We start from the raw sequence: 41,540 nt of genomic DNA on the forward strand, positions 1-41,540 counted from the left end.
CTAAAATTGTAGCAAGCTCCCAAGTCGTTATTTTTGGAAACATCTCCTCGATTAAAATTAATACTTTTTGAGCAATTCCGTTCCCTTGATAGTCTGGAATAATAAACATCGGGCTTATCCAAAATTTAGATGCCTCTTCTTTACGTGATATACATATCGCTCCGACAAGATTCGTATTTACAAAAATTTTATAAAATCCACCGTCCAGGTTATTTATTCTTGAAATCGTTCTTTCAATAAGTTCATTTGCCGGACTTGTTTCATAGTCCTTATACTTTTCTAATAATGAACTAAATGATTCTACTTGCATTTGAAATATAATCTCTGCATCAATTTCTGTCGCCCTCTCTAATGTTACCAATTTAAACGCTCTCTTAAAGAAGTAATATGAGCTGTATGATGATGACCGTGCCATGCATATAGTCCAATTGCAGCAGCAAGTTTTGTTTCACCTGATTCAGGATGATTAAATGTCTTTTCTAAATCTGCTGGTTCTAAAGAATATAATAAGTTAACCCATCTTTTATGTAATGAATCTAGCATTACAAGTGAAACATCTACTGGTAATTTTGAGTCAGGTAGCTCTGCCCATTTTTCTTCTTTGTACGGTTTAATAGTTGGATTCTTTTCTGTCAGTGCTAATTTAAAGCGTATGTAGCTATTCATATGACTATCAACAACATGATGAACAACTTGGCGAACAGTCCATCCACCAACGCGATACGGTGTATCTAACTGCTTCTGATCTAAATCTTTTATCGCTCTTGCTAATTCATTAGGTAAATCCTCAATTTCTTGAATCCATTTATCAATTATTTCTTCTGTAATAGTGCCTACATAAGTAAATTGGCCTATTGGATAACGTAAATCATTGTTCATGAATATGCCCCCCTATTATTTTGAAAACGAAGTAGTTCTGCAAATATACTGTACAAAATTTACACGTTCTCCGTTTAATTCTACAGAAGTTGTATCTGCTTCATTATTAAAAGAAAATCCGCTTTTTTCTAGTACAATTTGTGATGCGAGATTATTAGTCGTTGTTTTAGCATGAACCTCATTAATTTCATTATTTTTCGCTACGTTTAAAATTAATTTTACAGCTGCTGTTGCAACTCCTTTTTTAGTGAATTTTTCTCCGACTCTATAACCTAACGAACTGATTCGAGTTTCGGTATCTATATCTACTAAGTTTATTCGACCTACAATTTCGTTTTCTTCATTACGAATTAAATAAAAATAAGAATTTCCATCTGCCTGTTCTATTAATAAATCGTCTAGTAGTTTTTGGAAATATTCAAAATCGAAATATTTCGAACCACGATTTGGTACCATTGTTTCAAAAAAAGATTTATTCGTAAGTTCAAACGTAAATAAATCCTCAGCATCTTGTTTCTTTAGTTGCTCTATGTATATTTCCATCCCGTATTCTCCTTCTTGATTTACTAACTGTTATACATTCTTTTTTAATCGATTATTTTCCTGCTATTTCTTTCGATTAAGTAATACAGCAAGTACCACTTTCGGATGAAATAGATGAAATGGGCTACGAATTAAATTCATCACTCGCACTAATCGAATATACACATCAGAATCACTTGCAGAAAGTCGATATATTTGTTTCGTATACCAAAGCTGAAAATTTTGTTTCATAGTTAATTCTCTCTTTAGCTGAGGGTGACGTGATATTTCCGTAGTTGTCATTTCCCAAGGGGTTTGTATTATGTTTGCGGCTTTCTTATAAAATTGTTGTGTAAATGTTTTATCGAGCTTTTTTCTCCCTTGTAGAAGTTGTTGCAACTGGTGAGCTTCCATAGCTGCAACTGAAACGCCTTGACCGAAAACCGGATCAAAACGACAATGTGCATCTCCAACTATTAATAACCCTTCTGGCATATTTGTAACGAGATCGAATCGTCTGCGTACTTGAAAAGGAATTTTGTATGTTTTAATATCAGTAATTGCCTCAGCTCTATTTAGGAAATCTATTACATGACGGATTGAAAGGTTTTCAGCAAAATTATAAAACTCATCATCTGTTTGTGGTGCCTTCTCATTTGCATATCCACTGAAAGTAACAAAATAACGATCATCTTCAATCGTTTGAATTAGAACACCATAAGGATTCTCAGGAAAACTTGGAGACATAAGTATATTACAGCAGTCTAACTTCTCATTTTCTTTGAGTTTAAACAATCTAGTTGCATAAAATAAATCAATACGCACTTTTTCTTCTTGCACTTCAATATTGTATTCTCGTAACCACTCTATACTTTTTGAACCAAACCCACTCGCATCAACAACAATATCTGCATGAACTTCTTCGTGTACACCTATATCTAAACATTTAACTTTTACTCCACACACTTTGTTACGGTTTTCATCTATTAGTAATCTTTCAACTAACATTTCATACTTCGTAGTAATATTTGAAATTTGTTCAATTCGTTTTTGAATATGTGATTCTAGCATAGGACGACTTTGCTGAATCATATGCACTTCTCCTGTGAATGACTGTTTCCATAAACCAAATTGATGCCATTTTAAATCACGAGTAAAGTTATTTACGATGCTGCCTGCTTCTATTAATTCGTTAGTAATAGTAGGGAACAATTCCTCAATTGCCTTTTCTCCGCCTTTTAATAACACATGAGGATGATTACTTTGTGGAACTCTTTTTCTCGAAGCTTCTCCATCCCATTTTTCACCGGCTTCTAAAATGATTACTTCTTTAAAAGAAGTTGATAATGCTTTTGCTGTGAGTTTTCCTGCTATACTTCCGCCAATAACGATAGCCTTATTAAACATATTTTCCCCCTTAATGAAAAAAGATCCTGCCTTATATGAATGAAACAGGATCTAAACGAAGAATTACTAAATTAAAACACATGAGTAAATTGCAACGTTAAAATTAAAATACCTAATCCCCATACGTAATACGCGAATACTTTTAAAGAATGACGTTTCAAATATTGAATCATCCATGAAACTGCTATGTAACCAAAGAACGCTGCTGATAACGTGCCGACAATTAAAGATGTACTAGAAATAGATTCAGCTTTCCCTTGATAAACATCTGCAAATTGCAAAATGATTGCTCCGACTATTGCTGGCGTAGATAATAAAAACGAAAAATATGCTGCTGTTTCACGGTCTAGTTTTCTCCATAAAGCAGCGACGATTGTCATACCAGAGCGAGAAATTGCTGGGAAAATAGCAGCCGCTTGAAATGAACCGATAATAAATGCATCTTTATATGTAATGTCATCCATTTTTTTACGACCATTTTTTTGTTTATCGGCCGTGTAGAGAAAGAAACCTGTCACTAAAAACTCCCAGCCAATCGTAATACCTGTTTTTGAAATATCTTCAAAGAAGTCTTTAAATAACAATCCGATTACAACTGCAGGTATCGTCCCAACAATAAGCAATAACATTAGTTTTGAAAATGGATTTTTAATTAAGTATATAAATTCTTTTTTGTAATAAATAAACACTGCAAGCAAAGTCCCGATATGCAGCATCGTATCTAAAAACAATCCAGCTTCATCTAATTGAAACAAATGCCTTCCTAAATAAAGATGTCCTGTACTACTAATCGGTAAAAACTCTGTTAAACCTTGTATTATCCCTAATATAAAAGCTTCTAACCAATTCATGATGGTCCCCTTTCTCGTTTGCTTGTACCAATATATGAAGGTTCAATTTTCGATATGAAAAAAACTATTTTTCTCTATGAATTTACTTTTATTTCATGGATATATATGTAAAAAGGAGTAAGGAGGGTTACTATGTGGCAACATACGAAATTCGGCAATGTATTACTGTGGGCAGGACCTATCCTTGTGTTTATAGGGTTATGTATGACAAATGTTATTTCAGATATTCCTTTTTTTGAAGGAAAACATAAAACGCTTGGAATTATAATTTTATTTATAGGGCTTTTCTGTTTAATTGCTGCTAATCATTTTAAAAAAGGAGAAAGAAATGAAGAATGAAACACAAAAAAACAATCCTAGTATATGTGCTAGGATTGTTTTTTTTACTTATTTATAAAACACTTTATCAACGTTATATTTCGCTTTGTATTCATTAATGATGTAAGTTTCATAAATTTCTCTTTCTGTTGGATCTTCTACGATACATGCATCGATACGGTATACTTCATCACGATTATTTTTGATTGGTGAAACATTATCTTCAAAATGCTTTTTAATACGTTGTCTAATTTTACGAGCTTTACCTACGAAAAGAAGTTCGTCATTAATATTGTAAAACATAAAAATGCCGCCTTTATCTCTAGGAAACAAGTGGAAATCGATAAAACCGTTAATTGGAGTAATTAATGGCTCGTCTCCTTTAATAACTTGGTTACGTTCAGTAATTGAAACATCAGCTTCAGGAATATTAATTTTAATCAAGTTCATTCACGTCCTCTTTTATTATAAAGATAAATAATAGCATAAGTATGTAAGAAAAGCTATGTTAAGAGAGATATTTCATTTTATAATTCAAATATTATAGGTATATCATGTAAACTTTTTCTCCAAATCATATGATCGTTTGATTCGCCCCAATAATCCTTCAGCATATAACTAGGTTTTCCAAACTTTTTTGTCCATATACTTTGTGCTTTTTTGTATCCACTATCTAAACAGCATTCGGTTATTCCTCTGCTAAGTAATGTAAGATACATTGTATTTAGTAGTAAACTCCCTATACCTATTCTTTGATACTCCGGAAGTATAAATACAGTTCCTATTTCATACAAATCCTTAAGTACACCGTCTGTACAACTATTAATCAATGTACTTGCTGGACCGATTTCAATCGTTCCAATGATTTTATCGTTACTTGTATCTATTGCTAATAAAAAGTAACGACTTTCTCCATTATTATCAAAATCATTTTTCAAATATTGCTTTTTCGTGTTAATTTCACTTTCTATGTCATCTAATAATTGTGATAACCCTTCGTTTTTAAAAGTATTTGTAATAACTATACGAAAAAACAAATTTAGTTCATCAATATCATCCGAATTCGGCCTTCTAATTTCAACGTTATACATGACTTAAATCTCCAATCTTTGAAAATATATGAGTATGAGAAAGTGTATTCATTCTAAAAGATGTAATGTACTTGCTAAGACCATACTTTATATACTCTACTCATCATTATTTTGCACAGCTCTGCATAGATCCAACAGTATAGAAAACTTAATATAAATATTAATGAAATAATTTTTATATCCACAGTTGTATGAATAGTAGGACCAAGTACTGGAAAACGGAAGACATCGAGAACGATCATTATTCCAATAAGTAAACATATCGCTGAAAAGGAAACCACCCAAATTCTCCTCTTGAATTGTAAAAAGGATACACCTAACGCTATACCTAATAATCCTGTAGTAAAGGGAAAGACAATTAGTTCACTTGGCTCAATAATGAATAATAGGAAAATAGTAAGAATATAAGAGAGTACTCCCTCACGAATAGAATAACAAATAGCTAGAAAAATCGGTAGCGTCGCGAAAGGACTAATAAATAACCCTATTCCAGGGATTAAGTTCCCCGCAGATTGAAAAATAGCAGCAAGTGAACCGAGTAATGCTGTAATGACTAACCTACTTGCAGGCGTCACCTTTCTTTTATGAACAAAATTCGCATCCTGCTCTATCATCCATTGATACCAATAGCATCTAAAGCGATTCATCAAATTCCCCCCTAAAGAGACCTAATTCACCACGTTCTATTTTTATTCAAATACTTATTGGTTATGTTTTACTTTCTGCTTGTTAGGAATCACTATACAATAGATGTTTATCCATAGAAGGTTTTTTAAGAGGCGCTAAGTCGTGCGTTTGAAAAAATATGAATTCCATATATTTTTAGACTAAGAGTTTATACCGTATCATGGAACAATTTCAAAAATAGTACCTTTGTTAAAATCCGTTACTTTCATAGATCCATAAACCCCTAAATATAATCTAGTTTGATCTCCGTTTGTTCCCAAGCTCATATAATAAGCTGCTTGAGCACCAAAATCATAATTGGTTTCAATAACATGAAAATCATTACGTTTCCCGTCTAGAGCTGCTCTAGTAAAAGCTAACACTCCCTTTACTGGAGATTGAAATTCTTCTTTCTTAGCAAGATCAGTAAACACGACGCTACCGGTTAAATTTTGAATTGCAGTTCCCATATAAGGCTGAACTCCTGTAAGTGAAGTTCCTCCAAACTTATCCGGTCTGGAATCTTTATGAAAATAACTAATTAGAGGTTGAATACGTCTCGCTGACGTTTGAATTGTTTCATTATAATAGGCCATTGTTCTCTCATCCAAAGTAGGATTCTCAGAACAGTGCCTTATAAAAGACGTAGGTAATTCTCCTTCCCATCCTCGCCAACCAAAATTAATAAATCCATCTTGATTGGGAGTGGATCTCATTAAATACGTTTGAACAAGTTCGGTAACCGGTATGGGTTGATAATGAACAAACGAAAAAATAGACTCTGCAATATCCTGCCCGACATTTCCAGCGTATTTGATATATTGATTATAAAACCTTTGGAATGAAATACCTGTTATATTACGAACCCCTTTCGCAATTACCGTAAGTGTTTCTTGTATAGATAAAGGAAACTCATTGAAGCGCGTAACTACTGGAGGGTTATTTATGAATGTATTTTTACTTACATCAATTTCAATTATTTTACCCGCTATTTCTAAATCATCCTGGCTTAAATTAAATGGATCATAACCCGATCCACCATCTCCATTTGTAAAAACAAGTTTTCCAGTCTCTGGTGAAAAGTTTAAACTATTGACTCCGTTATGATTAAAAAATGGCCGTTTTATGTTAAGTAACGTTCTTCGTTTTTGAGGTTGACCGTTTGATTGTAAAGTCCATTCTTCAATTGTATCAATATGATCATATTGAGTATCTCTATTTATCCACTTTAAGTTTAAAGTTTTCGGGTCACAAGGATTCGGTTTAAATTGTTCTGTAAGTGCACCTGGTCCTTGAGTCCCAGCCATTGAATAATGAAGATAAAATAAGCCATTATGATTAAATTGCGGATGAAACGCTAGTCCTAGCAATCCGCGTTCATCATAACCGCTACTAGAAACACCTTCTTCAAACGTGCCTAATTTGATAATTCGCGGACGAATATTTAAAAATGTTTTTATTACACCGTCTCCTATATAAAAAACCTCTCCTAATTGGGTTGCAATAAATAGTCTTTCAGCCGATTCACCTGGAAGTATGGCTGTTTTTATTACAGTTGGTAAATTTATGTTATGAACGATGGGCCGTAAACTAACCTTAACTTTTGTCAACTCACTTTACACCCCTTTAATTGCGTTTTATTAAAAGAGTATGATTAAAACTGTTCGATTAGTATTCAATTAGGGACTAGGGAATTGGATACTATTTCTGACTGCGCTGCTTCTCCATATAACTACGCATCCGTCGCATATATTCAGGTGCGTCCATTGGATTCCCTGCGATCATTTCAATTATACAGAGTCTTTTGGTGCTTTCCTTTTCAGCATGGATTATAGCCTGATCAAGCTCTCCATAGGTCCGGACCGTAACGGTAAACGCGTTACCTCCAAAAGCTTCGGCCAGCTTGGTGTAAGACCATCGAGGGATTTGGTTGTACTTTTGATCCTCTGTTTTGACATTTAAATATCTCTCGATTGTATAACCATCGTTGTTCAAAACAAAGATTATGGGCTTGCAGCCGTAATAGAGCATAGAACTGATTTCCTGTGCCGTTAGCTGCAGGGCACCGTCACCTGTAAACACCAATACTCGGCGTTCCGGCGCGGCCATAATAGCACCAAACGCCGAAGGGATTGCGTAACCGATGGACTGCCATCCACCTTGTCCAATATATGTTACATTGCCCGGCAGTCTGACCTCTCCCATTCCATAATAAAACGTTCCGGTCTCGGCGATTACAATATCCCCATCTTTCAGCATGCGCTGAAAACGCGGATAATACCCGTCCGCCATTAGAGGTCCGTCGGCAATAGTTGTGAATTGCTCATAAGGGAATGACAATTTTTTTGTCAAACCTTTGCCCGTATAACCCACCTTCTGAACGGCAAGTAGCATGTCGGCTGCAAGAATATTCGGATATTCCGCCTCAGCGATTTTAACTATATCTGGTTGAATATTGACAGTTATCAGCGGGTTCAGCTTTGCGGTAAAACTTGCGGTGTTTGTGTCCGCCCATACCATGCCAATCGCAATGATACAATCTGCATTCTCCACCGTACTTTGGACTTCAGTCCTCCCGAAAGAGCCTAGATACATTCCGATATAATTTGGATGGGTCTCATCGAATCCTCCCTTCCCGTACATCATCGTTACAACAGGCACATTCATTGCATCGGCCAGTTGCCGAGTTGCTGTCTGAAGGCCGAAGCGCATAGTTTTCACATCCACCAAGATAACTGGTCGGTGGGCACGCTCCAAAAGCGGACGGACATGATTCACTGCAGCCTGAAGGGTATTCTGGTTGGATGTTGGACGTGGTGTTACCGGTTCTGCCCAGACTTTAATCGGCTTGGTCACTAAATCATTAGCCACAACCAGGTATACCGGCCTTTTCTTTTCCTTAGCAATGCGAATCGCAGTCTGAATTTCAATCTTGGCATTTTCCGGCGTAAGCACTGCGGTATATGCCGTAATCTGCTCATACACCTTGCGAAAAACGTCAAAATTTCCATCCATTAAGGTGTGATGCATAAGCTTATGCTCTTTTTGATCCTTCTCAGGAGGCGCACCCACAATGTGTATAATTGGTACATGCTCGCTGTTGGCTCCCGCTATCGCATTGCAGGCGCTGAGCTCCCCGACCCCGAAGGTCGTAATAAGAGCCGATATTCCTTTGATTCTTGCATAGCCATCTGCAGCATAACCTGAGTTTAGTTCGTTTCGTCCTTCTATAAAGCTGATGCCGTTATAACACTCCAAAGTATCAAGAAGTGTAAAATTATAGTCCCCTGCGACACCAAAAATTTCGGTAATGCCCTCGAGTTTCAGGCAATCGAACAAATACTGGCCAACCGTTTTTTGAGCAGGTCCCCTTTGTAAACCAAAGTTACCCGTATTAATCATGTTGTCCATCGCTTGCTCACTCCTTATCCATTTCTTTGGCTTGTTCTGTTTTATAGTACCCTTTTTGATAATTCCCTTTAATTAAACCAGTTATCCGTTGTGCAACAATTAATGGGGAAGAAATGCTCCTTATATCGGCGAAAAGTCTAGCTTACTTTTAAAAACTTTGTAACAGAACCCTAAAAATGATAAAAACCCACGAAGAAAATGAATTTTCACCGTGGGTTTTAGTTATTTAAATGGACTTTCGGGACACCTAACTCAAGAAGCATCCGCACCTTCAAATTGACTATTATAAAGCGAAGCATAGAAACCATCAGCTTTCAATAACTCTTCATGATTACCTTGTTCTACAATATCCCCATCTTTCATGACAAGGATTAAATCTGCATCACGTATTGTTGATAATCTATGAGCGATAATGAAGCTTGTTCTACCTTCCATAAGGTTTTCCATCGCTTTTTGAATCAGTACTTCTGTACGAGTGTCAATGGAGCTTGTTGCTTCATCGAGTATTAATATTTTCGGATCTGCAATAAGGGCGCGGGCAATTGTTAGTAGTTGCTTTTGTCCTTGGGATACGTTGCTTGCTTCTTCGTTTAGTTCCATTTGATATTTATTTGGTAATGTTTTTACGAAGTTGTGAACGTGAGCTGCTTTCGCTGCTTCAATTACTTCTTCGTCTGTAGCATCGAGTCTACCGTAACGTATATTTTCCATGATGGAGCCGTTAAATAGCCAAGTGTCTTGAAGTACCATACCAAACATGTTGCGCAAGTCTTCTCGCGTGAAGTCTTTTATATCGTGACCGTCGATACATATTGCACCGCTGTTTATGTCATAGAAACGCATTAACAGTTTTACAATCGTTGTTTTACCAGCTCCGGTTGGTCCGACGATTGCTACTTTTTGTCCAGGTTTAATGTTAGATGAGAAATTATTGATGATGATTTTATCTGGATTGTATCCAAATTGAACATCTTGGAAGGTAACTTCTCCTTGAACTTTTTGCAGCTTCACTGGATTTTCTGCTTCTGGCACTTCCTCTTCTTCTTCTAAAAATTCGAAGACTCTTTCTGCAGCAGCTGCAGTGGATTGAAGTACGTTCGCGATTTGCGCTACTTGAGCGATTGGTTGCGTAAAGCTTCTAACATATTGCACAAAGGCTAAAATGTCTCCAACTGCGATGGTTCTCTTGACCGCAAGCCATCCGCCTAAAATAGATACAGCGACGTAACCGATATTACCGATAAATGTCATAATCGGCATCATCATTCCAGATAAAAATTGAGATTTCCATGCGGAGTGGTAAAGGGTATCATTTACCTTTTCGAATTTTTTTACTTCTTCTTCTTCTTTGTTAAAGGCTTTTACGATATTGTGACCACTATAAATTTCTTCGACCTGACCGTTTACGTGTCCTAAATATTCTTGCTGGGATTTGAAGTATTTTTGTGATCGTTTTACGACTGCCATGATGAGAATCATCGATACTGGCAATATTAAAAGCGCCACTAATGTCATTTGCCAGCTGATTGATAACATCATGATAAGTACACCGATGATTGTAATAACGGATGTGATGATTTGCGACATACTTTGGTTTAACGTTTGGCTCACCGTATCTACGTCATTTGTAATTCTCGATAATACTTCGCCGTGCGTTGTTTTATCAAAGTATTTCAGCGGCATACGGTTAATTTTTTCATCGATTTCTTTTCTGAAGTTATAAGATACTTTTTGAGCTACTCCAGAAATAATGTACCCCTGGATAATACCAAACACAGTGCTCAGTATATATAATCCAAGGAGTAAAATGACAATGTTTCCGATATAGGTAAAGTCAATGGCCGCACCGGGTGCTCCTGATACTTTGCTTACGAGTCCTTCGAAAAGTTTTGTTGTCGCGTTTCCTAAAATTTTTGGGCCAACGATTGTAAAGGCTGCACTACCGATTGCGAAAAGGATAACGACTAAGATTGATAATTTATAGGGCTTCAAGTATTGAAGGAGTTTATTCATCGTTCCTTTGAAGTTTTTTGCTTTCTCAATCTTTCTCATGCCGCCGCCCATAGGACCGCCAGGACCAGGGCCGCTTTGTTTTCTATTTTCTATTTTTCTATCACTCATGATGACAACTCCTCTCTTGAAAGTTGTGATAAAGCAATTTGCTTATAAACTTCACAGTTTTCCATAAGCTCTTCATGAGTACCAGTTCCAATTATTTTTCCTTCGTCAAGTACAATAATCTTATCGGCATTCATGATTGTACTGATTCTTTGGGCAATAAGTAAAATAGTACTTCCTGTAATCTCATTGTTTAAAGCTCTGCGCAATGCTGCGTCTGTCTTAAAGTCAAGAGCTGAGAAACTATCATCGAATATGAAGATTTCTGATTTTTTCGTAAGAGCACGCGCAATAGAAAGTCTTTGTTTTTGACCACCGGAAACGTTCGTACCACCTTGTGATATTTCTGTGCGGAAGCTTTCAGGTTTCGCGTTAATAAACTCCATAGCTTGCGCGATTTCCGCCGCTTTTTCGAGTTCTTCTTCAGTTGCTTCTTTTTTACCATATTTCAAATTACTCTCGATTGTACCTGAGAAGAGAACTCCTTTTTGCGGTACATAACCAATTTTCTCTCTTAATTCCTTCTGAGATACTTCTCTAATATCCGTGCCATCTATTAATATTTGGCCGCTTGTGACATCGTAAAAGCGTGGAATTAAGTTGATTAATGTTGATTTACCACTACCTGTACTTCCGATGAAAGCTGTCGTTTCACCAGGTTTTGCAGTAAAGGTGATATTAGAAAGCACATCTTCTTCTGCACCTGGGTATCTAAAACCAACATTTTTAAATTCAACGTAACCTTTCTTGTCGGAAGCAAATGTTTTCGGCTCTTTTACATCACTAATGGTAATGTCAGTATCTAAAACTTCTGCGATACGTTGTGCGGAAACTGAAGCACGTGGAACCATAATAGATACCATTGAAATCATTAAGAAGGCCATGATAATTTGCATTGTATATTGCATAAATGCCATCAAATCACCAACTTGCATATGTCCCATATCCACTTGGTGTGATCCAACCCAAATAATAAGTACAGTAACGGCATTCATGATAAACATCATCATTGGCATCATAAATGACATTAAACGGCTTACAAATAAATTTGTTTTTGTTAAATCTTGATTTCCTTTTTCAAATTTCTTTTCTTCATGTTTTTGAGTATTAAAAGCACGAATAACGAGCATACCGGTTAAAGATTCACGAGTGATTAAGTTAATTTTATCTACTAACTTTTGGATACGCTTAAACTTAGGAATCGCGATGCTAAATAAACCAATAACTAGGCTTAAAATCGCAATTACCGCAACTGCGATAATCCATCCCATTGAAAGGTCTGTAGTAAGTACTTTAATAATGCCGCCGATACCTAAAATTGGTGCATAGAATACAATGCGAAGCATCATAACCATAAGTGTTTGAACTTGCTGGATATCATTTGTACTTCTTGTGATTAGAGATGCAGTGGAAAACTTATCAAACTCTGCATTCGAGAAGTTTGTAACTTTCCGGAATACTTTCTTTCTAAGGTCTCTGCCGAGTCCTGCAGCTACTTTTGCAGCAAGTAAACTCACGATAACGGTAGCTGCCATACTTACTAAGGATAAAAGTAGCATTTTCCCGCCGGAAGTAAGAATAAAATTAGATTGAAGCTTATCAGTATTGATACCGATCTTTTTATACTCATTCTCAATGTATGAAACAGCTGATTGTGTTACCATGCTACCTGGCATATTCTTAAACTTTTCATCTGCCTTTTCTTTCATTGCATTGATTTGATCTTGAGGAAGTTTCGCAATGATTGCAAAAGGATCTGTATTTGGCGGCAGCTTCGCTGGTGTGTTGTTGTCACCTGTCGCAGCAGGAGAGAAAGCAGATGAGCCACCTTTTTCAATTCCTTGTGTAATTAACATTGGTTTCCCAAAGATATCGTTAAGTTCGTTAATTATTTTTTTATCTTCTGTATGTAGCTTATAAAGTGGCTCTTTATCAAGCTGCGGATAATCTTTTAAGTCATTTTTCAATTCACTTTGAGAGAGGTTGTTCTTATCTAAAAGCACATAGTTGTCAGCTACTTTTTTCTTCTCATTTTCATTCATAAAGAGCGTAAGTTTATCCAGTTCACTTTTACGAATAACCTCAGGTACTGCATTTTCTACACCTTTTTGTTGAATCCCTACATTGACAATGTTAGACATGTAGTCTGGCAGTGATAGATCACATACTGCCTGCACAGTTAAAAGACATACAACTGCAATGATGGAAGCAACAAATGGTTTTAAATGTTTAATGATCTTTAACATTTAATTCATCTCTCCATTTTCCTTATCTAATTTTTTTAGTTTTTACTCCGTTTCTCTCCTTTATTCTTCGTATTCTCAGTAATTCATTCTAGCAGCTCTTTACGTATTTTTGGCCACAGATTAATTTTATGACTATATGAAGATATGATGCAACTTTTAGAGAGAATAGACTTAACTTTGATCAAACATGTTTATAAACCAACATAACGTACAGGAAATCGGCTTTTCTCTTGTCGAAATTTACTTAGCATACAATGGTCATATATTTTCAAGAATAACGGAAGAATATATAGAAAATGCTACATAAATGTGAAGTTTGATCAACTTAGGGGGGACAACCTTGTTCAATCAGATAGTAAAAGCTGTACCCAATTTATTTACGATTGGAAATTTATTGTGCGGTGTTTTTTCAATTACCATGAATATGAGTGACTACTTGGAAGTAGCCTCCATTTTTATTTTCTTTTCAGCTGTTTTAGATCTCCTTGATGGAAGAATTGCGAGAAAATTAAAAGTGAACAGTGAGTTTGGTGTACAATTGGATTCCTTAGCTGATATTGTTAGTTTCGGAGTTGCTCCTGCACTTCTATTTCATTCGATAGCAACACCATCTATTTTAACTTCTTTGGCATTTATCCTTTTCCCAACGATGGGTGCTTTAAGATTAGCTAAATTTAGTGTAAAACCAACCATTGGATATTTTAAGGGATTACCTATTCCAGCTGCTGGATTACCATTGGCTGGTATGGGATTGTTTTCATATAGCAATGTATGGATTACATTAATCCTCGCTCTCTTAATGGTAAGTCCAATTAGGTTTAAAAAACTTTAATTGGGATCCCGCCTATCGCTTTAATTTCATTTGTGAAACGGTTCGCTAATATCCATCAAGTTGAGGGTTTTGATGTTATTCATCATTTTACGAATACAGCGATGGGACAGACTTTAAAGAGCTAACCCATTTTAATTACTCATAATAGATTGTGAAATTGAATAGCCTCCAATTTTTGAGGCTATTGTTTATATTTCTGATATGCATAAAAAGAAAAGATATTCGCCTCTATATTGAACGAATCAACCTTTCTTCTCTAATACCTCAAACGATAAAAATGCACTTCGTTGCTATAAAAGGCAAAAATTTTTCGTTTTGTGGGTTATCTATTTTCTTAGCTTGATAACGATGTGGTGGTACCCCTTGTTTAAAAGAACTCCTACCTCCCAAAATACTTAGTTACGCCCAAATAACATAACAAAAAAGATTAGGAAATCACTCCTAATCTTTTTTGTTTATTACTATTCCATTGCCCCAGCAACATCATAATCATTTAAATCTAATTCAATCGGTTGCCCTAACGCAAGTTTCGCAAGTTCTGATCCTAAGTATGGACCTGCTGTTAATCCTGAAGCACCTAATCCGTTTGCAATGAGTATGCCTTCAAAATTAGGGAGTGGGCCAATAACAGGTAAGAACCCTGGTGTAAACGGTCTAAAGCCAACTCTTGTTTCAATCATTGTGCCATCTTCCAAGCCAGGCGCAACTGTTAATGCTTTATGGAATACTTCATGTAAACCACCTGCAGTTACACGGTGGTCAAATCCAGTATCGTTTTCATGTGTTGCACCAATTACGACATGGCCATTGTCAAATGTCAAAATATATTGATCGTTCGGCGGCATAACAACTGGCATATTTTCTGTTGCTGTATTTTCCATTTGTAAATGAACAATTTGTCCTTTTTGGAACGTAACTAAGAAATTAATTCCTAATGGGTTCAAGATTTCGTTCGCCCATGCGCCTGCAGTTACCATTACCTTTTCCGCTAAAATTGTTTCGTCATTTACTTTAACTCCCGTAATATGATTCCCTTCACGGACTAATACTGCATCACCTTTTATGAAAGTTGCACCATGTTTTTTCGCAGCGCTTATTAATGCGTTGCGTAATAATCTTCCATTTACTCGTGCAGCGCCACTAATATGAACAGAACTATATTCTTCCGATAATGCCGGGAATAATTTTTTCGTTTCTTCAGCTGATAAGCGCGTAATTTCACCAATCTCTGGTGCATCTTCACGTCGTTTATAAGCTCGCTCTTCCATTTGATCTAACTTTTTTTCGTCAGTATGTAAACTAATTGCACCTACACGGTTGTAACCTGTATCCGTTTCACCGTCTTCTTCTAATTGCTGAATTAACGAAGAATAGTAACGTGCACCGCCTTTAACGATTTTATACCATGCTTTATTACGACGTTGCGACAGCCACGGACAGACAATACCTGCTGCTGCGTCAGTTGCTTGACCTAACTCTTGACGATCTACAATAGTAACCTTCGCACCAGCCTTAGCAAGATGATAGGCAGTAGATGCCCCTAAAATTCCAGATCCAACTACAATATACGATTTCATTTCAAACACCTTTTCTCTTTTGCTAATTATTTAAATATAAGAACATACTTTAGTATACTGAAAGGAATCCTCTTTTCAATGTACTCTTTGCAATTAATTGTTGCATCATTGTGACGTTCCTAATCATTATTTTTTCTTCTTACGGAATAATTCAATTGTTTTATAGCCTTGTGAAAAGATTTCAATCATTTTCTCAAGACGTTTATCGCGTGTTTTTTCTTGTTTCACAGAAAATAAATTACGTGCCCAATCTTTTTGATAACCAGGAGTTAAACTTTGATAAAACTTAAGTTCAGCTGGATGATTAGCCAATAATGCTTCAACATCTTGAATACGATCTGCATAATCAGCAACACATTGACTCGCTGCAGGTGTTTTCTCCGCTTTTTTCTTTTCACGTTTTAAACCTACAACTGTAAAGACATCATCCATACTTACCATTCGCGCAAATTTAATATCACTATTTCCTACATATCCATCTTCTCCAACATTTAACGCTGGAAACATTTCATCACGATGAATAAAAGTACTGTAACGAGCATTACCTTTTTTCGGATATGCAAAAAACACATAACCTTTTTCAAGTAACAAATCTTCATTTTTAATAATGAAATTTGTATGCTCTACCATCTCATCAAGCGTTTCTACAAAAATAAAAACAGCATCATGCTCTTTAGAAAATGTAGTTGGTTTATCTCCAAATACTTCATAATCGTTTGGTTCGTTAATAACCACCATATTCGTATACTTATTAAGTTTTAATTTATCGATAACTGACATGATAATCTTCCTTTACATTCAATATTCATTTTATATATTTTTTATACTGTTCTAGTGTATTATATCTATTAAGAAAATTAAACTTGAAATCGTATCATTCTGTTTCAATAGACCATAATTTTTTACTATAAGGAGCGGTTTTATGCCGTATGTAATCCGAGATGAAGGGCTAGTTTTGCAAGGAGATAATGGAAAAGAGCCAGTTTTTCATACATATGAAGAAGCTAAGGAAACGTTAAAAACATTAACTATACCGCAGTTTCCGAAACATATTAGACGAAAACCATTTAAACCAAAAATAATAAAAATAGCCGATTCTGAATAAGAACCGGCTATTTTTATATTCACAACTCAATAGCAAATAAAATATATAATAATTCTCTATATTGATCTTCTGTAATTTCACGCTTCGTTTTTTCTCCATAAATAATTTCAGTTAAACTAGTATCCGTTAAAGAGACATGACCAGAGTTCGTCAACTTTACTGCAATGGGTCCTTTATTGAAAATAGATTTCTCATCTTCTATTACTCTTTTTTGAACATCATTTACTACTGCCTCATCAATCATACGATTATAAAAAGCATGACAAACTTTCCACTCTCCGTTAGCATCTATTCTTTCTAGAACATAATTTCCTTTACTCGTATCTTTTCGTCTCACTCGATACGAACCATTTTTAGAAGAAACAGATTCACCAGTAAAAGGTACAGGAACGAGAGGTACTAATGAAGCAATACCTACATCAATTAAGTACAGTACGCTATCATAATTTAATATAATTGTTATATGCCCATCTTCAAGTGCCCAAGCGTTTATATCATTTTTATATACGGTACCTAATGCGAGTTGTACATCATAACCACTATCTTTTAAAAAATAGTAAAAAAGAGTATTTAATTCATAACAAAGCCCACCGCGGGAACTAGTTAAAATTTTCTCTTGTAAGTTTTTCATAGAAATTGTATTCGTATTACTTGCTATTACATTTAAATTCTCAAACGGGATTGTGTGGGCAAATGCAAAGAGTATTGTACTTAATTCTTCAAATTTTATTTCAGTACGTTTTTCAAGGTTTAATCTTGTAAAGAGTTGATTTTGTAACTTTGTCATATTCAGCACCCCTTAATAAGTTATAAGTTAAAATAATATATGCTGATTGTAAATTTGAAGGGATATTGTAACAATGTACATTTGCAGTTACTGTACCGGTACAAAATTTAAATTTGAAAAACATATTTGTATTTTTATATCTTTATTTCAATGAGCTTAACTTTTCAATTGCCTGTTGCTCAGTTGCTAAGAAAAAAATATCCTTACCTTTATTACATTCATAAATGAAATCTTTTAAGCTTTTACTAGCGTACATAGAAAAATCTCCGACGATAGCAATTTTCACGCTGTAATTAATAAACTTTTGAAGAATATCACCCGCAAGACGTGTTTTTAAGTCAAAGAAACTTTCACTTATTAATGATTTATGGATAATAATACGCTTTGAATCTACTTCATATTGAACTGTTGCCAAAAGATCTAATGCAGATTGAATATCAGATATTACTAACGTATCGTTTCTTACGACAGCAATATTTATTCCGCCGGTTACTATTTTCTCTAATTCCATAGTCTCACTCCTCTATAATGTATAAGGCATATATTAAACATGCTTTGTAGCGCTAGATTAACACACATAAATGGGACTCAATATTTCTCTTATGCTGTTGTAAATGAATATTATTTTTACTCTTATTATACGGTCAATGAAATTAAGGGTGATCTATCACTATTGTTGAAAATGTACTTCTCCACAAAAACTTAGTAAACTATCAAAAGAAGTAATCTCAGCATACGGTTTTGTGTCGGTGTTATTCTTAATCATATTAGGATTGAACCATATACCCTTTATTTTTACATTTTGACAACCAGCAATATCCTTTTCTAAGTCATCTCCAACAAATAGTACATCTTCTGGTTGCACATTTAGCTTCTTTAATGCTAATTCAAATATGCGTTTGTCAGGTTTACTAAATCCCGTTTCTTCAGAAATAATGATTGTATCAAAATGACGATTCAAATTCGTGTTAATTATTTTAGCTTTTTGTCTCTGAGTTGATCCATTTGTTATAATTCCAACTTTAACATGCAACTTTATAGTATTTATAATATTAATAGTACTTTGGTTTATAGAAAAACATTTAGGAAAATTATTATTCCAAAAATCTTGAATGCTATTGCGTGGTAATCTATATTTCGATGGGAATTCATTAAAAAATGATTCCAAAACCATTACTTTATCACTGTGACCATAGCTTTTTTTATCATATTCCTTGAATTTCTGTAACATTTCGTTTTTTACTGCATGTTGTTTAACATCCCCATAAAACTTCTCTAAAATAATGAAAAACAATTTATCTACTGCCTTATCCCTATCAAGTAACGTATCATCTAGATCAAATAACATCGCTTTATAACCCCTCAAATAACTTCACAGCCTTTCTCGTATTATATAAATAATCCCTAATTCATCCCTTTAAACTTTTGGTTTACCAAGAGAGTTGTTATTTATGTGAGAATAACGATCAAACAGAGTAAAGGATTTATTTTCACCTTCCCGGAGAATTAATTCTAGCCTTGGAATCCATTTGTTTTTCGCCGGATCAATTAAATGCTCAACTACTTCGAATGCATTTCAAGTTCCTTCCTCTTCATTACAATGTAGTCATTCGCCAGATAAACTAGATAAAGAAACTCCAAAGTTTGTGGCACACGCTCTAGAATTACAGTAGCTTCTTTTATATTGAAATTCATTTCCTTTTCTCCTCTTGGTAAAGAAGTAAAAGTATATTTTCATACAATTATTTATCCATAAAAAAGTAATGTGGCTATTAGCTGATAACACACAATCTTGAACGTGGAGCTGACACGATAAACGTCCTGTGAAGTCTTGTAATACATCTCCACATAAACTCCACATAGTAAGGCTATAATGACTACCAGAGGTGATATTATGAGGAACTTTCATATTCTCGTGGTAGAGGACGATCAAGAAATTCAGGAATTAATTAAACAATTTTTAATGACACAACAGTATACAGTGGTAGTCGCATCAGATGGATTAGAGGGTATGACACAGTTTAATAAGCAATCCTTTGATTTAATTCTTCTAGATGTAATGATGCCCAATCTTAATGGATTTGAAGTATCCAAGATGATCCGAAGTCAGTCAAACGTACCAATTATTATGCTAACTGCATTGGAAGAAGAGGAAGATCAAATGAAAGGGTTTGATCTTGGAATCGATGATTATATAACAAAACCCTTTTCGTTTCATGTTTTGATTAGACGAGTCGAAGCTGTACTGAGAAGAAGTTATGATAAAAATGTAAATAATCATTTAGTTTTTAAAGAAGTGCGTGTCGATGTTGATGCATATAAAGTATATGTAAATGAAGTTGAAATTTTATTAACGACAAAAGAGTTTGAAATTCTACAACTACTATTTCAAAATGAGAGAAAAGTACTCACAAGAGAAAATATCGTAGAAAAAGTTTGGGGGTACGATTATTTTGGAGAAACACGAATAATTGATACACATATTAAAAACCTACGTAAAAAGTTAGCTATCCCTTACATTAAAACAATAAAGGGTATTGGTTATAAAATTGATGAATAGTATTGTGAAAATCATGAAGATGAAGCAAATTACTTATAAACTCTTTATGACTACCTCTCTCATTTTGTTATCCTTTGCAGTATTGATTTATTTAACTTTATACTTCTTTCTCCCTACGTTTTATGAGCAATACAAAACAGATCAACTTCAAACAGGGATAAAAGAAATCATTGATAAGTCTAAAGATCTTACGTTTCAAGATGCGAAACCACTTTTTGATGAATATGCAAAAAAAAATAATGCGATGCTTTATCTTCAAAATAATGAGGGAATAATTAAATACTCTCCTTCATTTTCTTTTACTCAAAGTGGTTCGCAAACAACAGTAGTTACTAGAGCGACACGGTTCGAGAATGCAGGTACCCTTAGCAATTCATATAACGTTACGAAACCAATTCAATTCCAAGATGGTAGTTTAACGCTTATAGTCTTTGCTACATTTCAACCAATTGATGAAGCTTCACAGGTTTTAGTACGCTTTCTCCCCTATATTAGTATCATTGTACTCGTAATTGGTGTAGGGAGTGCTTATTTCTATTCCAGGTTTATTACAAAACCACTTATTTATATTAATGAGGGTGCACAAAAGTTGGCAAATTTAGATTTCTCCGAAAAAATTGAGGTTCGCTCTACAGATGAGTTGGGGGAATTATCTAATAGTCTGAATGACATGTCTATTAACTTACAACAAGCTATGTTTGATTTAAAAAAAGCAAATCAACAATTAAAAAATGATATTGAAAAAGAACGAGAAATAGAAACAAAACGCAGAGAGTTTTTTGCGATTGTAGCACATGAATTAAAGACCCCTCTTACTGTAATGAAAGGCTACTTAGAAGGGATGATATACAATATTGGTCCTTATCAAAATCGTGATCAATATTTAAAGAAAAATCATCAAATTATTGAAAGTATGGAACAATTAGTTCGTGAAATTTTAAGCGTGTCGAAACTAGAACAACACACCTTTAAACTAAAAATAGAAGAAGTTAATCTTTCAAAGTTAATAGGTACAATCACAAAAGATCTCGAATTTTTTGCTTCTCAAAAAAGCATCCAAATAATAAAAGAAATTGATTCTGACCTTTCTGTTTATACAGATCGTGTTCTTTTTGAAAAAGCATGTAAAAATATTATCCATAATGCGGTTATGTATTCACCACATAATGAAAAAGTCTATATAAAGTTAAGTGAGGATTCTGAACAAGGTCAAATCAAAATGCAAACCATGAATACAGGTGTCAATATTAAAGAAGAAGATATACAACAAATTTTCAAACCATTTTATCGAATTGAAAAATCAAGGAATCGAAATACTGGAGGAAGTGGTTTAGGTTTATATATTGTTAAACAAATTCTTGAAACGCTAAATATAAAATATTCTATAAAAAATATGGAACATAGTGTACAATTTTGCATGAACATTCCATTATCTAAACAAAAAACAAAGAAACTCCCCTCTTAGTAGGACGAGTTTCTTTGTTTTTTGTAGTTTTAGTATTGTTACTTTTTAAGTAATATTGGGATTAGCTTTTTTACCAATCCACATACCTAAGCCCACCATGCCCAGCCAACAGCAAATTGCTAACATAAACATCAATCGTTGTACGGATAACCCTTCAATCTGTATTTGACTCTTCCCAACAATTGTTTGAAAAAGTTGCGACCATTCGACATCGTAAAAGAACCCTACTCCCACAATCACAATCAATATAAAAAATTGTAAAAATATATTCCCTATATTTCTCCATGTTGTGTAAATGAGTAAAGAAAGCTCTCTATGTGTAGCATTCACCATATATACTTTCATATTATTTTGAGAAGAAATACTATTAATGGCATAGCTCCCAAATGTAACGCTAAGGACTATAAATAGTGGAGAATAAAACCCGAATATCATGATTAAAGTACATACTAAAAACAAATGGATTGGATTAACTTTCTTAGCAGCTTTGATATCTAAAAATATGGACATCAAAATCCCTAATAGGTATGGGCCAACTACAATGAAAATACAGGTTAACATGTTATAGAAAGTAAAACTATAAAAAATACCCATCAAAAATAAATATCCATTTCCTAATCCAAGTAAAAATGATTCTGCCTTTAATCGAATTGGTAAAGAAGATGAAAGTTTATGAAAGAACTTTCCTTTCAACAAACTCAAAAACATGAAACAAATAAGCGCTATAGAGAGTAGAAAAAAACAGAAAATATATTGTTCATTATTTATGTTACGACTTATTCGTATCAAAAGAATAAGCATTGAGACAAAAAGAAACTTTCCTACTACCGATACGATGGAGATAGGTAAAAAACCTTTGGCTAACTCCGTTTTCGGCATCTTTTTTATAGCAAAAAGGATACTGATTAAACAAATCCCATATATGAATGTTATCAGCGACGGTGATAGAAAACTAATTGCTAACAATATAATGATCAGTAAAAGAAAAACGATACCAATAATAATCGCTTGTTGATTTTTATTATAAATCTTTCCCCCGCCTTCAACATGTAGAAACAATAAAGTACTCGTCATGGTAGAAATTGTACTAACTGCAAAACCAGAAACTAACGCACTTATTTCTAGCCATCTTGAACTCCATCCAAAGAAAGTAACACTAAGTAATGATACTATCAGAATAGAAACAGCCCAATATAAGGAGCGGTGAATCCCAGCCTTATTCACAATAGGTATCCAGATAAATACACCCGTCATATAGGTTGTATAAAACAAGATTGATGGCCAGTATCCCTCAAAGCCTTTCGAAATCTGTAATCCATAAACAAGGTAAATAAGCATGGGTGTAAAGATAGTCGTTATTAGTAGACTAAATGTAGTTATACTTTGCACCATAAGTCTTTTTTGTTTTGTCGTATGTATCGTATAACACCTCACTTAAAATGAAATCAGTAGTTGTTATTACTTATTCTGTCCGAAACGAGGTTGTTATATATGCGCAATCCAATTGAAATTCCCATTACGAGGGAAACTCAATCTAAATCCCTATTAAATTAAGTGAAGTTCAAAAAAATGAATTTTGCGATGCTTAAAAACAAAGTTAATGGATATATTAAAAACCTTAATCATAAATGGAACAAATGTATTACTTAGATTGTCTATTACGTATAAAAAAGGTGTTCTTGGTAGTTCTCTCATTTTGTAATGCAAGAAATACAAGAGGAGTGCTATCCTGTACATTTGCTAATTGCATCGGTATGTAAAATACCTATACAAAATCCATAAATTTTTGAAAGAGGTTGAAAATGTATGATAGTTTCAAAGAAGTTTTTTCACATTGCACATTATAAAAAGATGCTACCTGTAGTATTACTTTCATGTGTAACGCTTATAGGCTGTTCCAATAGTAATATCCAATCCGAACCACCGAAACAAACCAAACAAGAAAATTCAGGTAGTCATTCTTTTGTTAAACTTGAAAAAGAATATGATGTTAAACTTGGTATTTATGCATTGGACACAGGTACGAATCAAACTGTTACTTATCGTTCAGATGAACGGTTTGCATACGCATCTACCCACAAAGCCCTTGCTGTTGGAGCACTGTTACAAAAGAATTCCATAGAAGCTTTAGATCAAAGAATTAAGTATACTAGCGAAGATCTTGTTAATTACAATCCAATTACAGAAAAATATGTAGATACAGGTATGACTCTGAAAGAGCTTGCGGATGCTTCCATTCGATATAGCGATAATACTGCACAAAATCTTATTCTTAAACAATTAGGTGGGCCAAGTGAATTCAAAAAATCACTGAGAGAAATAGGAGATACTGTTACAAATCCTGAACGTTTTGAACCAGAATTAAACGAAGTGCAACCAGGAGACACTCATGATACTAGTACCCCAAAGGCATTGGCTACTAGTCTTCAAACTTACGCGCTAGGTGATATACTTTCAACTGAGAAACGGAATTTTTTAATAGATTTGATGAAAAGGAATACTACGGGGGACAACTTAATTCGTGCTGGAGTTCCAGGAGAATGGGAAGTAGCCGATAAGACTGGCTCTGGCTCTTATGGAACCCGAAATGATATCGCAATCATTTGGCCACCAAATAAAAAGCCGATTGTTCTTGCGATACTTTCTAATCATGCTAAAGAGGATGCGAAACACGATGATAAACTTATTGCAGACGCAACCAAAATAGTGTTAGATGCTTTAAAAGTAACGAATAAAGAATAATAAATCATTGAACTGCTCCTACTTTACAGCGCATATAGTTTTAAAGACAGAAGTATAAGCGTGTTTTCAGGCAACTAAGGAGGCAAAAGCCTCCTTCTGATCTGACCGAACTCTCATCTCAGCCCTAAAGAAGGCGCCGCCGCATCGTAGTGGTCTTTCACGTTCGAATCTCCTATTTAGAGTTAATATTTTACGTTTCCTTTCATCTTCAACCATTCTAATGCTCAATCATATTACGCATATTTTTAGATTTTCCATTTGTAGCTATATTAATCGAGACATTTAAATCTAATTCTTTATTTTGAAGGGATATCCCTCCCTCTTTTTTATATCGTTTCCACAATTTAGAATTCTGCCGATATAAGGAATGTGATAACTGATACGTGTCAATCCCTTTTTCGATTCCTTTTCGGTACGTTTTTTTTATTTCTTTTTCAACTTGGTCCTCTGCAATTTTTTTAATATCATTTACAGGCATAGAATTTATTAATTGAAAAATATCAGCATCGAAATGGATGTTCATAAGCATGCGTAACTTTCCATTTTTAATAAAATGCTTTGTATCTATCTTTGGATTTTTCAATACTATATGTCCAATGATTTTTTCGTTAAATTTTAACAGTAATGGAGCTCGTTTGGTATTTTCATCCGTCCATCGAACCCCAGCAATATCATGGTGGTTTAAATGATTTATATAGGATTTATCACTTATAAAACCATAACCACTAAATTTTAACATTGGAAATGATGTATGCCCTTTTTTCCAATATGTTTTAGTCGTAGCTAAGAAAGGAATGCGAGTTGTCATCCCGGGTTCATAATAATTTCTTTGGAATTTATATAAAGGTAAAGGATCTATTATTGTATATTGCTTGGTTATCTCTTTTGGTAAATTAATGATTGTGTATAATTGAGAAATATTTAAAATATTATTGTTCGCTAATATATTTTCTAAAGGTTCCTTAGTTCCAAATATCCACATAGTATCTCGAAATTGAAAAAAACGAGAGAAAAAATCATTAAATTGATTTAAGTCACCATGTTTTAGAAATCTCTCTGTTACAACAATTGTTTTGAGATGCTCCCATGAGATTTCTTGTTGAGCACCTTTATAAAAATCAAATGCTGCCTCATCTAAAATGGGTCCTTTTCCCTTTCCAATATAGGCCTGGCTATAATCACGGGTAGTACTCCCTTCTTGTTTAGCTATGTTAGAAAAATTAATAAATTGCGGACGGATGATATAATTATTATCTTTAAAATCGATACCTAGACTATTTATATACAAAACGTGATGCAACTCTCTTTGATCCCAACACCCTGTTAGAAATGTACACATCATAAAAAGAAATATAACTATTCTTTTATTTTTCTTCATCGGTACTCTCTCTTTTCCTTGTATTATCTTGAGGATGCAATTCTTTAGGTCTTTTTTTCATATACGTGAAAGGAATTCTAAATGTGGCTGCTAGCATACTTTTAAACACAGGGGGGGAATATGGTGTGAAAAATGGAACTCCAAAAGAGCGTAAATTTACTACATGTATTACCATCACAAGGACACAAAAGATAAACCCTACTATGCCTAATAAAGAAGATACTAGGAATACTATATATCGCAATATACTTATTATCCCTGTTACTGACTGATTAGTTAAAGCAAATGTCGAAACAACCGAGATTGCTATTATAATGACCATAGATGCTGAAACAATTCCTGCACTAATAGCAGCTTGTCCAATAATTAATCCCCCTACAACAGATAATGTTTGACCAAATACGGCAGGAACACGCAAGCCTGCTTGCCTCAAAACTTCAAATAAGGTCATCATAATTAGCCCTTCTAAAGGAGCAGGAAAAGGAATCCCTTCTCTTGATAAGCTTAATGTAGCTAACAACGTATAGGGAATCTGATCTGGATGATATGTAATTAGTGCTATCCAAATTCCTGGGAGAAATATAGAAATTGCTATCCCCAAAAGACTTACAAGTCGTACAAAGCTACCGAATATATAGAAAAAATCTTGATCTTCAGATGTATTCACAAAAAAAGGAAATGTAACTGGTGCAATAGTGGCTGTTGGTGACCCTTCAACTAGTAAAATAAAACGCCCATACAACAAACAATTCACAGCATAATCAGGGCGCCCTGTATATTCAACTAAAGGAAATACACTAAATTGATTGTTTGTGATTAATTCTTCAATTTGTGCACTTGAAACAATCCCGTCTATTTTAATTTGTCTTAATTTTAATCGAACTTGATTAATGATATCTTGGGATGCGATGTCTTTTAAATACAAGAGTGCTACTTTAGTTTGTGTTCTTTCTCCAATAATAAATTCTTCATAACTAAGAGAACTCGTTTTTAATCTTTTTCTAATTAATCCTATATTGGTGTTTAACTCTTCAACAAATCCATCACGCCCACCACGAATGGTCATCTCTGTATTTGTTTGTTCAACTGATCTTGTAGGTATTTGGGCAATATCAACTATATACCCTTGTTTAGATTCTTCAAAAATAATGAGGAGGTTACCTTCAAATATAATCCGAGAGATAGTTTCATTCGAATTTACTATATCTAATTTCTTTACTGATAACTGGGGAATTAATGTTGAAAGGTTAAATTCTTCTATCGAATTACTTAAAAGTTCTTTGCAAACTTGAGATGATGTGGCTTGTTTTAATTTTGTATTGTCAATTAAGCTTTGACAATACATAAACAATACTGACCTCGTTTTTTCTGTCTCATCGAATTCACGCTTTATTACTTTTACATCGTTGCATCCCTCAAACCACTCTAGTATTATCTTCTCGTCTAATTCTACTCGTTTGTTCATCTACGTTGTCTCCTTCAAACTCAGCAACCTTATATGAAATATATTCTCATACTCTTTCAAGAGCTTTTCTTATATTTAACAACCCATACAAACACTATTAGTAAGATAGAAAACAAAAATAGTCCTAATGCTGAAACTGGTAAAACAATTTGAGACACAAACCAATAGAAACTAGAGTCACTGATGAGGAGTATACTTATTACTACAATACATGAAAGTATTGCAAACATAATCCCATTTCTCGTTTTCCGATTTGTAATTGATAACAAATCTGGAATAAGAAAAACAACAAGTGATAGACGAATAAAGATCCCTACAAGCCACTGATACACGGAGAGAAAGTCTAAATTTTCAATGTACCTTCCTATTGACACAAGTCTCCATTCTTCAAATGCTGGATATCGTTGGTTTGCTGCTACGAAAGGACCAAATTCTATAATTGCTGCCATAACTGGGCCTATTGTGATACCAATAATAACAATACCCAAAGCAATCAGTTGATATAATTTGACTTTTGAACAAATGTGATGTTGTAAAAAAAGAATAAAAATTAACTCTAGAAATCCTGCTGCAGGATAAACCATCCCCCTAAATACTGGATTCATTCCATTTTCCATCATTGGCTGAAGTAAAGAATAATCTTTATGTGGAACATTTGCAAACATTACAAAAAAACCAAGTAGAAATACAATAGGTAACAAAACACCTGTTGTAAGTGCAATAGATTGAATTCCTCTTGTAGCATTATAGAGACAAATCATTGAAAAAAGTATTCCTAATACAAAGTGAGGGGTTTCTGGTAAATAAAAAGAGAAAAAGGTTAATGTTTCTTTTAGTGCAACGACACCAATTGTTATTAAATAAAGTACAACTATGAATATGATTGGATATACACTGAATTTCCCGAAATTATTTTTTAACCACAAAAACAAATGTTCATTTTTTATGTTTTTATATACGATGAATATTAATGAAATCCAAATCAAGTATATAATGCTTACTAATATGATAGAGATCCACGAATCTCTACCCGAGGTATCTAATAACATAGGAATCATAATGACATGATTAATTATCCCTATACTACCAATGAGTATCATAGAAACTTGAAATAAAGTAATTGTTTGCTTAGTCATACTTACCACCATATTTTGTAATGAAGAAATATTACATAGTATAACTGATACATTACATCTTTATTCCAAATGGTTAGCGCTTAGAGCCATGGAAAATCAAACACCTTTACTTATAATATATATCACATAAGATGTAAGTTAGTCCTTCCCCTGGTATATTTATCCACAATTGTTCAATCCCTAATTAAAAGCAACTCTTGGTAAAGGTTTACTATGTTTTAAATGAGCATATACTTTAGAATATATAGCTTTTAAGTAATCAAATTTTAGTTTTTTGAAATATAGTATGCTGTACTGAAAAACAGATTACACATTAAAAATAAAGCCCTCCATCCACCTTCATAATTTCCATCGGTATAAGTAGAAAGAAGTTTTTACCAACCTTTTTGAGAGGTACATTACATGAATTTCTTATATCCACTATAATCGTCGAATCATTTTTTATTTTGTCGAATATTCTGTACTTAGTTATCTTCAGGCTGATATACTATAAACACAATAGTTCTAGAAAGGTGATGATGTTATGTATGAACAACAAAATAATAGAGATAGAGATCAAAAAATGATGTTTTCTATGCAAGGAGTTCCCACAAATAAAGTTAACATGAATCAATTACCTAAATGGATTAGAATTTTCGGCTATTGTGCGTTTGGTTGGATGATAGTATTTAGTTTAATTATGATTGTAAGTTTAATTCTTCAATAACTATACAGATAAACAGTTAAACGGGACAGTATTTAGATCATACATCTAGATACTGTCCCGTTTTTTATATGCAATTCTTCAATGATATAGTAAACCGATCATAACAAAAAGAACCTGTAGAATATGCTACAAGTTCTTTTTCAAATATTGTTAAAAAAGGAACAACAAACTATCTTAACATTCAAAGCAGGGAGACCATTTTGATTATGGCTTGGTTTTATTGTATATCAAATATTAATATTTGAAGAAACTAATTTTCGAAAATTATGTGAATTAAAAAGTTAGAGTGTTTATATTAGATTTCGTTTACTACCAACTTCTTCTTACTTAAATAGACTGCACGATCTGATTTTTTAGCAACTTCCTGTGAGTGCGTCACAACAATAATACATTTATTTTCTTTATGTGCAAGTTCTTGAAACAGTTCTATTATATCCATTGCCGTTTCTTCGTCGAGGTTTCCTGTTGGCTCATCCGCAATCAGTAAATCAACATTACAAGATAATGCTCGAGCAATTGCTACACGCTGTTGTTGCCCCCCACTTAGTTGCAGGACATTTCGTTTCGCTTCTACTTCTGTGAGTCCTACTTTCTCTAATAATTCTAATGCCCTTGCCGTTTTATTTTGCATTTTAACACCCGTAATTTCCATTGCTGTTAGGACATTTTGAAGAGCAGTCATATAGGTAATCAAATTATAAGATTGGAAAATTACAGATACATTTTGATTACGGTATCGATCCAAACCAATTTTTCGAATATCCTTGCCATTATACAGTACATAACCATTTTTAGGTATATCCAGCCCACAACCTAAGCTAAGAGTTGTGGTTTTACCAGATCCAGAGGGCCCTAAAATAGTGTAGAAATGCCCTTTTTGAAAAGAAAAATTAACATTATCTAGTATCGTTACTTTTTTCCCGTTACTTTCATAATAATAATCTAAGTTTTTAAATTGTAAAATCGTCTCCATATCGAGCCTCCTTATTCATCTTTTAAAAGAATTTGTTTTGGATTTAAGCGTAGAATAGATAATGCTGGAAGAAGCGTTGCTAATATAGCAATAGCTAGTCCAATCCCCCCCATTTTCCCTACATCTTCTCCTGTTACACTTACATCAATTTTATCAATTGGATCTTCTTTTTGATTTTGTAGAGTACCACCAGGTCCAGACATCATTACAGTACCATTTTGTGGGGTGTCTGTTTCTTCGCTTGCTGTAGCAACTTCACTTGAAAGTAAATTATCCCCTATATATTGAGAAACTTTAGCTCCTGTTGTTATGGATAATCCAAATGCTAAAATAGCGATACATACTACTTCTACTACGAACTGCGCCATCAGCTTCCACTTTTTTTCTCCAATGGACAATAGAATCCCCATTTCTTTACGACGTGTTTTAATCGATAACATAATGATTAACCCTAATATAATCGCACCTGCAATTGATACAATATAAATAATCATTTGAGAAGTAGATGAGATATTTTCGATAGGCCCAATCATTTGTTTGTACAACGAATCATGTGCATCTAACTTAAAATAATTAAAATCAATATCAGATTTTTTTGCTTCTTGTTTAAATGCATCAATGTATTGTGGATCGTTCAATAAATACACAACTTGAATACTACTACTCATACCTTCATCTGTTTCTAATTTTTTTAAAGTAGAGTAAGGCATATATAGTTTATTAGCTGGATTCATCATAGGTGGGGGATTTTGACCCATTGGTTGCTCATTCGTTTCGTAAATACCGATAATTTCAACTTCAAGAGTTTCCTTCTTATCCCCTGATTGAACTTTAACTTTATCTCCTACTTTCAAATTGTTTTGTTCCGCTAATCGTTTTTCCATTAAAGCTACATTCTGATCTTTCATCTGTTCTGTAATTGGTTTCCCATCAATGATTTTACTTTTTCCATTTTTAAAGCTTTCTTGTAATAAAGTCTTGCGAACTCCTTCTATCATAAGAGAAGAATTCATATCTATTTCTGAACCTGAACCTGATCCTCCCACCATTGCAACGCTACCTTTTCCTTTTCCTTCTCCCTCTGAAACTCCTACTAATTTAAATCCATCTGCAATTCCGAAATTATGGGTTATATAATTATAGTCTTTTACATACTTGGACTTCGCTAATTGATCTGTTTCTTTTGTATTGAGCTGCGGCGGATTAGGCGCTTCTCCAGTTTCTCTTGCTTGTTTTCCTAATTTATCAAAATCAAGACCTAAAGTAACATCTGCGCCCAGTTTTTTTCTTGCTGCATCCGCAGCTTTTTTTGATGCATTTTGGATTGTAAATCCTGCCAACACTAAATTTGTAACAATTAGGAAGACTGCCATCAAAATTAATGATGTACCTACTCTTTTTTTCATACTGAGAATTGCTCGTTTCATAAAGTTCATTTTTTTCTTACCTCCTTGATAACTTGTATTCTATATAGGTTATCTAGAGTCTATATGGAGCTAATCGGTAGTTTATCTAGAGATATAAGGAGTTTATGTGTAGTTATTCATTGACCTGGTCAAGAAAACCGGAACACAAATTCAAAAACGCAATCGTTTTTGAATATTGGTAAGGAGGTAGTCCACATACATAGAGTTAAGATTCATTGAATGAGAGCATACAAATCTATGCTTATTATGTAATTGCTATACAACAAATAAAAAGTACCCTATTTGAATGGTTATATGTGTGTTTGTTAAATATAAAAATCCATTAATGAATATGGAGGTTTATTGAAGTTGGCTGGATTTTTAATAATAATATTGTGTTAAAAAGCCTAACCTATAATTTTATAAGTTAGGCTTTTATGCTATCTATAAGAAAAAGTTATAGAGACTCATAATATTTTATAATTTAACCTATTGTATTTAAACAAGTAAAATAAAAGTAACAAGTGCATACATTAAGGAGGTTTTTTGATAGTGACAGAAACTTTAACATTTAGGATTGCAACGGCAGAGGATTTAGATGAAATTGTAAAAATGCTTGCTGATGATGTTTTAGGAAATAAAAGAGAGCGCTATGAAACACCACTCCCTGATAGTTATATAAAAGCATTTCATGCTATTGATTGTGATCCAAATAACGAGTTGATTGTAGCATGTGATGGGACAGAGATTATTGGTCTTCAACAAATTACATTTACGCTTTACATTGCACGTCAAGGGGGTTGGAGAGCTACAATTGAGGGTGTACGGACAGCCTCATCAAAACGTGGTAAAGGTATAGGAAATAAACTTATTAAATGGGCTATTCAACGGGCTAAATTAAGAGGCTGTCATTTAGTACAGTTAACAACAGATAAAGAACGACAAGAAGCTTTGCAATTTTATAAGAAATTAGGGTTTAAAGATTCTCATGAAGGATTAAAACTCTTTCTTTAATGAATATAGCTATTTATATACCAAAAAGACATAGATTGTATGGTTAATTGACTATTGGCTTCGGAAATTATAGTAACTATCACTGTATAAGATATATAAATTGACACATTGTCTTTCATATAAATCACGTTACTTCAAACGGTGTATCTTTTGATACGAAAATAAGCAAGTTAATGTTCTCTAATATGAATGAGAATATTAACTTGTTTTTTAGATTTTTGTATAAATTATTTATAGTTTTATTTTATTACTAGCTTTATAATATAATATACAAATTTATCACCTGTTTTTATAATTAATTAACAGCATAAAGAAAACATAAATTTTATCCATGTTTTAAAACAATATGTATTTTGGAGGGGGTTAATTTGATTTTTTCAAAACTCATTGATCGATATGCCTTGTATGATTTGCACAAAAAAAGAAGTGTCGAGTTTCAGTATACTTCTCTTTCTAACACCTCACTATATATAAAGGACATAGAATTTTTTTATAAAATACAACCATCTGATATTCATTTTAACATTAAGCATTCAAAGCAGGAAAAAGAATACATGGTGGGACAATTCAAATATAAAAGCTCGGTTCAATCTGGTGATTCACGCAACGACTCTGTGACTGGGGAATTATTTTTACATAAAAATGCAGATGCACCTCATGTCATCTTTGTTCACGGTTGGAGAATGGATTCTAACGAACGTGTAAAAAAAATATTTCACGACCATATGACCAACTTGAAGTGGAATATGTATTATTTCACTCTACCCTATCATTTTGAAAGAAAACCCAACCAATCCTTATTCAGTGGAGAGTACATGGTAAGTGCCAATATTGAACGAACTGTACAAGCCACTAGACAAGCGGTAGCTGATTTACGAGCTTTGATTAAATGGATTAAAGCAAATAAAAATGGCCCCTTGATTTTAATAGGAGTCAGTTTAGGTGGGGTTATTACTAACTTAACATCTCTTGTTGAACCAGAGATTGATGTATTAGCATCCATTTTCTACGCGAATCGACTTTCTTATTCGATTTGGAAGACAAATCCAGGTAAATTTATTAGAGAAGACTTGGAACATCATGGTGTAACGTATGATGATTTAATAAATTATTGGAAAATCACTGAACCGAGTCAAGCATTACCAAAAGTGAAAAAAGAAAATATTTTATTAATTTCAGGCAAGCACGATCTATATGTGCATCCTGAGGATACGGACTATTTGTGGGAATCCTGGGAAAGACCTACGCGATATATTTATACATGTGGACATGCTGGGATTGTTCTTAAACGTAAAAAAATTGCAACTGATACTATCAATTTTATTCAGAATCGATTGAACTCCCCTCACTTCCCCAAAGACATACCTTAAAGTGAGGGATTACTAAGTATAGAATCTTATACTTGTAATCTTTCATTTTATACCAAGTTCATTTCATATGGAAAAGGGGTACTCATCATTTTCACCAGGGGCTTATTTTTATGAAAAGAAATTATTGTTGTTTACCCTTTATATGCAATATTACATATAAAAATCTTTAATTGTTCTGTTATAATTTTAAGAGTAAATTATTCATCCATTAATTTACACCATCCATATCTACAGTTATGGAAACCCTAATTACATATAAAAAAGAGAAGAACCTTGGTGAGTTCTTCTCTTTTTGTTTATTAAATTGTAATATAATTACAGTATGTGAAATTATATTAAGTTAACTTTTAAAGCGAAGTGAGAACAACCGTCACTTCGCTTTTTGCATTTATTTAATCGGTTTCTCTATTTTTAAAACTAGTGAACTTAATGCAGGAACTTTAATTTTATTGTCATGGACAACGTAAAGTGTTTTACTTCCCGCCTGATTCTCGTTTACTAGCACTTTCCATGGACCTTTCGATGGAAGTGTTATGTCAACGGCTTCCCTATTTGCATTGTGAGCCACCATAAAGTATTCGCTTTTATTCCCACTTCCCTTTCCATCTATTGTATAAGCTACAACATTTTTTGGAACATCGATAAAAGCTACATACTTTTTAATTTGTTCTGCAGAAGTCATTCGAAAAGCTGGGTACTTTTTCCGTAAATCTATTAAGCCCTTCATATAATCTACTTCATTATTAAATGCTGCACGGCGCAACCAGTCCATCTGGTTAATTGAATCAGGAGATTTGTAACTGTTATGATCACCATATTTTGTGCGCATAAACTCTTGTCCTGCATGTAAAAATGGAATACCTTGTGATGTTAATAAAATAGAAGAAGATAATTTGTGCATTTGTTTTCGCACTTCTTCACTTTCACCTGGATTAGTTAGCTCAAGTTTATCCCATAATGTATGATTATCATGTGCTTCCACATAAGTTAGCACCTGCTCTGGATCTTGATAAGTAGACGAATTTGTATCATAGTCAATACCTGCCGTAATGCCTTTTTTAATACGGTCTTCCATGTTTTGCTTTCCATTTACAAAACCATTTTCTTTTTCCTCAAATACGCTACCTTTCAATCCATCACGTATATTATCGTTAAAATGAGCAATCCCTTTCATTTTCTCCGCATTTTTTTGATTTGCTTTTAATTCAGCTGCAAGAGGTGTATTTAAATCCCAGCCTTCTCCATGCAGAATAATAGAAGGATCAATTTGATTAACACCTTTACGTATTTCATTCATCGTTTCATAATCATGAATACCCATTAAATCAAAACGGAATCCATCTAAATTGTATTCTTTTGCCCAGTATGTGACGGAATCCACCATAAATTTCCTCATCATTTTTCGTTCCGAAGCGGTATCATTTCCTACACCAGTTCCATTTGCCAGTGTTCCATCTTCATTGTAACGATAATAATAACCTGGAACTAATTTATGAAAATTAGATTCAGCGGCATTATACATATGGTTATATACTACATCCATCACAACACGAAGATTATTATCATGCAGTGTTTGAATCATTTGTTTTAATTCAGTTATTCGAACAGTCGGCTCATAAGGATTTGTAGAATAGGAGCCCTCTGGGACGTTGAAATTTTTCGGGTCATATCCCCAGTTATATTGTGGTTCATTTAAATTCTCTTCATTTACTGAAGCATAATCAAATATCGGTAAAAACTGAACGTGAGTAACACCAAGATCTTTCATATGATCAAGTCCTGTTTTTACACCTTCAGGCCCTTTTGTTCCTTTTTCTGTTACACCTAAATATTTCCCTTTATGCTTAATACCACTTTCAGGTTGAATGGAAAGATCGCGTACATGCAATTCATAAATAATAGCATCTTCCGGACTTTTGAATTTCGGTTTTTTGTTTACTTTCCAGTTTTTCGGATTTGTTTCTTTTAAATTAACGACGACACCTTTATCTCCATTTACAGAAGCAGCACGCACATACGGATCAACCGCTTCAGTCCACTTATCCCCAATTTTCACCTTATACGTATAAAAGAGTCCCTTTTGGTCCCCTTTAAGTTCTGCTTTCCAAGTTCCCTTTTCACCTTGTTGCATGTTTATTTCAGTACCTACTTTATCGCTCCATTTTTTATATGTAACTAACTTCGCTTCACTCGCAGTAGGAGCCCATAAGCGGAACTTTGTATGTTGCGGAGTATGTACATTCCCTAAATCATTACCACTATAATAAAATAGATTATCAAATTCTTCGCTACGAATGACTTTACCGATTTCAGTATTCGCATAGGCGAAGTTTTCTATTTTAACTTTGTAAGTTTGTTTTAAATCAAGTTTCTGTTCCGTAATTATTTTGACCTTATTAGTAATATCGCCACCATTTTTATCAAAAGAATTAATTTCCTTAATTTTAATGCCCTCAATTTCAATTTTCTGTTCCTTACTATTAAACGGGACATTAGTCGTTACAGTAATTTCATTGAAACTATCAATAGTCGCTTTTTGAATAGAGAGATCAGAAGAAGGCTTAGAATCATATACCTTTTCATCGCCTGAAAGAACCCAAACTTCAGCACGACCGTCCTTTATATTTTCAATCCAACGATCTCCACCGTCTTTTTCCCACTCATTTGTACGAATGATAAAGCCTACACGATTATAGTCACCATCTATTTTAATTTTTGCGTACTTTCCAAATTCATCTTCACCAGTAAATTCATATGAATTACCATTTGCATTTTCTCCCCACATCCAAAGATTCCAGTCTTTTGTATTTCCAGGCTGCTCTTTGTAATGAATGATAATTTCAGTTGTTTTTGAATTTGAAACTGCCTTCACATTCTGAAAAGAGAAAACAGATGATAACATAACGATTATAGTAAGTAATAAAACTGATTTGTTAATTAGTTTTTTTGTCATTTGCACCACATACACCCTCTCTTTAAATAGTACGAGCGATTTATTATGCTCGTCTAAATTACACTGCTTAAATTAATCTAGAAATCTCTTTTACTTCACCCCCATATTGGCTATTTCACGTATGCATTTCAACGATCTTTTAATACGAAAGCGTTTGCATTAAAACTTAAAAAAATAGATTTCTTTATGCCTTCATATATTTGTAAATACTAAAAGATCAGGGCAATCATTTTAAAGCAATCGTTTGTTATCGCTTTCATTCTATAGCACTTTCTATTAAGAGGTCAATATATTATTAATTTTCTGTTTTATACACTTTAAACCTTATATATTTGTCGCAACTTATTGGAGATAGACAGCGTGACTATTACTTAGTAAGTTTATTTTCACTAATGCATTGCCACATAAAAAAAACAGCTACTATCCTTAAAGTGACATTAGCTGTTTTTCATACCGTATTAATATATGAATGAAAACTATATTTCTAACTTACTTAATTTTTGCTGCATCAAATGCTTTTTGAACTGCTTGAACTTCAGCTGTATTCGCCCCATATTTATTAGTTGCCACTCGAATACATGCTGATTTCAATTCTTTGAAATTAGATGTCATGTTTAACTCATCTGTATTTACATAATAGAAAATATCAAACATTTTATCTTCACCAATTCCTTTAACAGTTACTCCGTTATGAGTTCCGCCTTTTGCAATGAGATACGCAACTTTATTAATAATACTTGAATTAAAATGAACGCCACCTTGATCCCATCCATTAAAATCGTTAAATTCACTGTAATCATCTGGATACGGTACTCCAAGTGAAGATGGAACAGAAGCTGGGTTTTCCATATCACGGAAAACAGATCCAGTTTGTTCGCCCATTGTCCAGTTAAAGGTTCCATTATTTACGTATTTCTCAATAGATGTTCCCATAATATCAGATAGCGCCTCATTAATCGCACCAGGTTCACCGTAATATTCAAGATTAGATTCGCTAGAAGTAACAGCATGTGTAAATTCATGTCCAGCTACGTCATATGCCTTGACAATAGGATCACCATATACAAGCATACTTCCATTATTAGCACTTAATGCATTTTGCCAATTTTTCGGATCGTTCGTATCTTCAGAATCCCAAGCATGTACAACTGAAACTACCTTTTGTCCCTTATTATCAAAACTATTACGCTTGTATTTATCTTTATAAAAATCAAATACCTTTGTTGCTAAGTAATGAGCACTTACTGCTTTTGGATCGTTAAATGTTGTTGAAGTGCTGGTTGCTAGTGTACCAGGATAATAGCTTTCTTCTTTAGTAATATCTCTGTAATTCACATCATATGTTTCAATTCCTTGCCCTCTTGTATAATCAGCAAGTGCATATTTGCCATTACTTTGTTTAGAAATACCAAATGAACGAGATATACCTAAATCATCTTTTCCTGTTCCAGTTAATGATGTAAGACTGCTTTTTTTACTTTCCTTTAAAGCTCCAACTAGTTTTTCACTTGCTTTTAAGTTAGATTCTTGTACCATATTTTTTAACATATCACCATTTTGTGCATTTACTAAATAAGTTCCAGAAACATAGTTTGGTGTTGCCGCTTCAAATGTAACTTGATATGCATTTGAAGCTTGTCCATTATTTTCATCAACAAAAATAACTTCCTTAACTTCTGGCTCAGAAATAAACTTGATATCGTTCCCATATTTCGTATAAATATATTGTTTCGCTTCATCTTTTGATAGATTAATAGGCTTTTTCAATTCTTCTTGTTTTAAATTTTGCGCGCTATCGCCTGAAACACTTTTAATAACACCCTTATTATCTACGTGTGCAGTTAATTGATGGCCATATACTTCTTTTCCTTCGTATGTTTGCTGCATACGCACAAGTGTTGTTCCATCATACGAACCACGTTTTTGAAGAACTTTATAATCTACTCCTGTTTCTCCATTGACTTGCTTTGGAGAAAGAGCTTGTTCAGCTTTCTCCTTAAGAGCATCTTTTACTACATTCTCTGGTGTTTTTTGTGACGGTTGTGTAAGTTCACCTGAACGGAATGAGTCCTCCTGAATTTGAACTTGTAATTGATCTGTTTCCTCTGCATGACCTATTCCGTATGGTGCCACAGCTGTTAAAGCTAATCCTGTTGTTAATGCTACTTTAGTTAATGTCTTTGTGTTTTTCATTTTTTCACCTCGTATAATTTTTGAAATAGAAAGCTTGTACAAAGTATACTGTCTATTTATGTCGAAAAAAAGAGAAAATACAAAATTTATGTAATATTATGTAAAATTACATATATGTGGTCGATAAAATAAAAAATGAGCCCTTTTAGGTGCTCATCCAATTGGTTAGTTGTTAATTATCTATATTCATTCTAATCAAAGTACACTTATATCTTATTAACAACATAAAAAACCACTCTTTACTATTTTAAGAATAGTAGATAAATACTTTAGTGAGGCAACGCATATACAAGTTAGATTTTTCAATATAATTTTGTTATTTATGTCTATAGCTGCATGGATTGGAACGTTTTGAGACTGCTGAAGTCTTATATGAGTTTCAGGCTTTTTTATCTTGTCAAAAATATCTTTTAAAGATAAATTTTTCTCCCCATTTAAATATAGAAAAGGACATATCTATTACATGTTATTAACTTAAGGTATGTTCTTTTAAAGCATATTATAAATATACATAGTGAGAAATGAAACAATAATTATTCAAATGAAAAACCCCCTGAATTTTTAAAGCGATCCAGGGGATTTTTTACCGATGATTCTCTATATTTCCATACCGATCACAAACTTTTTAGGATAATGGTATGTCCAAGTTGAATAGTTTTTTGCACGAGAGCCATCTTTTTTATATTTATTTAATTATCCTACTAAGTTTTTTGTAAAATTCACCTTTTCTTTTTACATGATTAAACTGATTTGGATTAATATTAGCTTTTTGTGAGAGTGCTACAATCTCTTCTTTTGTAATTGAATCTTTAGTATTTATAGATGCTATATTTGTATATTTTCCATCTTCTGTTTTTGGGATTTCTAAAATCCCTTTATTTACAAGATCAACTACAGCCTTATGCTCTGAAGAATGTGTATCTACACCAGTAATTTTCCAATTATGCATAACTTTTGGCGTGTATACACCGTTCTTTACCTCTTTTAAATATGTAATAGCAAGGTTACGAATGGTTCCACCTGTTTCTCCGAATGCATTCTCTTGTTTAGATGACCAAGTTTGTTCAAATTTACGTCCCTCTAAAGCTCCCCCTTTTGCCTGAAGAGCCTCCATTCTATACGCATTCATTCCTAGCGTCATAACATTGCTCATTTTGATTGGTTTATTTGTACGAATAGAGCGTAAATTTGTAATTCTACTACCATATGGTTTTGTTAAGTCAATTTCGTATTTTACGCCTCCAAAGAAATCGTTCGTACTGTATTTAGACGCACGACGGTTTTTATCAAAGCTAACTGTTACATCTCCGGCACGAGATGAGTTAAAATATCCTGCTGCCCATTCCATATAGTCTTTTAAATCTTTTCCAGTTATCTTATATACTGTAATTTCTCCCAAAGCATATTGATAATTATACGCAATATCTTTCTTCTTTATAGGACCTATATCCAAACGGGCATAATCATTATCAATTTGATGGGCTACTACATCCGCCTTGCTGTAATGGAGCATGACCTCATGAAAGAAATCTGATAAAGGTGTCTCTTGAATCTGCACACTTGGAATACCCTTTATTTCATTTTCAGGAACAAGGTTTCTACCCTTTAATTGAGCGACTACAACATTTGCATCTCCTCTCGCATACTCATGAAAAGGTGTTAGTGTTTCTTCAAGTGTAGAATCAGATAATACTGTAGTTCCATCAGCATTTTTTACAGGTATAGCGGTAGCTGTTTTATCTTTTAAAACAAGCTTCCCATCTTGCTTTGTAAAAGTAAGGTCAATACGTGAAATATGCGTTCCGTATTTATCTGGTTCTGTAATAATTACGCCATTTACAACTTCTTTTTTTACAAGTTTATGCATATGAGCCGCAAAAATAGCGCTTAGTTCCGGACAAGCATTCGCAATATCTTGAACACCAGTACCTGGGATTCCATTCTCATTTTCTAGTCCCATATGCATAATCCCTACCATTACATCTACTTTATCTTCTAATTCTTTAATAGCCTTTTTTGTCTCTTCTACTGGATTTTTCACTACTAAACCATCCAAATGATCTGTCCCTTTTTCAAAATCACTAATCATTGGTGTATTCATACCAATAATCCCGACTTTAATTCCACCTTTTTCAACAATCGTATATGCAGGAAGAAAACGCTCTCCATTTTCCTTATAAATATTTCCTGCTAACGTCTTTCCCTTGTATTGCTCACTAACTTTTTTCAATGTATCTAATCCAAAGTTGAATTCATGATTTCCAAATGCCCAGACGTCATATCCCATTGTATTCATTGCTACCATCATTGGCGATTGTGGCTTATCGTTGAATAATTCTACTGAGTTTCCTTGAATTGTATCCCCGGCA

General features: G+C 33.7%; 35 protein-coding genes (1 of these 35 cut by a window edge). 9 read left to right on the forward strand and 26 right to left on the reverse strand.

Annotation, left to right across the window (positions count from 1 at the left end):
• From ACFVQC_RS21020 to ACFVQC_RS21040, 5 genes are all read right to left on the reverse strand, one after another.
• Nucleotides 1-415 carry the 5' portion of a GNAT family N-acetyltransferase gene (locus ACFVQC_RS21020; protein ID WP_377899148.1) on the reverse strand. 110 nt of this gene lie to the left of the window's left edge, so the window shows 415 of its 525 coding nt (coding positions 1-415); the start codon lies at nucleotides 413-415; its stop codon lies beyond the left edge, outside the window.
• Nucleotides 355-879, reverse strand: coding sequence for a YfiT family bacillithiol transferase (locus ACFVQC_RS21025; RefSeq protein WP_377894656.1), 525 nt, complete (start codon nucleotides 877-879; stop codon nucleotides 355-357). The genes ACFVQC_RS21020 and ACFVQC_RS21025 overlap by 61 nt, the downstream gene beginning before the upstream one ends.
• Before the next feature lie 15 nt (nucleotides 880-894).
• Nucleotides 895-1,422 carry a GNAT family N-acetyltransferase gene (locus ACFVQC_RS21030; protein WP_377894654.1) on the reverse strand — a complete coding sequence of 176 codons (528 nt, stop codon included), beginning with the start codon at nucleotides 1,420-1,422 and terminating at the stop codon, nucleotides 895-897.
• 63 nt (nucleotides 1,423-1,485) lie between these two features.
• On the reverse strand, nucleotides 1,486-2,808 hold the full coding sequence (locus ACFVQC_RS21035) for an FAD-dependent monooxygenase (RefSeq protein WP_377894652.1): 1,323 nt from the start codon (nucleotides 2,806-2,808) through the stop codon (nucleotides 1,486-1,488).
• 71 nt (nucleotides 2,809-2,879) lie between these two features.
• Complete coding sequence (locus ACFVQC_RS21040; RefSeq protein ID WP_377894650.1) at nucleotides 2,880-3,659, reverse strand: undecaprenyl-diphosphate phosphatase; 780 nt, start codon at nucleotides 3,657-3,659, stop codon at nucleotides 2,880-2,882.
• A gap of 132 nt (nucleotides 3,660-3,791) precedes the next feature.
• Between ACFVQC_RS21040 and ACFVQC_RS21045 the strand changes: the two genes are divergently transcribed.
• On the forward strand, nucleotides 3,792-3,998 hold the full coding sequence (locus tag ACFVQC_RS21045; RefSeq protein ID WP_002136543.1) for a hypothetical protein: 207 nt from the start codon (nucleotides 3,792-3,794) through the stop codon (nucleotides 3,996-3,998).
• Nucleotides 3,999-4,046: 48 nt separating this feature from the next.
• Here the strand turns inward: ACFVQC_RS21045 and ACFVQC_RS21050 are convergent, their stop codons facing one another.
• From ACFVQC_RS21050 to ACFVQC_RS21080, 7 genes are all read right to left on the reverse strand, one after another.
• Nucleotides 4,047-4,427 carry a nucleotide excision repair endonuclease gene (locus ACFVQC_RS21050; RefSeq protein WP_002136542.1) on the reverse strand — a complete coding sequence of 127 codons (381 nt, stop codon included), beginning with the start codon at nucleotides 4,425-4,427 and terminating at the stop codon, nucleotides 4,047-4,049.
• Between the two features lie 77 nt (nucleotides 4,428-4,504).
• Nucleotides 4,505-5,068, reverse strand: a complete 564-nt coding sequence (locus ACFVQC_RS21055; RefSeq protein WP_377899149.1) for a GNAT family N-acetyltransferase — start codon at nucleotides 5,066-5,068, stop codon at nucleotides 4,505-4,507.
• A 74-nt stretch (nucleotides 5,069-5,142) separates the two neighbouring features.
• A complete protein-coding gene (locus ACFVQC_RS21060; protein ID WP_377894645.1) occupies nucleotides 5,143-5,715 on the reverse strand; it encodes a YybS family protein in 573 nt (190 codons plus the stop codon).
• A 198-nt stretch (nucleotides 5,716-5,913) separates the two neighbouring features.
• Nucleotides 5,914-7,344, reverse strand: coding sequence for a PQQ-dependent sugar dehydrogenase (locus tag ACFVQC_RS21065; RefSeq protein WP_377899150.1), 1,431 nt, complete (start codon nucleotides 7,342-7,344; stop codon nucleotides 5,914-5,916).
• A gap of 91 nt (nucleotides 7,345-7,435) precedes the next feature.
• Nucleotides 7,436-9,145 carry an alpha-keto acid decarboxylase family protein gene (locus tag ACFVQC_RS21070; protein WP_377894642.1) on the reverse strand — a complete coding sequence of 570 codons (1,710 nt, stop codon included), beginning with the start codon at nucleotides 9,143-9,145 and terminating at the stop codon, nucleotides 7,436-7,438.
• Nucleotides 9,146-9,397: 252 nt separating this feature from the next.
• Complete coding sequence (locus tag ACFVQC_RS21075) at nucleotides 9,398-11,266, reverse strand: ABC transporter ATP-binding protein (protein WP_377894641.1); 1,869 nt, start codon at nucleotides 11,264-11,266, stop codon at nucleotides 9,398-9,400.
• Nucleotides 11,263-13,509, reverse strand: a complete 2,247-nt coding sequence (locus ACFVQC_RS21080; protein WP_377894640.1) for an ABC transporter ATP-binding protein — start codon at nucleotides 13,507-13,509, stop codon at nucleotides 11,263-11,265. The genes ACFVQC_RS21075 and ACFVQC_RS21080 overlap by 4 nt, the downstream gene beginning before the upstream one ends.
• Before the next feature lie 340 nt (nucleotides 13,510-13,849).
• Between ACFVQC_RS21080 and pssA the strand changes: the two genes are divergently transcribed.
• On the forward strand, nucleotides 13,850-14,341 hold the full coding sequence (gene pssA, locus ACFVQC_RS21085; RefSeq protein ID WP_377899151.1) for a CDP-diacylglycerol--serine O-phosphatidyltransferase: 492 nt from the start codon (nucleotides 13,850-13,852) through the stop codon (nucleotides 14,339-14,341).
• Between the two features lie 461 nt (nucleotides 14,342-14,802).
• Here pssA and ACFVQC_RS21090 read toward each other — a convergent pair whose 3' ends face one another.
• Together ACFVQC_RS21090 and ACFVQC_RS21095 are read right to left on the reverse strand one after the other, a co-directional pair.
• A complete protein-coding gene (locus ACFVQC_RS21090; RefSeq protein WP_033707629.1) occupies nucleotides 14,803-15,918 on the reverse strand; it encodes an NAD(P)/FAD-dependent oxidoreductase in 1,116 nt (371 codons plus the stop codon).
• A 126-nt stretch (nucleotides 15,919-16,044) separates the two neighbouring features.
• Nucleotides 16,045-16,698: a YdeI/OmpD-associated family protein gene (locus ACFVQC_RS21095; protein WP_377899152.1), complete on the reverse strand. Its 654-nt coding sequence runs from the start codon at nucleotides 16,696-16,698 to the stop codon at nucleotides 16,045-16,047.
• Nucleotides 16,699-16,840: 142 nt separating this feature from the next.
• Here ACFVQC_RS21095 and ACFVQC_RS21100 point away from each other — a divergent pair, with 142 nt between their 5' ends.
• Nucleotides 16,841-17,023, forward strand: coding sequence for a hypothetical protein (locus ACFVQC_RS21100; protein ID WP_113734987.1), 183 nt, complete (start codon nucleotides 16,841-16,843; stop codon nucleotides 17,021-17,023).
• A 19-nt stretch (nucleotides 17,024-17,042) separates the two neighbouring features.
• Here ACFVQC_RS21100 and ACFVQC_RS21105 read toward each other — a convergent pair whose 3' ends face one another.
• The 3 genes from ACFVQC_RS21105 to ACFVQC_RS21115 form a co-directional block, all read right to left on the reverse strand.
• Nucleotides 17,043-17,810: an arylamine N-acetyltransferase family protein gene (locus ACFVQC_RS21105; RefSeq protein ID WP_377899153.1), complete on the reverse strand. Its 768-nt coding sequence runs from the start codon at nucleotides 17,808-17,810 to the stop codon at nucleotides 17,043-17,045.
• Nucleotides 17,811-17,952: 142 nt separating this feature from the next.
• Nucleotides 17,953-18,321, reverse strand: a complete 369-nt coding sequence (locus ACFVQC_RS21110) for a DUF4180 domain-containing protein (protein WP_377899154.1) — start codon at nucleotides 18,319-18,321, stop codon at nucleotides 17,953-17,955.
• A gap of 159 nt (nucleotides 18,322-18,480) precedes the next feature.
• Nucleotides 18,481-19,158 (reverse strand): HAD family hydrolase, encoded by a 678-nt coding sequence (locus ACFVQC_RS21115; RefSeq protein WP_377899155.1) that lies wholly within the window; start codon nucleotides 19,156-19,158, stop codon nucleotides 18,481-18,483.
• A gap of 546 nt (nucleotides 19,159-19,704) precedes the next feature.
• On the opposite strand from ACFVQC_RS21115, the gene ACFVQC_RS21120 reads away from it, so the two are divergent.
• Nucleotides 19,705-20,370 carry a response regulator transcription factor gene (locus ACFVQC_RS21120; RefSeq protein WP_377899156.1) on the forward strand — a complete coding sequence of 222 codons (666 nt, stop codon included), beginning with the start codon at nucleotides 19,705-19,707 and terminating at the stop codon, nucleotides 20,368-20,370.
• On the forward strand, nucleotides 20,363-21,835 hold the full coding sequence (locus ACFVQC_RS21125) for a sensor histidine kinase (RefSeq protein ID WP_377899157.1): 1,473 nt from the start codon (nucleotides 20,363-20,365) through the stop codon (nucleotides 21,833-21,835). Before ACFVQC_RS21120 ends, ACFVQC_RS21125 begins: the two co-directional genes overlap by 8 nt.
• 45 nt (nucleotides 21,836-21,880) lie before the next feature.
• Here the strand turns inward: ACFVQC_RS21125 and ACFVQC_RS21130 are convergent, their stop codons facing one another.
• Nucleotides 21,881-23,173 carry a hypothetical protein gene (locus ACFVQC_RS21130; protein WP_377899179.1) on the reverse strand — a complete coding sequence of 431 codons (1,293 nt, stop codon included), beginning with the start codon at nucleotides 23,171-23,173 and terminating at the stop codon, nucleotides 21,881-21,883.
• A gap of 468 nt (nucleotides 23,174-23,641) precedes the next feature.
• Between ACFVQC_RS21130 and bla the strand changes: the two genes are divergently transcribed.
• Nucleotides 23,642-24,577: a class A beta-lactamase gene (gene bla / locus ACFVQC_RS21135; RefSeq protein ID WP_377899159.1), complete on the forward strand. Its 936-nt coding sequence runs from the start codon at nucleotides 23,642-23,644 to the stop codon at nucleotides 24,575-24,577.
• 217 nt (nucleotides 24,578-24,794) lie between these two features.
• Here bla and gerXC read toward each other — a convergent pair whose 3' ends face one another.
• Genes gerXC through gerXB form a run of 3 tightly spaced genes read right to left on the reverse strand, consistent with a single transcriptional unit; the run spans nucleotide 24,795 to nucleotide 28,556 of the window.
• On the reverse strand, nucleotides 24,795-25,955 hold the full coding sequence (gene gerXC, locus ACFVQC_RS21140) for a spore germination protein GerXC (RefSeq protein WP_377899160.1): 1,161 nt from the start codon (nucleotides 25,953-25,955) through the stop codon (nucleotides 24,795-24,797).
• Nucleotides 25,942-27,420 carry a spore germination protein GerXA gene (gerXA, locus tag ACFVQC_RS21145; protein WP_377899162.1) on the reverse strand — a complete coding sequence of 493 codons (1,479 nt, stop codon included), beginning with the start codon at nucleotides 27,418-27,420 and terminating at the stop codon, nucleotides 25,942-25,944. Before gerXA ends, gerXC begins: the two co-directional genes overlap by 14 nt.
• A gap of 56 nt (nucleotides 27,421-27,476) precedes the next feature.
• Nucleotides 27,477-28,556 carry a spore germination protein GerXB gene (gerXB, locus tag ACFVQC_RS21150; RefSeq protein ID WP_377899164.1) on the reverse strand — a complete coding sequence of 360 codons (1,080 nt, stop codon included), beginning with the start codon at nucleotides 28,554-28,556 and terminating at the stop codon, nucleotides 27,477-27,479.
• A gap of 523 nt (nucleotides 28,557-29,079) precedes the next feature.
• Between gerXB and ACFVQC_RS21160 the strand changes: the two genes are divergently transcribed.
• Nucleotides 29,080-29,262 (forward strand): hypothetical protein, encoded by a 183-nt coding sequence (locus tag ACFVQC_RS21160; protein ID WP_377894622.1) that lies wholly within the window; start codon nucleotides 29,080-29,082, stop codon nucleotides 29,260-29,262.
• A gap of 295 nt (nucleotides 29,263-29,557) precedes the next feature.
• Here ACFVQC_RS21160 and ACFVQC_RS21165 read toward each other — a convergent pair whose 3' ends face one another.
• Both ACFVQC_RS21165 and ACFVQC_RS21170 read right to left on the reverse strand, forming a co-directional pair.
• Nucleotides 29,558-30,235, reverse strand: a complete 678-nt coding sequence (locus ACFVQC_RS21165; protein WP_070143056.1) for an ABC transporter ATP-binding protein — start codon at nucleotides 30,233-30,235, stop codon at nucleotides 29,558-29,560.
• Between the two features lie 11 nt (nucleotides 30,236-30,246).
• Entirely contained in the window at nucleotides 30,247-31,671 is a 1,425-nt protein-coding gene (locus tag ACFVQC_RS21170; protein ID WP_377899165.1) for an ABC transporter permease, read from the reverse strand.
• Nucleotides 31,672-32,193: 522 nt separating this feature from the next.
• Here ACFVQC_RS21170 and ACFVQC_RS21175 point away from each other — a divergent pair.
• Nucleotides 32,194-32,655 (forward strand): GNAT family N-acetyltransferase, encoded by a 462-nt coding sequence (locus tag ACFVQC_RS21175; protein ID WP_377899166.1) that lies wholly within the window; start codon nucleotides 32,194-32,196, stop codon nucleotides 32,653-32,655.
• Between the two features lie 368 nt (nucleotides 32,656-33,023).
• The gene (locus ACFVQC_RS21180) at nucleotides 33,024-34,025 is read left to right on the forward strand and encodes an alpha/beta hydrolase (RefSeq protein ID WP_377896255.1); all 1,002 of its coding nucleotides are present in this window, start codon (nucleotides 33,024-33,026) and stop codon (nucleotides 34,023-34,025) included.
• Nucleotides 34,026-34,413: 388 nt separating this feature from the next.
• Here the strand turns inward: ACFVQC_RS21180 and pulA are convergent, their stop codons facing one another.
• The 3 genes from pulA to ACFVQC_RS21195 form a co-directional block, all read right to left on the reverse strand.
• Entirely contained in the window at nucleotides 34,414-36,984 is a 2,571-nt protein-coding gene (gene pulA / locus ACFVQC_RS21185; protein ID WP_377896256.1) for a type I pullulanase, read from the reverse strand.
• Between the two features lie 483 nt (nucleotides 36,985-37,467).
• Entirely contained in the window at nucleotides 37,468-39,171 is a 1,704-nt protein-coding gene (locus ACFVQC_RS21190) for a M4 family metallopeptidase (protein WP_377899168.1), read from the reverse strand.
• A gap of 685 nt (nucleotides 39,172-39,856) precedes the next feature.
• Nucleotides 39,857-41,540 (reverse strand): bifunctional metallophosphatase/5'-nucleotidase (locus tag ACFVQC_RS21195; protein WP_377899169.1); only part of this gene is annotated, 1,684 nt, incomplete at its 5' end.

It is taken from the genome of Bacillus sp. NPDC057893, assembly GCF_042796455.1.
Lineage (GTDB): Bacteria > Bacillota > Bacilli > Bacillales > Bacillaceae_G > Bacillus_A.

Excerpts from the sequence above, each read along its gene's own strand:
- ACFVQC_RS21080 (WP_377894640.1), bottom strand. The coding sequence starts at position 13,509 with ATGTTAAAGATCATTAAACATTTAAAACCATTTGTTGCTTCCATCATT.
- ACFVQC_RS21025 (WP_377894656.1), bottom strand. The coding sequence starts at position 879 with ATGAACAATGATTTACGTTATCCAATAGGCCAATTTACTTATGTAGGC.
- ACFVQC_RS21095 (WP_377899152.1), bottom strand. The coding sequence starts at position 16,698 with ATGTCAGTTATCGATAAATTAAAACTTAATAAGTATACGAATATGGTG.
- ACFVQC_RS21070 (WP_377894642.1), bottom strand. The coding sequence starts at position 9,145 with ATGGACAACATGATTAATACGGGTAACTTTGGTTTACAAAGGGGACCT.
- ACFVQC_RS21115 (WP_377899155.1), bottom strand. The coding sequence starts at position 19,158 with ATGTTATTTGATCTAGATGATACGTTACTTGATAGGGATAAGGCAGTA.
- ACFVQC_RS21050 (WP_002136542.1), bottom strand. The coding sequence starts at position 4,427 with ATGAACTTGATTAAAATTAATATTCCTGAAGCTGATGTTTCAATTACT.
- ACFVQC_RS21100 (WP_113734987.1), top strand. The coding sequence starts at position 16,841 with ATGCCGTATGTAATCCGAGATGAAGGGCTAGTTTTGCAAGGAGATAAT.
- gerXC (WP_377899160.1), bottom strand. The coding sequence starts at position 25,955 with ATGAAGAAAAATAAAAGAATAGTTATATTTCTTTTTATGATGTGTACA.
- ACFVQC_RS21110 (WP_377899154.1), bottom strand. The coding sequence starts at position 18,321 with ATGGAATTAGAGAAAATAGTAACCGGCGGAATAAATATTGCTGTCGTA.
- gerXB (WP_377899164.1), bottom strand. The coding sequence starts at position 28,556 with ATGACTAAGCAAACAATTACTTTATTTCAAGTTTCTATGATACTCATT.
- ACFVQC_RS21105 (WP_377899153.1), bottom strand. The coding sequence starts at position 17,810 with ATGACAAAGTTACAAAATCAACTCTTTACAAGATTAAACCTTGAAAAA.
- gerXA (WP_377899162.1), bottom strand. The coding sequence starts at position 27,420 with ATGAACAAACGAGTAGAATTAGACGAGAAGATAATACTAGAGTGGTTT.
- ACFVQC_RS21035 (WP_377894652.1), bottom strand. The coding sequence starts at position 2,808 with ATGTTTAATAAGGCTATCGTTATTGGCGGAAGTATAGCAGGAAAACTC.
- ACFVQC_RS21130 (WP_377899179.1), bottom strand. The coding sequence starts at position 23,173 with ATGCTTATTTACCTTGTTTATGGATTACAGATTTCGAAAGGCTTTGAG.
- ACFVQC_RS21045 (WP_002136543.1), top strand. The coding sequence starts at position 3,792 with ATGTGGCAACATACGAAATTCGGCAATGTATTACTGTGGGCAGGACCT.
- ACFVQC_RS21060 (WP_377894645.1), bottom strand. The coding sequence starts at position 5,715 with ATGAATCGCTTTAGATGCTATTGGTATCAATGGATGATAGAGCAGGAT.
- ACFVQC_RS21165 (WP_070143056.1), bottom strand. The coding sequence starts at position 30,235 with ATGGAGACGATTTTACAATTTAAAAACTTAGATTATTATTATGAAAGT.
- ACFVQC_RS21040 (WP_377894650.1), bottom strand. The coding sequence starts at position 3,659 with ATGAATTGGTTAGAAGCTTTTATATTAGGGATAATACAAGGTTTAACA.
- ACFVQC_RS21170 (WP_377899165.1), bottom strand. The coding sequence starts at position 31,671 with ATGAACTTTATGAAACGAGCAATTCTCAGTATGAAAAAAAGAGTAGGT.
- ACFVQC_RS21055 (WP_377899149.1), bottom strand. The coding sequence starts at position 5,068 with ATGTATAACGTTGAAATTAGAAGGCCGAATTCGGATGATATTGATGAA.
- ACFVQC_RS21090 (WP_033707629.1), bottom strand. The coding sequence starts at position 15,918 with ATGAAATCGTATATTGTAGTTGGATCTGGAATTTTAGGGGCATCTACT.
- ACFVQC_RS21125 (WP_377899157.1), top strand. The coding sequence starts at position 20,363 with ATGAATAGTATTGTGAAAATCATGAAGATGAAGCAAATTACTTATAAA.
- ACFVQC_RS21160 (WP_377894622.1), top strand. The coding sequence starts at position 29,080 with ATGTATGAACAACAAAATAATAGAGATAGAGATCAAAAAATGATGTTT.
- ACFVQC_RS21030 (WP_377894654.1), bottom strand. The coding sequence starts at position 1,422 with ATGGAAATATACATAGAGCAACTAAAGAAACAAGATGCTGAGGATTTA.
- ACFVQC_RS21190 (WP_377899168.1), bottom strand. The coding sequence starts at position 39,171 with ATGAAAAACACAAAGACATTAACTAAAGTAGCATTAACAACAGGATTA.
- bla (WP_377899159.1), top strand. The coding sequence starts at position 23,642 with ATGATAGTTTCAAAGAAGTTTTTTCACATTGCACATTATAAAAAGATG.
- ACFVQC_RS21120 (WP_377899156.1), top strand. The coding sequence starts at position 19,705 with ATGAGGAACTTTCATATTCTCGTGGTAGAGGACGATCAAGAAATTCAG.
- ACFVQC_RS21075 (WP_377894641.1), bottom strand. The coding sequence starts at position 11,266 with ATGAGTGATAGAAAAATAGAAAATAGAAAACAAAGCGGCCCTGGTCCT.